This window comes from Vibrio navarrensis (assembly GCF_000764325.1).
Lineage (GTDB): Bacteria > Pseudomonadota > Gammaproteobacteria > Enterobacterales > Vibrionaceae > Vibrio > Vibrio navarrensis.
Genome location: NZ_JMCG01000001.1, coordinates 1,038,085 through 1,095,755, shown reverse-complemented (window position 1 = coordinate 1,095,755; position 57,671 = coordinate 1,038,085). Strand labels below are relative to the sequence as shown.

The following is a 57,671-nucleotide window of genomic DNA, read 5'->3' as shown; positions in this document are numbered from 1 at the left end:
AGTAAATCATTTATTTTCAATAAGTTAACAGGCTAACGATCAGAATGTCGTATTAGTCAGGTAATGATGGCGTTATTTTTATAAAGAAAATAAGTGAGTTCTCATATAGTGAATCCATCGAGAGCACGTTCTCTCAGAAATTCCAGAGGTGACGCGATTTACTCGTGTCACTCCGGCAGCAAGCGAAGGTGTCATTGACACCCGTGGTATAGTCCCCCCGGCTATACCACGATATTTTTTTCTCCTCTCATCACTTCTCAAACACGCTCAATTCTTTATTGCACGCTTCTAACTACGCTTCATTAGTCGTGTCATTGATTTCTGTAAGATATTGTTGCACCAGACCGCTGTTTCTCAGCCCATCAACGTTCTGCCGCTAGTCTGAGCCAACAAACTAGCCCTCAATCATTAGCATTAGCATTAGCGAAAGTTGCCAAAAGTAGTGGTGCGTTGATTAATCTTGCTCTTGTTGGTGCGTTGCAAATTTTGAAGGGGATAATCCGAAATGTATTTTAAACCGTTGGCTAAAATAGGAAGGATCGTTAAAACCAGAAGAAAAAGCGACATCGGCAATTTTCTCGCCAGCAAGTAGGCTTTCACACGCACGCTCTAAACGTACTTCGGTAAGATAATCTTTAAACGTTCTTCCACTGGCTGACTTGAAGCGGCGCTGTAAACTTCGCTCCGAAACATACAACATCTTCGCTGCCATAGCAGTACCAAATTCCGCGTCTTGATAGTGTTCTGCGACCAGACTTTCTACTTTGTTTAGCCAGTCGAGTTCTGGCGTTGCTGGCGACTTTATTTCTTCCATGCCAGGCAGCAGCGGCGCGGGTAAATAATCGAACTCAGGCGCTTTTAGCCAACAAAGATGCAATTTATTGCGGGCATCACCGATAAAGGCACTAAATTGACCACCGCTGGCTGCAACCAACGCGGGTACGTTTTCAATACTTAGGTCTATCTGAGTTTTACTTCCCACGCTGCTGCTTAGAGCGTCACCAGATAAGCTCAAAGGCAGTGCATTTCCGTAGTCAATAAATGACAACTCCGCATATTGCTCTGCTTCTCGCAGGTGAATTTCCAACGTCTGCCCGCGGTAGGTTCGCCGCACGACGCTGGCGAGAATGCTGTTCAAGATCACATCCAAATTGAAACAATCAACCGTGATTCTGACATTGGCTTGCACTTGACTCATATCAACCGTGATACCCGCTTTAGTCAGATCATCAAACCATACGGCAACCACAGAGTGTATAACTTGGCTTAGATTGTACTGCTGAAGCGCGTTTTCCTCGGACCCGTTAGGGGAACTGAGCAGCTCATCCAACTGCATGTGAATTTTATTCAGATGATCACGGCTATCTCCCTCCAACAGAACGTCAGGCTGAGGAATAATCGTATTTAAGCTAGATTTCACCGACTTAGCTACGTGATCCACCAAGAGATTGCGTACTTGTATCTGTTTACGCAACTGTTGGTTGCTGTTGAGCAGCACTCGGCTCTGATGTCGCAACTGATTGGTTTTCAAGGCAACTTGGGCCATTAACTCACGGTTGTGTGCCATTACATAGCGCGAACGCCAAACAAACAGCAGAGCGACAAGCGCAAACGAAGAGAACGCAAACAACAACCAGGCAACTTTGGTTAGATACCAAGGCTCTTCGACGACAAAATGAATCGATGCCCCAGGTATGTTTCCTTGCGCCGCTTTCACTTCTAGTTGATAAGAGCCTGGCGAGAGATGCTCAAAAGCGATTTGGCCCGCTTCTGTGGCTTGCCACTTATCTTGATTCAAACGGTAATAGAGTGACTGGTTATATGCAACGGGCATAACGCCAAGCATAAAACTGACCGAAGCACCATAGGGAATAAGCTCAGGAACGGATTGATGATAGCCTGTAACCAGCACTTGGTTATCGACCCGCATTTGGCTGATCACCGGCTGTACAGGGGGGAGTTTTGAAATCAACAGCTCTTGACGATTAACAAACAATAGCCCCTCTTTAGAACCAAACAGCAGTTGCCCAAGAGCGCCCTCATTCAGCGCGCTCGACGCGCACACACCTTGTAAAAACTCGTTACTTAGAATCCCGTTCGGTTCACCAAAATGCTTAACTAGCTCTCCGGCAAAATTGTAAAAACTCAACCCTACCGAACTTGACATCCAAATCCCTTCTTTATCTGGAATTAAACAAGCTGGCCTGACGTTTTCTTGTGGTAAAGGAAGTTCGATAAAAGTGTTGTCACCTCTACGTTTACGATAGAGCCCATACGAACCTGCCAACCAAAGGGTCTCGTCCATAGCACGGACTATATCAATGCTTTCGCCCAGCACAGAACTGCTACGATCAAAGCGGATTTTATTCTCCGCCAAAGTGTAAGCACCGTGATCCGTGCGAACAACCAGACGCTCTCCCGTATCGACTTCAAGACCGAGGATCTGTGCAGGTAAGTAAGTAGGTACTATCCATCTGTCGCCATAATCTTTAAGTTGTTGCGTAACTACGTCTAAAGCAAACAAGCGATAGCCACCGTTAAACCACACCGTGCCTTGCTGATCGATGGCAATATAATCAATAGGCTTACCCGCCAGTTCTGCAACTGACTCGTTTTGTCTGACGCGTTGCTCAGCGATATCGTAGATGACAACTCCTTTATCTGTTGCAATCCAAGCTTGCTGACGAGCAATAGCGAAGTCGTTGACTTTCCCCGGTAGATGGATAGGTGTGAGCACGCGTTCTGCGTCCATACGATAAAGAGTTTGTCCATCTTGCAGCCACAGCCCCTCAGAAGAATCATACAGCGCTTTGTGGATGTTTCCCGTCAATCGGTTCATATTCCCAGCCGAGAAAGGATTAAACCGTTCAAACTTACGACTAAATAGAGAGTGATAAAGCAAACCTGCATTGGTTGCGATCCAGATGCCACCGCTGCCATCATTCACCAGTGCGTAGATCTTCCTTTTTGCTAAGTCAGTTCCTTGATGCGCAGAAGATTGGACTGGCGTGACTTGCCCATCCAGAAATGAATAGCTAAACAACCCATGTTCTGTTCCTACCCAATATTCTTGGCTTGTTTCGCTGATGGAAAGTACATGCGAGTCCCCAATCGTCACTTCTTGTTGCAACGGTTGGAAAATATTCACTAATACCGCTCCACGCATAGTGCCCACTAACAGCTCGCGGCGGGTATCGGAAAAATAGAGTTTCGAGACCGTATGCTTACCCGACGCCTTGATGTGGGTAAACTGCTTGTCTTGCGAGAGATAAGCTCCTGCGGTTGTACCCAACACCCATTTACTGAGTACACGCTGCGCATCATTGATATAGACGTAACTACTATGATTGTTTTGATAAAGTGATAACAGCGAGTAAGTATCAAGCAGACCACTTTCTACGTTATAGGTGTAAAAATTTATCCCGTCACTGACCCAAATATACTGGTCTGAACTACCGATTTTGCGAATTTGCGCACCAGGGCTGAGGCTAAACACTAAAGAGCGCTTACGATTTGGATAAGTTTGAAAGACCTCATTGTCGACAAAAGTCCAGAAACTCCCCTCACGAAAGGCGACTTGTTCGGCGTTGAACTCTAAAAGGCTACCTTTTTTGGGAAGCACCGTGTTGCCATCGTAGAACTGAACCCGGCCATGAACATCATGGATCCACAGCCCACCCTCTTTACCAATAAAAAGGTTTTTGGCAGCCACAAAGGTTCCCTGCTCCTGTCCGGGCAGTGGATAAAAAATAACAGATTGGCCATTTTCAGCTTGTGCTACCCACGGCAACACAAGCCCAAATAGTATGAGGGCCAGTATACGGAGCAAGAGAAAATTCCTTTCATACGTCAGGTCATCAACCGGACATTCATCAGCAATGGTGTTTTTTTGAGCTGATAATTATCTAGTATGATATATCAATTCCGAGCTGATGAAAGGCTGATAGCATCAACTTGCGCTATTTTTCTTGTTAGATCACGTAAACTGGTCCGGCGAATTCGTTACGCTTGCTTAAGACATTGCAGATAGTCACCAGCCAAGCCATTGAGAAAACGGAAGTAGCTGCCGTTTTCAACAGTATACTTGCTGCCAATCGGGTCTAGCACGCCTCGATTGACGGGACTGTTACCAATCACCGTATCCACCACTGCTGGTGTAAATTGCGGTTCAGCAAACACGCACTGGACATCTCCTTTTGCTAGGCGGTTGCGGATCTGGATCAAAGTTTTCGCGCCCGGCTTTCGCTCTGGGCTTACAGTGAAATGGCCAAGATTGTTCAACTGGTATCGAGACTCAAAATACCCATAAGCGTCGTGAAAGACAAAGTAACCTAGCTTCGAAACGTCGCTCAGTTGCTCTTTGAGTTGTACATCTGTACTGGACAACTGGGTAAGAAAACGAGTGAGATTGCGCTGGTAAATTTCTTGGTGGGCCGAGTCCAATTCCATTAACTTTTCACTGATTGCTTTGGCTGCAACTTCAACCACATCGACACCTAACCAAAAGTGAGGATCATAGCTACCGTGATTGTGCCCTTCATGGCCGTGATTATCTTGATATTCACGTAGTGGGATATCCTTAATCGCACCGATAGTGATCACCTGCGGATGGCTTTCCAGCAACTTTTCCATAAAAGGCTCTAAACCTGGGCCAAACCAAATTACCAAATCGGCATGGCGGATTTTCTTCATATCAGAAGGGCGCAACGCATAATCATGTGGAGAAGCATTGCTAGCGAGTAGTACATCCGGCTTATCGACATCAAGCATAAGTTCATGAACAATCATTTGGATGGGTTTGATACTGGTAAGAACCTCCACAGCCCCAGCCGTGGTTGGCAATATAAGTAGTAATCCAGCTAAAAACGCGCGCATCATCATTCCCCAGTAAGGCAGTAGCATTAAATGAAGTAAAATGTTACTTTATAACACTCATCAATTGCAAATAAGTTCCATTCATGTCGGCGTTAGTCAGTCTAAAGAACCTGTGCGTAACTTTTGACGAAAAAGCAGTCTTGGATAATATCAACCTCGAATTGCATAAAGGCAAAATCACCACACTTATCGGGCCAAACGGTGCGGGCAAATCCACACTGGTCAAAGTTATCCTTGGTTTGATCAAACCCAGTGATGGTAGCGTTACTCGCCAGGACAAACTCAAAGTCGGTTACGTGCCACAGAAACTCAAACTCAATGATGCTCTCCCGCTAAAGGTAAAGCGCTTTCTCAATCTCTCGGGCAAATACAGCTCGCAGGAAACTCTTGAAGCGGTGAAACTGGTTGGCGCGGAGCATTTGCTAGAGAGTAATATGCATAAACTCTCCGGGGGCGAAACACAGCGCATTTTGCTTGCTCGGGCCCTATTGCAACGGCCAGATCTGTTGGTACTGGATGAACCTGCTCAGGGCGTCGACATTCAAGGACAAATTGATCTGTATGAGCTGATCGAAAGTATTCGTCATCGCTTCCACTGCGCAGTCTTCATGGTGTCTCATGATCTTCATCTTGTGATGGCGAAAACTGACGACGTCATATGCTTACAGCATCATATTTGCTGCTCAGGTTCGCCCGCAGACATTACCCAGCACCCCTCTTACATTGCGTTGTTTGGCAAAGCCACTCAGCAATCGCTGGCGTTTTATCACCATCAACACAACCATCACCACCATGATTTAGCGGGCCAACCCGTTTCTGGCGAGGCGACAAGCTGCGGTCATCATCATCACGGACATCATCATGATTGAATTTTTGTTGCCTTCGATTCTTGCTGGTATCGGTATCGCACTTATCGCCGGCCCTCTTGGCTCGTTCGTTGTTTGGCGAAAAATGGCCTATTTCGGTGACACGCTAGCCCATGCATCCCTGATGGGATTAGCGCTCGGTTTTCTGCTCGACATCAATCTCTACTTAGCATTGGTTGTCTGCTGTCTGACTTTAGCGGTCATTTTGGTCACTTTGCAAAAACAGCAGTTGATTGCGTCAGATACCTTGCTTGGCATTCTCGCCCACAGCGCACTTTCCATCGGTTTAGTCGCGGTAAGCTTTTTAGACAATGTACGTGTGGACTTGATGAGTTATCTGTTTGGCGATCTTTTGGCGGTCTCAGCACAAGATCTGCTGTTCATTTACGCTGGTGTTGTGGCGATTGCCGCTGCCTTATTTATCTTCTGGCGCCCGCTACTGTCAACGACGGTGAACGAAGAGCTAGCCGCAGTGGAAGGAGTCAACACCGATTTAATTCGTCTGGTACTGATGCTCATGGTCGGCATTGTCATTGCTGTCGGGATGAAATTTGTCGGCGCTCTTATTATGACCTCTCTGCTGATTATTCCCGCCGCCACCGCCAGACGTTTTGCCTCTTCTCCTGAACAAATGGCATTCACAGCCGCGTTTTTGGGCGTTGTCTCAGTTTTATCTGGTTTGACGCTTTCATGGCATTTCGATACACCTGCGGGTCCCTCCGTTGTCATCAGCGCAACAAGCTTGTTTGTGCTTTCACAGCTCGTACCACGCAACGGCTAAGTGTGCGACCACCACATTTATCAAGTAAAAATAAAGCCAGGCAAGCCTGGCTTTACTATTTGTTTGGTCAGATTACCAACCCGTTACTTCGCGCAACGCTTTACCGATGTCAGCAAGGCTCTTAACTGTCTTCACCCCAGCTGATTCCAGTGCAGCAAACTTCTCGTCTGCTGTCCCTTTACCGCCAGAAATGATTGCGCCTGCGTGGCCCATACGTTTGCCTGGAGGCGCGGTCACACCTGCGATGTAAGACACCACTGGCTTAGTCACATTTTCTTTGATAAACGCAGCGGCATCTTCTTCTGCTGTACCACCGATCTCGCCAATCATGACGATCGCTTCAGTTTCTGGGTCTTCTTGGAACAGTTTCAGGATATCGATGAAGTTTGAACCTGGGATTGGGTCACCACCGATACCAACACAGGTAGACTGGCCGAAGCCTTCGTCAGTGGTCTGTTTCACGGCTTCGTACGTCAGAGTACCAGAGCGAGAAACGATACCCACTTTGCCCTTCTTGTGGATGTGGCCGGGCATGATGCCTATCTTACATTCATCAGGCGTAATTACACCCGGACAGTTAGGACCGATCATGCGCACGCCAGTTTCTTCCAGCTTCACTTTCACGTCGATCATGTCGGTCGTCGGAATGCCTTCGGTAATCGTGACGATAAGTTGAATACCTGCGTCGATCGCTTCAAGAATCGCATCTTTACAAAATGGTGCTGGAACGTAGATAACCGTTGCTGTCGCGCCCGTTGCTTCTACCGCTTCACGAACGGTATTGAACACTGGTAAGCCAAGATGAGTTTGACCACCTTTACCTGGAGAAACACCACCAACCATTTGTGTGCCGTAAGCGATCGCTTGCTCGGAGTGGAATGTGCCTTGACCACCGGTGAAACCTTGACAGATTACTTTGGTGTCTTTGTTAATTAGTACAGACATTATTTGCCCTCCGCAGCAGCAACAACTTTCTGAGCTGCGTCGGTTAGCGACTCAGCTGCAATGATATCCAGACCCGACTCTGCAAGCACTTTACGACCTAGTTCAGCGTTAGTACCTTCAAGACGAACAACCACAGGTACGTTCACACCGACTTCTTTTACTGCGCCGATAATACCTTCTGCGATCATGTCACAACGGACAATACCACCGAAGATGTTAACCAATACCGCTTTCACATTGTCATCAGACAGGATGATCTTGAATGCTTCTGCAACGCGTTCTTTCGTTGCGCCGCCGCCGACATCTAGGAAGTTGGCAGGTTTGCCGCCGTGCAGGTTAACAATGTCCATGGTACCCATTGCTAGGCCAGCACCGTTCACCATACAACCTACGTTGCCATCGAGTGCGACATAGTTCAGTTCCCACTGCGCCGCGTGCGCTTCACGAGCATCTTCCTGTGAAGGATCGTGCATTTCGCGCAGTTTCGGCTGGCGATACATCGCGTTTGAATCGATGTTGATCTTGCCATCCAAACACAGCAGATTACCTTCAGCAGTGATAACTAGCGGGTTGATTTCCAGGAGTGCTAGGTCGTACTGAGAGAACATCTGGCCCAAGCCCATGAAAATTTTCACGAACTGTTTGATCTGATCGCCCGCAAGGCCCAATTTGAAAGCCAATTCACGGCCTTGGTATGCCTGAGGGCCTACCAGTGGATCGATAGCCGCTTTGTGGATCAGCTCTGGCGTTTCTTCCGCCACTTTCTCGATTTCCACACCACCTTCGGTAGATGCCATGAAAACGATACGACGTGTTGCACGGTCAACTACCGCGCCCAAGTAGAGTTCGTTAGCGATGTTTGACGCTTCTTCAACAAGGATCTTGGTGACTGGCTGACCATTTGCATCGGTTTGATAAGTCACCAGGTTTTTACCTAGCCACTTTTGTGCAAACTCTTTTACACCATCTTTAGTATCGTGCAGCTCAACACCGCCCGCTTTACCGCGGCCACCAGCGTGAACCTGACATTTTACGACTTTCTTGGCTGTACTAATACGACCTGCGGCCTCAAACGCTTCTTGTGGGGTATCACAAGCGTAGCCTTCCGGTACAGGCAAACCGAATTCTGCAAACAGCTGTTTGGCTTGATATTCATGCAAATTCATTGTGTTATTCCGTATGTTTATCCCTTATGGGATTTATTATTTCCATAAAGTGCAGCAACCGCTGCGCTATACGTACGTAGGGTGCTTCTCAAATAAGCCACAGGTGACTCAAATGAAGGCCAGACGTTGAGCGAGTCTAGCTCTGAAAACTTTAGACGTCCAGCCATCTATGACCGAACGTCTAATTTTAATTACACATCCAGCAGCAGACGTGCAGGATCTTCCAGCAGCTCTTTAACTGTCACGAGGAAACCAACAGACTCGCGTCCATCAATCAAACGGTGATCGTAAGAGAGTGCTAAATACATCATTGGCAAGATTTCAACCTTACCGTCAACCGCCATTGGACGATCTTGGATCTTGTGCATACCCAAAATGGCCGATTGTGGTGGGTTGATGATTGGCGTTGACATCAGTGAGCCAAATACACCACCGTTGGTGATGGTGAAGTTACCACCAATCAACTCATCTACCGTCAATTTGCCATCGCGACCTTTGATAGCGAGCTCTTTGATGCCTTTTTCAACATCAGCAAAACCCAGCGTGTCACAGTCTTTTAGGACTGGCGTAACCAAACCACGTGGTGTAGATACCGCCATGCTGATATCAAAGTAGTTGTGATACACAATGTCATCGCCATCGATCGAGGCGTTAATTTCCGGATAACGTTTCAACGCTTCAGTAACGGCTTTGACATAGAAAGACATAAAGCCGAGACGGATACCATGACGTTTTTCGAACTGATCGCCGTACTGTTTGCGAAGATCCATGATTGGCTTCATATTCACTTCGTTAAACGTCGTCAGCATTGCTGTGCTGTTTTTTGCTTCAAGCAGACGATTTGCCACCGTTTTGCGTAGACGAGTCATCGGTACGCGTTTTTGACTGCGAGCCGCGGCTGGCGCAGCAACAACAGCAGGAGCCTCAGCTTTGACTGCCGCTTTTGCGTTGGCCAAATGCGCCTCGATATCTTCACGCGTAATACGGCCACCAACACCTGTACCTTTCACTTGATGTGCTTCTAGGCTATGTTCAGCTAACAAACGGCGTACCGCTGGACTCAATGCGTCGTTGCTCTCTTCCGTTAGCGAAGCTTTGTGGCGCTTGTCTGGTGACGCTACCGATTCTTCAGTCGTATCTTTGGTTGGCTCGCCTGCTACTGCGCCGGGTTTTAGGCGCGCAAGAAGCTGCTTTGAAAGCACCGTAGCGCCTTCATCTTCTAAGATAGCTTCTAAAATACCCGCTTCTGGCGCAGGTACTTCTAAAACGACTTTATCCGTTTCAATATCAACCAGAACTTCATCGCGTTCTACTCTGTCGCCCGGTTTTTTGTGCCAAGTCGCTACGGTTGCGTCCGCGACTGATTCAGGTAAGTCTGGAACCAGAATTTCAATTGTCATGTCTGTTTCTTCCTTTCACTTCTAGTTCTTAATCCGAAGTTTTTGCATTCACGTTCAGAGCGTCTTCGATCAACGCTTTCTGCTGTTTCAAGTGCACCGACATGTAGCCTACTGCTGGTGAAGCAGAAGCCGGGCGGCCGGCGTATTTTAGATCTGCGCCAGTTGGGATGGCCGCGCGGAAATTGTGTTGACTACAGTACCAAGCGCCTTGGTTTTGTGGCTCTTCCTGACACCATACAAAGTCTTCAACATTGACGTATGGCGCAATGGCGTCCTTCACCTGCTCAAGTGGGAACGGGTAAAGTTGCTCGATACGAACAATCGCCACATCGTCTTGCTCACTATTGCGACGTTGTTCCAGTAGATCAAAATAAACTTTACCGGAACAGAAAACGACACGTTTTACCTTAGCAGGATCAAGGTTGTCGATTTCCGGAATCGCGGGCAAGAAGGTACCATTCGCCAGCTCATCCAGCGTTGATGTGCACAATGGGTGGCGTAGCAGCGACTTCGGCGACATCACAACCAATGGGCGACGCATTGGGCGAACCACCTGACGGCGAATCATGTGGTAAACCTGCGCAGGGGTTGATGGTACAACCACTTGCATGTTTTGTTCTGCACACAACTGTAGGTAGCGCTCCAAACGTGCAGAAGAGTGTTCAGGGCCTTGGCCTTCATAGCCGTGTGGCAGCAACATAGTTAAGCCACACAAACGAGCCCACTTCTGCTCACCAGAAGAGATGAACTGGTCAATCACAACTTGAGCGCCGTTAGCGAAATCACCAAACTGCGCTTCCCAGATGGTCAAGCCACCCGGTTCTGCCGTTGCATAACCGTATTCAAATGCCAGCACCGCTTCTTCCGACAACACAGAGTCAAGCACCTCAAATGGGCCTTGTTTGTCGTGAATGTTTGCCAGTGGGATGTAAGTACTGGCGTCGGTTTGGTTGTGTAGTACAGAGTGACGATGGAAGAAGGTTCCTCGGCCTGAATCTTGACCAGAAATACGAATACGTTTTCCGTCGTCGAGCAAAGTCGCATAGGCCAGCGTTTCTGCCATCCCCCAATCGAACTCTTTCTCCCCTTCAATCATCGCCATGCGATCACTGTAGAGCTTGCTCACTCGACTGTGCAAAACGTGACTTTCTGGGTATTGGCAAAGGCGTCGTCCTAGCTCGACTAAACGTTTTTTATCGAATAGGTTTGCCCAAGGCGTTTCCCAGTCGTGACCCAGATAAGGAGACCAGTCTACAGAATGCAGAGCCATTGGACGCCATTCTTTGACCACCACTTCGCCGTGGTCAAGCGCGTCACGGTACTCATTGACCATTTGGGTTGCGGTTTCGATATCGCACTCGTTGCGATCAATCAGCACGTCGGCGTATAGCTTGCGCGGTGTTGGGTGCTTCTTGATTTTTTGGTACATCAGAGGCTGAGTGGCATTTGGCTCGTCAGCTTCGTTGTGACCATGACGACGGTAGCAAACAAGGTCAATCACGACATCGCGTTTAAACTCGTTGCGGTAATCCAAGGCAATACGCGTGACAAAAGCGACTGCTTCTGGATCGTCAGCATTAACGTGGAAAATCGGTGCCTGTACCATCTTGGCAATATCGGTACAGTACATGGTCGAACGCGTATCACGTGGGTTTGACGTCGTGAAACCGACTTGGTTGTTAACAACCACACGAACAGTACCACCGACACAGTAACCACGGGCTTGAGACATGTTGAACGTCTCTGCCACGACACCCTGGCCTGCAATTGCCGAGTCGCCATGAATCGTGATAGGGAGGACTTTACTGCCGTCTTCATCGCCGAGGCGATCCTGACGGGCACGCACCGAGCCCATCACCACTGGGTTAACGATTTCTAAGTGAGACGGGTTAAACGCCAAGGCAAGGTGCACGTCACCGCCGGGGGTGGCGAAATCCGCTGAGAAGCCTTGGTGATACTTCACATCCCCGGTTCCCCAGCTTTCGCCGTGTTTACCGGCAAATTCGTCAAACAGATCTTGTGGTTTCTTACCCAAAACGTTAACCAGCATATTGAGACGGCCTCGGTGAGCCATACCAATAACCACTTCACGCATACCGCTTTTACCCGCATGACGAATCAACTCTTTCATCATTGGGATCATGGCGTCACCGCCTTCCAAAGAGAAGCGTTTTGCACCGGGGAATTTTGCGCCAAGGTAGCGCTCGAGACCTTCTGCTGCGGTCAGCTCTTCCAGGAATGTAATTTTTTCTTCTTTTTCGAAGGAAGGCTGGCCGATGACAGACTCAAGACGTTGCTGAATCCAACGTTTTTGCTCTGTGTCGGTCATGTGCATGTATTCTGCACCAATCGAACCACAATAGGTTTTTTTCAGGGCATTATAGATGTCTTTCAACTGCATGGTCTCTTGGCCAATAGCAAAAGAACCTACGTTGAACGTTTCTTCGAAGTCATCTGGGGTGAGATTGTGGAATGCAGGGTCAAGCTCCGCCACTTGAGGACGTTGCCACAACCCTAGGGGGTCTAACTGAGCTGCTTCATGGCCGCGGAAGCGGTAGGCATTTATCAGCTGTAGTACTTTTACTTGCTTAGCATCGACATCTGGATCACTGACCTGGACACTGTAATGCTTTGTTTCTTGAGCGAGTCGTCGGAAGTAGTCACGGACACGTGAGTGCGGCTGTTCAGCCACTTCTGAGTGCTTGGGCAACTCATCAAAAACACGTTTCCACTCCTCACTTACCAGATCGGGATCACTTAGATACAGTTCGTAGAGGTCCTCTACATACATTGCATTGGCGCCAGCCAAGTGTGAAGACTCGAGCCATGCCTTCATCACGCCGTTGTGCATATTTTCCCTTAACCAGTAGTTTTCACGTTTGCTTCGGTCTGCGCCGAGCTACTATAAGAGCCGGCTAAATCTGGTTAAGAGTTAGCCGGCAATTTTTGTCTATTAAACCGAACGATTGACCAACATTGTTTTGATGTGACCAATGGCTTTTGTTGGGTTTAGTCCCTTAGGACAAACACTTACACAATTCATGATGCCATGGCAACGAAAAACGCTAAATGCGTCATCAAGATTGGACAGACGTTCATCTGTAGCAGTATCGCGACTATCAATCAACCAACGATATGCAGCCAAAAGACCTGCTGGACCGATAAATTTGTCCGGGTTCCACCAGAAAGATGGGCAAGATGTTGTACAACATGCACACATGATACATTCGTACAAACCATCCAGATGTGCACGCTCTTCTGGAGATTGCAGATTCTCGCGAGAAGGTGGCAACGCACCGTCATCGATCAAGAATGGCTTAACTTTCGCATAGTTATCGTAGAACTGTGTCATGTCAACGATAAGATCGCGCACTACAGGCAAACCCGGTAGTGGTCGAATAATCAGCTTGCCACCGCCCAAAGCCGACAGCGGAGTGATACACGCCAAGCCGTTTTTGCCGTTCATATTCAAACCGTCAGAACCACACACGCCTTCGCGACAAGAGCGGCGAAATGCTAGTGTTGGATCTTGCTCTTTCAATAGGATCAGCGCATCCAACACCATCATGTCAGAACCATCTTCCACATCCAGCGTGTACTCTTTCATGTACGGCTTGCTATCGACGTCCGGATTGTAACGATACACAGAGAAGTTAAATTTCATTTTTCAGTCCTCCCTTAGTATGTACGTACTTTCGGTGGGAAAGCATCACGATGAACTGGAGACATATTTACGTCGCGCTTGGTCATCTGTTCAGTTTCCGGATTGTAGATAGAGTGGTATAGCCAGTTTTCATCATCACGATCTGGGTAGTCGAAACGAGCGTGAGCACCACGGCTTTCAGTACGATAGTTTGCTGCTACTGCCGTTGAGAATGCTGTTTCCATCAAGTTATCTAGCTCTAAACACTCAATACGCTGCGTGTTGAACTCGGTAGACTTGTCTGACAGATGAGCATTTTTCAAACGTTCACGAATCACTTTCAGCTCTTCTAAACCTTGCGCCATGGCTTCACCTTCACGGAATACCGAGAAGCTATTTTGCATGCAGCGTTGTAGATCTTTACGGATTTGCACCGGATCTTCGCCACCTTTGCTGTTTTCCCAGCGCATGTAGCGAGAAAGTGACGCTTCGACGTCAGAAGCGGTCGCTGGACGTGCTTCTGCTTGTGCTGCCAACGTTTCGCCTAAGTGAAGACCCGTTGCACGGCCGAAGACCACAAGGTCGAGTAGCGAGTTACCGCCTAAACGATTCGCGCCATGTACCGATACCGAAGCGATTTCACCGCAAGCAAACAAACCTTGAACTTCGGTTTCACTGCCATCTGCCAGTTGCTTAATCGCCTGACCAGAAACCTGCGTTGGTACACCACCCATCATGTAGTGACAAGTTGGAATAACCGGAATCGGCTCTTTTACTGGATCGACGTGAGCGAAAGTACGAGAAAGCTCGCAGATGCCAGGCAGACGCGATTCAAGTACATCCTTACCTAGGTGATCTAATTTCAACTTGATGTGTGGCCCCCAAGGGCCATCACAACCACGGCCCTCACGGATTTCAATCATCATCGAGCGAGCAACCACGTCACGACCAGCTAAGTCTTTCGCGTTTGGCGCGTAACGTTCCATGAAACGTTCGCCGTCTTTATTGAGAAGATAGCCACCCTCACCACGACAGCCTTCCGTCACCAAAACGCCCGCGCCGGCAATACCTGTTGGGTGGAATTGCCACATTTCCATATCTTGCATCTGGACACCAGCACGAAGTGCCATACCCACACCATCGCCCGTGTTGATGTGTGCGTTAGTGGTTGATGCATAAATACGGCCTGCACCGCCTGTTGCTAATACGGTCGCTTTGGCTTTGAAGTAACAAATTTCGCCCGTTTCCATGCACAGTGCTGTACAGCCTAAGATAGCGCCATCTTGGTTTTTCACTAGATCAAGCGCATACCATTCTGAAAAAATAGTGGTCTTGTGTTTTACGTTTTGCTGATAAAGCGTATGCAGCAAAGCGTGACCAGTACGGTCAGCCGCCGCCGCTGTACGAGCCGCTTGCTCACCACCAAACTCTTTGGACTGACCACCAAAAGGACGCTGGTAGATTGACCCGTTTTCAAAACGAGAGAATGGCAACCCCATTTTCTCTAGCTCAATCACAGACTCAGGGCCGTTCTTACACATGTACTCAATGGCATTTTGGTCACCGATGTAGTCAGAACCTTTGACCGTGTCATACATGTGCCATTGCCAATCGTCTTTGTGTGAATTTCCTAGCGCAACGGTAATACCACCCTGAGCTGAAACGGTATGAGAACGAGTAGGAAATACTTTTGATAGCAACGCACAAGTTAAGCCTTGCTCTGAAATTTGCAGTGCAGCGCGCATACCTGCACCACCTGCGCCGATTACAACGGCGTCAAACTCACGAACTGGAATAGACACTTACGCACCCCACAAGACAAATAGACCAGAGAAGAAATACCCGAACAGCACGACAATAACGGCTAACTGAAGGCCACAACGCAATTTAGCGCATTTGATATAGTCCGTCAGAACTTGCCATAAACCAATCCAGGCATGAATCAGAACACAGACCAATGCCAGCATGGTGAAAACCTTAGTAAAGGTACCACCGAAAAATTGGGTCCAGGATGCGTAAGAGATATCAGTGAAAGCACAAAAGCTCACCAGATAAATTGTGTAGAGTGTCATTATGATGGCCGTAGCACGAATCAGGAGAAAATCGTGCACCCCGTTACGACCGAATGAGGAAACGTGTTTTACCATACTAAGATCCCCGCCAAAACTGAAAGCACGGCTGTCGCGCCGAATGCAACCTTGGCACTCATGGCACCAGATTCAAGCTCTTCAAAATGGCCAAGATCCATCATGAGATGACGAATACCACCAGCAATGTGATAGGCCAATGCAGTTAGGATGCCCCACAACACGAATTTCACGATAAAGCTGTCGACGATGTCGCTCGCTTGCATGAATCCGACAGGGGATGATAGGGAAATGGATAGTAACCATAGCAGTATGCCTACCGCGACAAACGTAATCACCCCAGATACACGATGCAGGATGGATGCGATTGCTGTGATAGGAAAGCGAATGGTCTGCAAATCTAAATTAACAGGTCTTGACTTTCTTTCTTTCACGGGCTTGCTCACTCAGCTCCATTGAGCATTTATTGTTATTAACGAATTTTGGCCGTCAACCCCACAAAAGTTAACATTTATTTAACACCTTCCGCGACATATAACCGACTTAAATGTAAAAATCTTGTTAACAACGAGACTAAAAAAAACACCTCACCTTTGTTTCTAGCCCCGAATTTATAAGGATTTAACCAAAAATTTCTGCGCCACTATACGGCCGGCAACATTCTAATACAATTGATGTAACAAATTATGCTACACAGAACAGATTTTTAACGATTTTTATGTAAAAAATCATATTGAGTGCACACAAAAAGGCAGAACAATTGACTTTAATCCTTAACACCAGTACAAAATTGGCACACAAACATCCTGGACGGATTAAATAATAAACAAAGGAGATTGTTATGGCAGATAAGAAAGCTACCCTTCACATCGAAGGCAAAGCGCCAATCGAACTGCCAATTATGGAAGGTGCACTAGGTACCCCTGTAATTGACGTTCGTACACTGGGAGCAAACGGCTATTTCACATTTGACCCCGGTTTTCTTGCCACTGCATCTTGTGAATCGCAAATAACATACATCGACGGCGGCAAAGGTATTCTTTTGCACCGTGGGTTCCCTATTGATCAGTTAGCTAACAACGCTGATTACTTAGAGGTTTGTTATATTCTACTTTACGGTGAAGCCCCTACACGTGAGGAATACGAGAAATTCAGAACAACCGTGACACGTCACACTATGGTGCACGAACAGATTGCCAGCTTCTTCCATGGCTTCCGTCGTGATGCTCACCCAATGGCGGTGATGTGTGGTGTGGTCGGCGCTCTGGCAGCCTTCTATCATGACTCTTTAGACATCAATAATGATCTGCACCGAGAAATCACCGCTTATCGTCTACTGTCTAAAATGCCAACGCTGGCGGCCATGTGTTACAAATATTCGATTGGTCAGCCTTTCATCTATCCACGCAACGATCTGACTTACGCGGAAAACTTCCTGCACATGATGTTTGCAAACCCATGTGAAGAGTACGAAGTGAACCCAGTCGTCGCGCGTGCAATGGATAAAATCTTTACTCTGCATGCTGATCACGAACAAAACGCTTCAACTTCAACCGTGCGTCTCGCAGGCTCTTCGGGCGCAAACCCATTCGCGTGTATTGCCGCAGGTATTGCTTCTCTATGGGGCCCTGCTCACGGTGGTGCTAATGAAGCGTGTCTGAAGATGTTGGAAGAGATCGGTTCAGTCGATAACATTCCAATGTACGTGGAGCGCGCTAAGGATAAAGACGATCCATTCCGTCTGATGGGCTTTGGTCACCGCGTGTATAAGAATTACGACCCACGTGCAACCGTGATGCGTGAAACCTGTCACGAAGTGCTAAAAGAGCTCAACATCAAAGATCCGCTATTGGATGTCGCGATGGAGCTCGAGCGTATTGCCCTGTCAGACGAGTACTTTGTCTCTAAGAAGTTGTACCCGAACGTAGACTTCTACTCAGGTATTATTCTCAAAGCGATTGGTATTCCTGTCTCAATGTTTACCGTTATTTTCGCCATCTCGCGCACTATCGGCTGGATCGCGCATTGGAACGAAATGCACAGCGACCCGCTCAATCGCATTGGCCGTCCTCGCCAGCTCTATACTGGTGAAGAGCAGCGCGATTTCAAACCTATGCACGAGCGCCAATAACCAATTAGCTAAAAATAAAGGGTTGAGATGCAAGTCTCAACCCTTTCTCTTTTTTGACCGTTCTAACGTTTTATACAGGATTATCAATATCGATGAATTCAACGTCTAAACCGTACTCCTGTGCGAGCCACTCGCCTAGGGCTTTAATACCATACCGTTCGGTAGCATGATGCCCAGCCGAAAAGTAGTGAATCCCCATTTCACGCGCGCTGTAGGTGGTGCGCTCTGAAATTTCTCCAGAAAGATAAGCATCCAACCCCCGCTGAGCGGCCAGTTCAATAAAATCTTGCCCACCGCCAGTACACCAGCCAATCGTTTCAATGCGTTGTCCACGTTCTGATGCAATATGCAGTGGCTGACGAGATAGAACTCGCGTGATCTTGTCCGCCAACGCTTCAGCGCTCATCGCTTGTCGCAAACGGCCGAACATCGCCACAGATTGGGCGTGCCCTTCTAATCCACCTTCTACTTCGATATCGAGTAGGTTAGCCAGTTGTGCATTGTTGCCTAGTTGTGGATGGATATCGAGTGGTAAGTGATAAGCCAATAGATTGATGTCGTGTCGCATCAGTGTGCGAATGCGATTTCCTTTCATGCCTCGAATGGGCTCTGGCTCGCCTTTCCAAAAATAGCCATGGTGGACTAGCAGAGCGTCGGCGCTTTTCTCGACCGCTTGCTCTATCAAAGCTTGAGAAGCGGTTACGCCAGTAATCACTTTGCGGATTTCCGTTTTTCCTTCCACCTGTAAACCATTTGGGCAGTAATCTTTGATTAGCGATGCGGAAAGCTTATCGTTAAGAATTTTTTCCAGTTCTAAGTTGTTCATCTTCACATCCAGATTTTGTCTTCACCGCAAAGTGTATACTCAAGCCAATAAGCAATACAATGGTGGCTAAATATCGACATTGTGGATCAACGATGAGCTCTGTTACGCGATTTTATCAATGGATTACCTCCTCACCTTCGTTATTTGAGACCCGCTTACCTTTTGTCAGCCTCTCCCATTTAAACGCCACGGTGCCAAACGATATCGAGCCTTATCAAGGAAATGCTCGGCTTGGTTTTCTCTATCAGTATCTGTGCTCAAAACTGTTGCGACAGTCGACCCAATACCAGATTGAGCTCGAAGAAGTGCAACTTCAAAGCAATGGGAAGACGCTTGGTGCGTTAGATTTTCTTTTGCTTAACCGAGAAAGTGGTCAATTTGAGCACTGGGAAGTGGCGATTAAGTTTTATCTGCTGCTGGATGGCAAATGGTATGGCCCCAACGCCCAAGATCGCTTGGACAAAAAACTCGATCACATGCTCAATCATCAGCTTAAGATGAGCTGCTCGACGGCTTTTGTGCAACAATACGGACAGTATCAACACAGCCAACCACGCTTACTCATGCAGGGCCGTTTGTACATCAACCCTTTTTTGCCACAAGACATACCGACCCATTGTCTTGGCTATCCAATCAACCCAGACACTATCGCCGGTTATTGGTGTTTCGCCCACCAATGGCCGCAAATCAACCAACCACTGTATGAGTTATCGAAAGCGGATTGGGCGGCCGGCGGCATGGCAGCGGCTGACGCGCCCGCAGTCGAAAAACCGCAAAAACGCTTTATCCACGCCCAAAGCCGAAATGGTCAGTTCTGGTTTATCGTCCCAGACAACTGGCCGCATGGATAAACATGCGGATTTATCCCACCGAGTAGAGATTCTCTATGCTGATGTGCTGGTAACAAAAACCCCAGAGCTGGGCTCTGGGGTTGATATTGAGGCAAGTAGGTTGCAGCTTATAAACCTGCGTCAGCAAAGACTTGGTTGACGATCTGCTGCGCTTCGGCTTCGATTTGCTTCAGGTGCTCTGCGCCTTTAAAGCTTTCACAGTAAATCTTGTAGATATCTTCTGTGCCTGATGGGCGAGCGGCAAACCAGCCATTTGCAGTGGTCACCTTCAGGCCACCAATGGCCGCACCATTACCTGGCGCATGAGTTAAACGGGCGGTAATCTCATCACCAGCCAGCGTTGTTGCACTAACCATTTCAGCAGACAGTTTCTTGAGAACGTCTTTCTGCGGGCCATTTGCCACTGCTTGAATACGGCTATACTGTGATTCACCATGCTTAGCCGCAAGCGCTTCATAGTACTGCTGCGGGTTTTTACCCGTCACGGCCGTAATTTCGGCTGCCAACAAACACAAAATAATGCCATCTTTGTCGGTTGACCAAGGCGTACCATCTTTACGTAGGAAAGAAGCACCAGCGCTCTCTTCACCACCAAATCCGAACTTGCCGTTATAAAGACCATCCACAAACCACTTAAAGCCCACGGGCACTTCACACAGCTCACGGCCAAGATCAGCCACCACGCGGTCAATCATCGCACTGGAAACGAGTGTTTTGCCGACAGCGACATCCGCCGCCCAGCCTTGACGATGGCGGTATAAATAGTCAATACACACCGCTAAGAAGTGGTTAGGATTCATCAAGCCTTTTGGCGTGACAATGCCATGACGATCGTAGTCTGGGTCATTACCAAACGCCAGATCGTAGTCATCTTTCAACGCCAGTAGCCCAGCCATCGCGTAAGGTGAAGAGCAGTCCATACGCACCACGCCATCTTTGTCGAGTGACATGAATTGGAAGGAAGGATCTATCGCTTCGCTCACCAACGTGAGATTGAGGTTGTACGCTTTAGCAATTTGGCGCCAATAGTCAATCCCGCTGCCGCCGAGCGGATCCACACCGATCTTGAGACTGGCGTTTTGGATCGCTTCCATATCAATCACATTGACCAGGTCATCCACGTAAGGCTTAACCAGATCTTGCTCTACAAACAGTGTTGATGCTTTCGCTTCAAGCAAAGGCATACGTTTCACACCTTGTAGGCTTTCAGCGATCAACTGATTGGCACGATTTTCAATCGCCTGAGTGAGCTCGCCTTCGGCTGGGCCGCCGTGCACCGGGTTGTACTTGATGCCGCCATCTTGCGGCGGATTGTGCGATGGCGTAATCACAATGCCATCGGCTTTGTCAGCATGTTTCTGGTTGTAGGTCAAAATGGCGTGTGAGATGCCTGGCGTCGGTGTATAGCCGTTTTCTGCCTGAACAATCACTTGCACTCCATTGGCCACCAGCACTTCTACAACCGTTGCAAAGGCGGGCTCAGAGAGCGCATGAGTGTCTTTACCGATAAACAGTGGACCTTTGGTCCCCTGCTCAGCACGCACTTCAGCGACCGCTTGCGCAATGGCTAAAATGTGGTGCTCATTAAAGGTACATTTATCTGCGCAGCCACGATGGCCCGAGGTACCAAACTCAACTTTATGTGCAGGGTTGGCAGCTTCCGGTTGCAGCAAGAAATAGTTAGCGACCAAAGCAGGAATATTGTGAAGATCTTCTTGCAGAGCTTTTTGCCCTGCCCGAGGGTGCATAGCCATTATTGACATCCTTTCTTAAAAATTAATCAAACAAAAAAGCCTCATAATATCGGCATCACTGTGCGCATTATGAGGCTTCTATCAGGTTTCTTATATCGACCCTGTTACTTTTTCAATTAAATCGGGCTGAAATTCCATATGCGTCATCACCTGTTCCACCATCTGCCGTTTGCGACTGGTATTGTTGTTGGTGATGACCCAAAAACCCGTATGTGGAATCGCTTTGGGTTTGGTGGTATTGCCGTTTTCCAGCAGCGTCGCTTCATTATCGGCAAAGTAAACGCGCTTACGACCCTTCACTTTGGTCGCCTGAGCAAAACTTTCAGGGTTGATACGGTGCAAAGTCGTTAGAACCAACATAAAGCGGTCAATCGCTTTCGTTAATGAGGCAAACTCGTCGGATATCAACAGCGAGCGCATCTCTTTTACACCGTCCACCTGAGAGGCTTTACCTGCATCTTTGCTAACTACAATACCTTTAGGTTCAGCAACTTGTGTAATGACGACCTGTTTACCGTCCACATTCAACAAGCGGCGTAGAATGTCCGACGCACTTTCACCAATGTGTTGGGTTTGGCTTGCAATAAAACGGTACAGATCCTCATCAACCTCAATTGTTTTCATTCGCTTTTCACAATCTCAATGTTTAAACTCTGGGGGATTATAACGAGATCCTTTCGGATACTCCACGTTAAACCCATCACGAATAAGATAAAATGTCATCATTGCTCAACTACAAACTTGAAGGTGAAGGACAAACCATTGTTTTACTTCACGGCTTATTTGGCAGTTTAAGTAACCTTGGCCTGCTTGCCCGAGATCTGGTTGCAGATCACCGAGTCCTTAGTTTGGATCTACGTAACCACGGACTCTCCTTCCACAGCCCGCAGCATGATTACCAACTCATGGCGCAAGATGTGCTCAGCACAATGGAGGCACTTTCGATTGACCATGCAATCGTGATTGGCCACTCAATGGGAGGCAAGGTAGCGATGAAATTGGCCGCCATGGCACCACAAATTGTCTCACAGCTCATCGTTTTGGACATGGCACCAGTCGCCTATCAAGTCAGACGCCATGACGACGTGTTCCAAGGGTTACATTCGGTGATTCAGCATAAGCCGACCAGCCGCAGCCAAGCGCTTGATTTACTTGCCAAGCACATTACTTTGGATGGGGTCAGGCAATTTCTTGCCAAATCGCTTTACAATCAAGACGGCCATCTCGCGTGGCGCTTCAATGTTGACTCACTGATCAACAACTACGATGCCATTCTAGGCTGGGAGCCTATCCCACCGACCGAGATCCCAACACTGTTTGTCAAAGGAGGCGATTCTCCCTATCTGCAGAATGAACATCAGGTGGCCGTTGTGCAGCAGTTCACACAGGCAAAAGCGCATGTGATTGCCAATACGGGGCACTGGCTGCATGCTGAAAAACCGGCAGAAGTTTTACGTGCGATCCGAAAATTTATTGTCAGTTAACAAATCAGAAAAGTGACGTCATTTTATTGGCCTTCGCAGGTGCTGCGTGCATTAACTTTGTTGTCCAACAGTGATATAGTGCGCGCAAGCTAAATTGGCACTAAGGGACATCATGCTTTACGACTACATGAACATGCTGGAATCGATTGGACTCGACCTTCTTTTTGCGTCTATCTTCTTTCTTATTGGTATGGCCATTAAAGATGTGTTGAAACAAGGCAATGTTCCCGTTTTTGGTCGTCGTATTGTATGGTTGGTACTTTTCCTTGGCTGTGCTGGTTTTATCGCAAAAGGGCTTATTCAGCTTAGCTGGGAAGGCACTGGTTTGGGTTAAATCCGTCAGGTTCGTGCCACAACAGACATAATCAAAGGTATAAACTCTATGGCAAGTGTAGGTATCTTCTTCGGTAGCGACACAGGTAATACTGAAGCCGTTGCTAAGATGATTCAAAAGCAACTAGGTAAAAAACTCGTTCACGTACAAGACATTGCAAAGAGCAGCAAAGAAGACATCGATAATTTCGATCTGCTGCTGCTTGGCATTCCTACGTGGTACTACGGCGAAGCTCAATGTGACTGGGATGATTTTTTCCCGGAGTTAGAGCAAATCGACTTCTCAACCAAGCTGGTGGCGATTTTCGGCTGTGGCGATCAAGAAGACTACGCAGAATACTTCTGTGATGCTATGGGTACCGTACGCGATATCGTTGAGTCAAAAGGTGGCACGATTTTGGGCCATACTTCAACAGAAAGCTATGAGTTCGAAGCGTCGAAAGCACTGGTTGAAGGCGACAATAGTAAGTTCATTGGCCTTTGCATCGATGAAGATCGTCAGCCAGAACTGACCGAGTCTCGCGTGAAAAACTGGGTTGAGCAGATCTATGAAGAGATGTGCCTCGCAGAGCTAGAAGATTGATATCAGTCCCCTGTTTTGACAGGGGATTTTTTTGCTTTGCGTTTTACCAAAGCAAGTGACCAATCCAAGGGGCGAGCAGCACAGTCACCATACCAGACAACATCATGACCACACTGGATACCACCCCCTCCGAACTTCCTAACTGATACGCTTTCGCGGTACCCGCGCCATGGGCTGAGGCTCCTAAACTTGCCCCTTTGCTCAGCCGAGAACGAATGGCCAAACTTGTTAGAATGATCTCTCCAATAGCCATACCGATCACGCCAGTCAAGACGACAAACAGCGCAGCAAGTTCACTTTGCCCGCCGATGACTTTGGTCGCTTCAACGGCAAACGGCGTGGTAATGGATCGCATTGCTAAACTGCGTTGCAGCAACTCAGGGAGAGACAATAAACGCGCCAACGCAACCGTACTGCCAACCGCGACAACTACCGACACCAACACACCCACTGTCAGTGACAGCCAATGCTGCTTAATCAAGACTCGGTTGTCGTACACAGGGATGGCAAAAGCAACCGTCGCTGGCCCAAGTAACCAAAGTAGCCACTGTGAATCAGCCATATAGGTTTGATAAGGAATATGCAACCCTGTCACCATCACCACCAAAAGCAGCGGGGCCAACAAGAGGGGCATTAACAATAGGCTAGGCCGTCTTCGATAAAGATATTTGCTTGCGTAATAGAGCAAAAGTGTCGAAACAAAGCAGATTGCACTCAGCACGGGAGTAGAAATAGTCAATTCCATATTAGTGCCCTCTTGTAACATAAGAGGCACGGCGCCTGCGTAGGGCTAAAAGGCGCTCTAGGCGATGAGTTTTATCCACCACCCAAGCGGTGACTGCGATCACCAGAGACGTGCTGATGACCAGTACCAAAGCAATTTTCACTCCCTCTTGCTTCATCATCTCTTGATAGTTGACCACCACCACAACCGCAGGGACAAAAAACAGCAACATTTCCGCCAAAAGCCAGCTAGCACCAAGACGCAGCCACTCAATCTTGACCATCCGACTAAACAGTAAAAGAAGCAAAAGCAGCATGCCAGTGAGATTGGCAGGCAGTGGCAAGTTAAACAGACGCACAAGCGCATCCGCCGCAAACCAGATCAGCGACAGCATGACTACCTGCAACCAAATTTTTAAGCCATTTTTGAGTTTCACCATGTGATTCACTTTGAAAATAGAGAGATTAATCACATTGTATTCAAGCTCAAAACCTGCATAAAATGACTTTAAATTATTATTTTCATGCCAATTTGGCATACTTTGTTTTGTGCGAGGATATATGGACGTTAGAGGTTTGCGCTATTTTGTGGAACTGGTGCGACAGCAAAGCTTTACTAAGGCTTCCGAGCGAATGTTCGTTACCCAGCCAACCATCAGTAAGATGATTCGCAATTTAGAGAGCGAACTTGGCCAACCACTATTGCATCGCGAAGGGCGGCGATTTTGGCTCACTGAGGCTGGTGAGATCGTCTATCAGCGAGCCCAAGTCGTACTCACTCAGATGAATGAACTGGAAGCCGAGTTGATGGATCTGGATCAGTTACGACGCGGCCATTTGCGCTTAGGGATCCCCCCTATGGTTGGCCACCTCTATGCCGGACTGTTTCGCCAATATCGACAACGCTACCCAAACGTTGAGCTGACTGTCGTTGAGTATGGCGGGCGTAAAATCGAGCAAGCTTTGCTCAATGGAGAAATCGATGTGGCCATGACTATGTTGTCACCACAGATTAGCAATGAGCTGCAAAGCATAGAGTTGGACAACTACCCCATTCACGCCGTTGTGCCAGAAAATATCAACTGGAAGACACGGCAGAGCGTTCGATGGGTCGATCTCTATAATGAACCCTTGTACCTTTACACATCGGAGTTCACTCTCAGTGAGCACATTTTTTCGCGCTGTCATGAGGCAGGATTCGAACCTCAGGTTGCTGCGCGCAGCAGTCAGTGGGATTTTCTCGTTGCACTGGTGAAAAGTGGCACAGGGGTGTGCTTTTTACCTGCACCATTGTGCGAACGAAACCACACCGAAGGGGTATTAGTTTTGCCAATACAACCCGGAATTGACTGGCGTTTAGGTGTCGTTTGGCATCGTAACCGCTACCTATCAAAAACCAGTGAAGCTTGGTTGCAACTGTGCCGTGACTACGCACTGATGACGGATCACTAACTCTGTTGCTGCTCTTCAAGTTGCTGGCGATATTTCGGTTTTTTCCGTACATACAGCTTACGATGCACTTCGGATACAACCGTGCCCTTAGCATCTTTGACATGGATGATAAACTCGGGAAAGCACTTATCACCATGACGAGTCACGGCATAAATCTCATCCAGCATGGCTTGAGTTATTTCGAACTGAGCAAACAGATCGCTCTGCCCCGGCTTGATAAAATTGATGCTCGCTTCTTTGTCCCACACATAGTACTCCTCGCCTAAGATGCCCATCAGCATCAGTGAGTAAACAGGGTCAGTGAGAGAGAAAATACTGCCACCATATTGGGTGCGGTTGGCATTTTTATTCCACCAGCGCAGTTTAAGTTTCATATCGACGGTGCGAAAATCGTCGCTAATACGCAAAATACGGATACCTGCGCCCCAAAATGGCGGCCAAATATTGAGGGCAAACTTGACGATCCCTGGCTTATAGATCTTGGCGAGTTGCTTGTTCATCGCTGTCCTTGCTTGAGTTCTATTGTTAACACTTTGTAACTGGTCTGATGAGCAATATAAGTGAGCCAGCCACAATTTACAAAAAGATTCTAGTAACCCTTTGAAGTTCGTGGTTTATTGTTAGGGCTGGTTCACCTATAATGATTGGAATATTGAATTCTGTACTCTGCGGCAGATCATCGACGGGAAAGTATATGTCAGACAACAACCAAGCGCTTAAGGATGCAGGGCTTAAAGTTACCCTTCCAAGGCTAAAAATTTTAGAAGTACTACAGCAACCAGATTGCCAACACATCAGTGCTGAAGACCTTTATAAAAAGCTGATTGATCTTGGCGAAGAAATAGGTCTTGCGACAGTATATCGGGTGTTGAACCAATTCGATGATGCCGGCATCGTCACTCGCCATCACTTTGAAGGTGGTAAATCGGTTTTCGAACTTTCCACCCAACATCATCACGACCATCTCGTTTGTCTTGATTGTGGGGAAGTGATTGAGTTTTCTGATGATCTCATCGAAGAGCGTCAAAAAGAGATCGCCGCCGCGTACAACGTCAAACTGACTAACCACAGTTTATATTTGTACGGTAAATGCGCAGACGGTTCATGTAAAACCAACCCTGACGCACACAAGCGTAAGAGTTGATAGCAAAAGTTGATAAAAGCCGACCAATAAAAGTCGGCTCTTTTATTAAGCACATTGAGACTAAAACTAAAAGACCAGCATTGCGCTGGTCTTTTATTATGCTTGCAGAATAACGAACTTATTCTGCGTCAATCTTTGCCCAAGTATCACGTAATCCAACCGTGCGGTTAAAGACTAAATGCTCTTTGCTCGAATCTTTGCTGTCCGCGCAGAAGTAGCCCATGCGCTCGAACTGGTAACCTTTCTCCGCTTGCGCTTCGACTAAGCTTGGTTCGACAAAACCGTTCAATACAGTCAGTGACTCTGGATTAATGGTGGCGGCAAAATCGTCTGCCGCGGCAGGATTTGGCACCGTAAAGAGGCGATCGTATAGACGGATCTCTGCGGGTACACCTTTGTCTGCTGACACCCAGTGAATCACACCTTTCACTTTACGCCCATCTGCAGGGTTTTTGCCCAACGTATCTGCATCGTAAGTACAGTAGATAGTGGTGATGTTACCCTCAGCGTCTTTCTCAACACGCTCAGCTTGAATCACGTAGGCACCACGCAAACGAACTTCTTTACCTAGTACCAAACGCTTGTACTTTTTGTTCGCTTCTTCACGAAAGTCTTCACGTTCAATCCAAAGTTCACGTGTGAATGGTACTTCACGCTCGCCCATTTCGGCTTTGTTTGGATGGTTCGCAATCAGCAGATTTTCCACTTCGCCTTCAGGGAAGTTTTCGATCACCAGTTTCACAGGATCCAATACCGCCATCGCACGTGGCGCATTTTCGTTCAAATCATCACGGATACAAGATTCCAGTGAACTGAACTCGATCATGTTCTCTTGCTTTGTGACACCGATGCGTTTGCAAAACTCGCGAATTGACGCTGGGGTAAAGCCGCGACGACGCAAACCAGAGATAGTCGGCATACGTGGGTCATCCCAACCATTAACCAACTTCTCAGTCACCAACTGATTGAGTTTACGCTTAGACATCACTGTGTATTCGAGATTCAGGCGGCTGAACTCATACTGATGTGGGCGACAGCCAATCGTGATGTTCTCCAGTACCCAGTCGTACAAGCGACGGTTGTCCATAAACTCAAGCGTACAAATAGAGTGGGTGATCCCTTCCAACGCATCCGAAATACAGTGGGTAAAGTCGTACATCGGATAGATACACCACTTGTCACCCGTTTGATGGTGAGAAGCAAAACGTACTCGATACAAAACCGGATCGCGCATCACCATAAAGGAAGAGGCCATATCGATCTTGGCACGCAAGCACGCCTTGCCTTCTTCAAAACCACCAGCACGCATTTTTTCAAACAGCGCGAGGTTTTCTTCCACCGAACGATCACGGTAAGGACTTGGTTTACCAGGCTCAGTCAGCGTTCCACGGTATTCGCGGATCTGCTCAGGACTTAGCTCATCAACATACGCTAAGCCTTTGTTAATCAGTTCCACTGCATATTGGTAAAGCTTGTCGAAATAGTTTGATGAATAGCAGATCTCACCATCCCATTCGAAGCCTAACCAGCTAACATCATTCTTGATTGACTCAACGTATTCGATGTCTTCTTTCTCAGGGTTAGTATCATCAAAACGAAGATTACACTTACCCTGATAGTCCTGAGCAATACCAAAATTCAAACAGATAGATTTTGCATGGCCGATGTGCAGGTAGCCGTTTGGCTCCGGCGGGAATCGTGTATGCACACTCGTATGTTTGCCATCCGCCAGATCTTTATCAATGATCTGACGAATAAAGTTTGATGGACGAGCATCAGCTTCACTCATCTAAAGCACCTCAAGTTTGTTTTAGTATTGTTCAGAGAAAACTTAGCTCTGAATTAAGGAGATATATTCAGAGCAAACTGCTGTCAATGATCCACAATTCTGCACGAATAGACAATAAGTTCTCGCGCTTAATTGCGATTATTTGCCATCAACTGGCGGAGAAAGCTGCGAACAATAGAAAAAAGCCTCCCGTAGGAGGCTTCAAATCACTGGTAGTAAATGGTGATTACGGTAGAACGACTTCTGATAGATCTTCGTTCACGCCGATGTTTTTCATCTCACCAGCAACAATTTCTGCGAGAGGGCCAAGGATAACTTGCAGGTTATTGGTACCCAGTTTGACCACACCCATTGCACCCAACGCTTTTAGTGTCTTCTCATCAATGATGCTCATGTCTTTAACTGACAAACGTAGACGAGTGATACATGCATCAATGTTTGTGAGGTTCTCATGGCCGCCCAATGCTTTTAGATACTGTTTTGCAAGTGCGTGAGACTCTTTCGCACCAGTCACTTTTGAAGCAGATGAACCTTCATCATCTTCACGACCCGGTGTTTTCAGGCCAAACTTCACGATCGCAGTGCGGAAAATGACATAGTACAGAGCAAAGAACACGAAGCCTTGAACAATCAGCATGTACCACTTGTTAGCTAGTGGGTTTTGCGCTGACAACACCATATCCACAAGACCAGCAGAGAAACCAAAACCAGCGGTCCAGTTCATCAGGTCAGCGATGTAAAGCGAGATACCAGTTAGCGCTGCGTGTACTACGTAAAGTACTGGAGCTAGGAACATGAACGAGAATTCTAGAGGCTCTGTCACACCAGTGAAGAATGATGCAAAGCCCGCCGCGATCATGATAGAAGCCACTTTCGCTTTGTTTTCTGGTTTCGCTGTGTGGTAGATAGCTAGAGCAGCACCAGGCAAACCGAACATCATTACAGGGAAGAAGCCAGCCATGTAGCGACCTGTTTCGCCGACAACACCGACACCTTTTTCAATTGCGTTTGGTGTCCACCAGTTACCTAAGTCGTTGATGCCTGCCATATCGAACCAGAATACCGAGTTCAGTGCGTGGTGAAGACCAACCGGGATCAGTAGACGGTTGAAGAAGCCATACAGACCAGAACCCACTTCGCCTAAACCTGTGATGCTTTCACCAAAGTGGATCAGACCGGAGAAAATCACTGGCCATAGGTACATTAGAACGAAAGAGAGCAGAATACCGGCAAAAGAGGTCAAGATTGGGACTAAGCGCTTACCTGAGAAGAAGGCCAGTGCTTTAGGCAGTTCAACTTGGTAGTAACGGTTGTAAAGTTCTGCCGCAACAATACCAGAAAGAATACCGATAAACTGGTTACCTACTTTAGCAAAAGCCAGTTTGGTTTCAGGGTCATCAATTGCCACCAAACCAATCGCTTCAACAGCTCCAGGGCTGAGAAGAGTGGTAATAACGGTATAACCGACAAAACCTGCCAGTGCGGCAGCGCCATCTTTATCTTTCGACATACCATAAGCAACACCGATGGCGAAAAGCACCGACATGTTATCAATGATCGCGGCACCCGCTTTAATCATAAATGCAGCAACAGCACTGTTTGCGCCCCAACCCGTTGGGTCTAACCAGTAACCTATACCCATTAATATTGCAGCGGCTGGCAATGTGGCAACAGGTACCATCAATGCCTTGCCTACTTTTTGAAAGTATCCAAGAATATTCACCTTAAGTTCCCCCTATAGGATTTTCATTTTTTCGGTCGACTTTTTTTAGTCATCCAATTTAGTCCTGTTCAGTTTATGACATTAATTTTGCTCCGCAAATTAAAACCTCATTGTTTGTGATCATAATCACCAGTTTTTGCCCTTCAAAAAGGATTTTGCTAGCGAGATCATAAAACTTATTTTATCATTCAAAAAAATGACGATTACGCGGTAAAATTCTACTGCGTCTCATGTGAAACCAACGGATTCAAATAGGATAAGTGACTAGATATAACTAGTAACTTCGTGTAGAAAAACAACCAATATAACCAAGCACATCCTAGCTTTATAGCCCGTTATCACTTTACCCATTTGCTCGAGACCAGCTTGCTGTTGCAACATTACTGGCTAATTCAGCGATACAAAGTAAGTCTCTGATTATCGGTGTAAACCTAAAAGAAAGATGCCAGTAGTGACCGAATTTCAATCTCAATTTGATAAGGATTAGCTGACCATGTATGCGCTAACTAACTGTAAAATTTATACAGGAAGTGATGTTCTGTCTGAACATGCACTTATCATCGACAACGGTTTAATCAAAGCTGTTTTACCCACCAGTGAATTGCCGCAAGAGATCGAACAGAAAGATCTCGCAGGCGCGAACGTCAGCCCAGGTTTTATCGATCTGCAATTAAACGGCTGCGGCGGTGTAATGCTCAATGATGAAATCACCGCGGACACCATGCAAATTATGCATAAAGCCAATCTGAAATCTGGCTGCACCAGCTTCCTACCGACTCTGATCACCTCCTCTGATGCGGACATGCGTGCTGCAATCACGGCCGCTCGCGACTACCACGCTCAGTACCAAAACCAGTCGCTGGGTTTGCACCTTGAAGGGCCTTATTTGAATGTCATGAAAAAGGGCATCCATAGCGTCGATTACATCCGCAATTCAGACAACGAGATGATCGACTTTATCTGTGCCAACGCGGACGTTGTCGCCAAAGTCACTTTAGCACCAGAGCTCAACGCTCCTGAGCACATCGAAAAGCTCACCCAAGCAGGGATCGTGGTGTCAATTGGCCACACCAATGCCACTTACACAGAAGCACGTAAGGGCTTTGAAGCTGGAATAACCTTCGCCACCCACTTATTCAATGCTATGACCCCGATGGTCGGACGAGAACCCGGCGTAGTCGGCGCGATCTACGACACCCCAGATGTTTATGCAGGTATCATCGCAGATGGCTTTCACGTCGATTACGCCAACATCCGAATTGCGCACAAGATCAAAGGGGAAAAACTAGTATTAGTGACCGATGCCACAGCTCCAGCAGGCGCTGACATGGATTACTTTATTTTTGTCGGCAAGAAAGTATATTACCGAGATGGTAAGTGTGTTGATGAAAATGGCACACTCGGCGGTTCAGCTTTAACCATGATCGAAGCGGTACAAAATACGGTTGAACACGTTGGAATCGCTTTAGATGAAGCTCTGCGCATGGCAACCCTCTATCCGGCAAAAGCAATTGGTGTAGATGATCGCCTAGGTCGTATTAAGAAAGGCATGATCGCTAACTTGGCGATTTTTGATAGAGACTTCAAGGTTAAAGCGACGGTTGTTAACGGACAATACGAGCAAAATTAGGCATGAATGGCGGACAGATAGGTAACGTAGATTTAGTAAAGCAGTTGAACAGCGCTGCTGTATATCGATTGATTGATCAACAAGGACCTATCTCTAGGATACAGGTGGCAGATGTAAGCCAACTTGCCCCAGCGAGCGTCACCAAAATCACCCGCCAACTGCTTGAGCGCGGCCTCATCAAAGAGGTCGCTCAACAAGCTTCAACCGGGGGAAGAAGAGCCATCTCCCTCACCACGGAAGTGAAACCATTCCACTCTGTTGCTGTTCGGCTAGGTCGAGATTACGTACAGTTCTGTTTGTACGATTTAGGCGGAACAGAACTTGCGAAAGATCAGCATGATTTACGCTACAAAAACCAATCTGACCTGATTGAGGGACTCATTGCCCTACTCAAAGATTTCATCAACAGTTGCCTAGATAGAATAGACCAACTGATTGCCATCGGTATTACTTTGCCCGGCTTGGTTAACCCAACCACAGGCGTGGTGGAATACATGCCAAATACCGATATCGACAACCTCGCGCTGGGTGAAATTGTACGTGAAAAATTTGGCATCGAGTGCTTTGTCGGCAACGACGTGCGCGGCATGGCGCTGGCTGAACATTATTTCGGCGCCAGTCAAGATTGTCAGGATTCCATTTTGGTCAGTGTCCACCGAGGAACAGGTTCAGGCATTATCGTCAACGGTCAGGTATTTTTAGGCTTTAACCGCAACGTCGGTGAAATCGGCCATATCCAGATCGATCCTCTGGGCGAACAGTGTCAATGTGGTAACTTTGGCTGCTTGGAAACCGTTGCAGCCAACCCAGCGATTGTGCAGAGAGTAAAAAAACTGCTCGCGCAAGGCTATGAATCCTCCCTATCAGAATTAGAGCAGATCACGATTCAAGACGTCTGTACACATGCGTTACAGGGCGATGAACTGGCAAAACAGAGTCTGGTCCGCGTAGGCAATCAGCTTGGTAAGGCGATCGCCATCACTGTCAACCTGTTTAACCCGCAGAAAATTGTTATCGCTGGCGACATTACCGCGGCACAAGAAATCCTGTTCCCCGCCATTCAGCGCAATGTCGAAAATCAATCGCTGAAAACCTTCCACAGTGGCTTACCCATCGTGGCCTCACTCATTGATAAGCAACCCACCATGGGCGCCTTTGCCATGATCAAACGCGCTATGCTCAATGGTGTTTTGTTACAAAAATTGTTAGGTGATTGATCTCGCTGTGATTCAATTAGTCACATAGGTTACAATACTGGGCTGTGGTTACACGGCCCTTTTATTTTTCAGGAACAAGTACGAACCCTATGGAACTGATACTGATCACCACCGCTTTCTTTGCCGGGTTCATCGCCCTTAAGTGCAAACTTCCGCCGCTAGTTGGCTTTCTACTCGCTGGCTTCGTTCTGCATTTTTTGGTTTTGAGAGTAATGACACCATTAGCACCTTAGCCGATCTTGGCGTAACGTTGTTGCTGTTCACTATCGGCCTCAAACTGGAGATTAAAACCCTGCTCTCTCGAGAGATCTGGGCTGGCGCAACCGTACATAATCTTTTATCGACTGCGCTATTCTCTCCCCCGCTTTTCTTGCCTTAAAGTTGCTCGGCGTTACTTCACTCGCTGGCATGACGACAGAGCACATTGTGCTACTCGCGTTTGCCCTTTCTTTCTCGAGTACCGTGTTTGCGGTGAAGTCGCTGCAAGAGAAAGGGGAAATGAATGCGACCTATGGCACCTTAGCCATCGGCATTTTGGTCATGCAGGACATTTTTGCGGTCATTTTTCTCACCGCATCGACGGGTAAACTGCCCCATTGGTATGCCATTGCCTTATTTGCTCTCCCCCTGCTGCGCCCAGTATTCTACAAAATACTTGACTGGGTTGGTCACGGTGAAATGCTGGTGCTGTTTGGTATATTCTTCGCCCTCGTTGCAGGCGCAGGGCTGTTCGAATTTGTCGGCATGAAACCGGATTTAGGCGCTTTGATCCTTGGGATGCTACTTGCCGGTCATACCAAAGCATCCGAGCTATCCAAATCACTATTCAATATGAAAGAGCTGTTCCTAGTCTGTTTCTTTCTCAACATCGGCTTATCGGCATCCATCAGTCTCTCCGGCGTCTCACTTGCTCTTTTGATGCTGCTGCTTTTGCCGCTCAAAGGCTTGCTCTATTTCCTAACCATCAACTATTTCAAGTTCCGCGTGCGTACATCCCTGCTCGCTTCGCTGGCGCTGTTTAACTACAGCGAATTTGGTCTGATTGTTGGCGGCCTAGCGTATAAAATGGGCTGGATGTCGAGCGATATTCTGGTCGCCTTGGCTGTCGCCGTCTCCCTCTCATTCATTTTGGCCGCGCCGCTTAGCAAAATGGGCCACCAAATCTACCTTCACTCGGGTAAGTGGTTACAAGAGCATGCGGCAGAGAAACTGAATCAGCGTGACCAACTGATCAACCCGGGGCATGCGCAAGTTTTGATCTTGGGGATGGGGCGCATCGGCACTGGGGCTTACGACGAACTACACGCACGCTATGGCAAAATCTGTCTTGGGGTTGAAGTTCGCGATGACGCCGCCGAGCGGCACCGTGAAGAGGGGCGCAATGTCATCGCAGGTGACGCCACCGATCCCGATTTCTGGGAAAGGATACTCGACACCACCAATGTGAAATTGGTGTTACTGGCGATGCCACACCACCAAGGTAACCAGACTGCACTCGCCCAACTCAAACGTCGCCGCTACTCTGGGCAAATCGCGGCAATCGCAGAATATAGCGACCAACTGCAAGTGCTTGAGGAAAGTGGGGTCGATGCTGCGTTTAACATCTACAACGAAGCCGGTAGCGGTTTTGCGCGCCATGTTTGCCAGCAACTTAAACCTCAGTTCACCGCCAACAAGTAATTGTGACCTCTCGATTAGCCCTCTTGATGAGGGCTTTTTGTTGACATTTTAAGCAAAAGCAGAATTTCATTTACTATTTGAGCGTTTTTGTTAAAAAAAATTCACCACAATCGCTTTTTGCTTATCTTTTTTATCAAGAAGAGTTGCTTTTTTTGATTAGGATGGCAAATTGACCTCATACCGTTAAAAAATATTCAGTTTGAAAAGGATGTTGTATGTGTTCAGTATTTGGCATTTTAGATATAAAAAGTGATGCAGCCGCGCTTCGCCCGATCGCGCTAGAGATGTCGAAAAAACTTCGCCACCGTGGCCCAGATTGGTCTGGTATTTACGCGTCTGAGCGCGCTATTTTGGCGCACGAGCGCTTGGCCATCGTCGGCCTCAACAGCGGCGCCCAACCACTTTACAGCCCAGACAAAAAACTCATCCTTGCGGTTAACGGTGAAATTTACAACCACAAAGAGATCCGCGCTCGCTACGAAGGTAAGTACGAGTTCCAAACCGACTCAGACTGTGAAGTGATTTTGGCCTTGTACCAAGACATGGGGGCTGATCTACTGGAAGAGCTCAATGGCATCTTTGCCTTTGTGCTTTACGACGAAGAGAAAGATCAATACCTGATTGGCCGTGACCATATTGGCATTATCCCTTTGTATCAAGGGCATGACGAACATGGCAACTACTACGTCGCCTCAGAGATGAAAGCACTAGTCCCTGTATGTAAAACTTTGAGCGAGTTTCCTCCTGGTAGCTACTACAGCTCAACTGATTCTGGCCCACAACGCTACTACATTCGTGACTGGAACGAATACGCAGCGGTTGAAAACAATGTGAGCAGCAAAGAAGAGTTGACCGAAGCTCTGGAAGCGGCGGTCAAACGTCAACTCATGACCGATGTTCCTTATGGGGTACTTCTGTCTGGCGGTTTAGACTCATCAGTCACCTCGGCAATTGCAAAACGATTTGCGGCAATGCGCATCGAAGATGACGAACAATCTGAAGCTTGGTGGCCGCAACTGCACTCATTTGCGATTGGCTTAGAAGGTGCCCCTGATCTTAAAGCTGCACGAGAAGTCGCCAACAAGATTGGTACCGTCCATCATGAGATGACTTACACCATCCAAGAGGGTTTGGACGCAATCCGTGATGTAATTTACCATATTGAAACCTACGACGTGACCACCATCCGTGCTTCAACACCCATGTTTTTGATGGGCAGAAAAATTAAAGCAATGGGGATCAAAATGGTTCTTTCTGGCGAAGGGGCTGACGAGATTTTTGGTGGCTATCTCTACTTCCACAAAGCACCAAACGCCAAAGAGTTTCATGAAGAGACCGTGCGTAAACTGTTAGCGCTTAACATGTTTGACTGTGCTCGCGCCAACAAATCGCTAGCGGCCTGGGGTGTCGAAGGTCGCGTTCCATTCTTGGACAAAGAGTTCATTGATGTGGCGATGCGTCTCAACCCTGCCGATAAAATGTGTGGCAACGGTAAGATGGAGAAGCACATTTTGCGTGAGTGCTTCCAACACTATCTACCCGATTCAATCGCATGGCGTCAAAAAGAACAGTTTTCTGACGGCGTGGGCTACAGCTGGATCGACACACTGAAAGAGACAGCGGAAGCCAAAGTCACTGACCAGCAGATGGAAACGGCGAAGTTCCGCTTCCCATACAACACGCCGACCACCAAAGAAGGTTACGTGTATCGCGAAATCTTTGAGGAGCTGTTCCCGCTCGCTTCAGCGGCAGAATGTGTTCCTGGCGGCCCATCGGTTGCTTGTTCTTCAGCAAAAGCGATCGAGTGGGATGAGTCGTTTAAAAACTGCGTTGACCCATCGGGTCGTGCCGTGAAAAACGTACATAACGACGCTTACAAAGGCTAAGACCAACAAGGCACCCTCGTGGTGCCTTGTTTTTTAGTTTGCTTATTTTTAGCGTGCAGGTCGTCATTTAGGGTTAACAACCCAGCTCAAGATCACTGTTACTGATGCTCACTGGCACCACTTGGGAGATCATTTTCACCAGCATGATTGACCGCGTTTCGCCGTCTTGTTCTTGGAAAATCGCATCAATGCCGGCAAACTGACCTTTCTTAACTCGAATCGACGCACCTGGACGTGGTAACGATTTAGCTTCGACGCACACGTCATTCTCTTTCTGATGCTCTTTAAGTTCAAAGATGAGATCACCCTGCAACTCTTTCGGTTGAGCGCCAAATCGGACAAAATCGACTACCCCGCGGGTTGAACGAACCGTGGTGAAGGTAGGGCCAAGCTCAAAATCAAATCGGACAAAAATATAAGACGGAAAAAGAGGTTCACTTTTTTTCTGCCTTTTGCCACGCAAAATTTTCTCGACCACTATTGTAGGGTAGAAACACTCCACTCCCTGATTTTCCAAATGCTGCTTAGCGCGCAGTTGCTCTCCGCGCTTACAGTAGAGTAAGTACCAACGTTTCATTCTAACTAGCCATCTGTATTTTTTCGTATCTTACCATTATCGCTTTCATAAACGTAAAGGGCCAGCTTATAACTCGCCAATCCGTGTACGTTGTCCAATAAATGTAAAGATTTCTTCTCAAAAATGAAATTTTAGTTTGTAGCACATAAACTACCGCAACAAAAAACAACAAACCTCTTTATTTACAGTCAATTGCCAATTGATATTTTGTTTTTGTTCATTTTTTAGCATTTGTATAAAAAGTTAACCGGAGGTATACGTTATCCCCAATAAAAATTTTAATGATTTGAAATAGCTTAATTTATGTCAACACAACACCAATATTTCGGCCATCCTCGTGGCCTATTTTTACTTTTCGGCACCGAACTGTGGGAACGTTTCTCTTACTACGCGATGCGTGCCATTTTGGTACTTTATCTCACTGATGCAACGATAAACGGTGGTATGGGCTGGAGCACGAAAGACGCGCTGGATCTGTACGGCATCTACACCGGGCTGGTGTACATTACCCCTCTGATTGGTGGCTATTTGGCTGACAATTTCTTGGGGCAACGACGCTCGATTTTAATCGGCGGAGCGCTGATGGCAATTGGCCAATTTACTCTGGCTCTCCCGGCAGATGTGCTCGGTTTTAGCGAGCTGCATACTTTTTACCTCGGCTTGGGTTTACTGATTTCAGGTAACGGTTTATTCAAACCGAATATCTCGACGATGGTTGGCTATCTTTATCGCGAAGGGGATAACCGCCGCGATGGAGCGTTCACTATTTTCTACATGGGCATCAACCTTGGCGCCTTGATTGCAGGCGTGGTGTCTGGTTCTGTCACCGAATCTTTTGGCTGGAAAGCGGGATTTGTCGCTGCGGGCATTGGTATGCTGATTAGCTTAGCGATGCAAATGACCTTTGCCCAATCTTGGTTAGGTGATATTGGTCGTGAACCTGCAGCAAAGCGCGATCTTAAGAACAAGCAGTCGGCACGTAAAGAGCCGTTGACCAAAGAAGAGGCGGATCGGATTAAAGTGATCCTCGTCATGAGCCTCTTTACCATTGTCTTTTGGGTCGGCTTTGAACAAGCCGGTGGCCTGATGAACATTTATACCCAGCAATATACTGACCGTATGATCGGCAGCTTTGAAGTGCCCGCGGCTTGGTTCCAGTCACTGAACCCGTTTTTCATCATTACCTTGGCTCCGCTCTTGGCTGTATTGTGGGTAAAAATGGGTAAACGAGAGCCGAACTCACCGAAGAAATTTGCCTTGGCGATGTTCTTCCTAGCGTTAGGCTTCTTATGTATGGTCGGCGCTGTGATTGAACAAGGAGGCGATACCAGCGTGAAAACGTCGATGCTCTGGTTGGTGGGTGCTTTCTTTTTCCATACATTGGGCGAGCTTTGTCTGTCACCGATTGGTCTGTCTTTGGTCACAAAACTGGCACCTCTACGCCTCGCTTCCTTAATGATGGGTGCGTGGTTTGGTTGTAACGCGATTGCCAACTACGTCGCAGGCTACGTCGGCTCACACGTTGGAGAACTTGGAGCGATGGCGATTTTCAGCGGCATCGCCGTGACAGCGACGATTTCCGGTACCATTCTGCTGCTGTTTTCAAATACCTTAGTGCGTTGGATGCATGGTGCGGAAACCACCAGCAGCAACGCTGAACAGCTTGAAGAACAGCAAGTTTCTATTGCGTAATCGCTTTTCCCACTAAAACTAAGGCCACATTCCGTGGCCTTATTGTTTTGTCCGCTATACTTGCGAATTGGGTAGATTGAGCAGCTCTACCATCATCTCAATATGTGCCTCTTCCGCATTTAGGCAAGGAATATAGGTAAAGCGCTCACCGCCCGCATGAAGAAAGCTCTCTTTTCCTTGTTCTGAAATCTCTTCTAAAGTTTCCAAGCAGTCTACGGAAAAAGCCGGAGTCAAGACATCCAAGGTTTTAACCCCTCTCCCTGGAAGCGCTTCTAGGGTTTTGTCCGTATAGGGTTGTAACCACTCCTCTCGACCAAAACGAGATTGATACGTCAAACCTATCTGCTCTTTGGTCAACCCCAACTCCAAACGCAGAAGCTCTGTCGTCATTTCGCAGTGTTGCGGGTAAATATCGCCGTTGTCGGCGTAGCGTTTCGGAATGCCGTGATAAGAGCAGAGCAAGTAGTCTCCGCGACCATTTTCCTGCCAAGATTGACGCACCGACTGAGCGAGAGCTCGGATGTAACTGGGGTGGTTGTGATAGTCGCGCACAAAATGAATGCTGGGTAGCAGCGCCATTTTAGCGAGTGCTTTACTGAGCGCATCGAAAGCCGCTGCCGTGGTGGTCGCAGAATATTGCGGGTACAGAGGTAACACCGTTATCTGCTCCACTCCTTGTTCCATTAGCCGGCTTATTCCGGTAGATATGCTAGGGTTGCCATAACTCATGCCCAGCTCAACTGGCAACCCCATACGCGCTTGCAAAGCTTGTTTTTGCTGCTGCGAGTAAACCATTAAGGGAGAGCCCTCTTCCATCCAGACCGATTGATACAACTTGGCCACTTTGGGTGAGCGGATGGGCAAAATGATGCCATGGAGAATCGGGCACCACAGCCAGCGGCTCATATCAACGACACGTTTATCATGCAAGAATTGACTCAAAAAGCGTTTCACGGCTGGTGCGGTCGCGTGATCTGGAGTTCCAAGGTTAACTAAAAGCACTCCGTGTTTTTTTGTGTTGTTCATAGCGTCTCTACGATAATGGCTGAGGAGTTTTATACGGCAATATGAATTCATCGATCAAAGCGAACGCCCTCGAAGTGTCATTCGCCCACCTCACGGTTAAAATGAGGTAACTCACTGATGAATCATAATAAAAAAGCGACCCTAAGGCCGCTTTCACTATAACAAACATTTTGCGATTATTGGTAATAGGTACGACCTATTATGCCAATGCCTTCTCGATATCAGCGCTCACTTCAGCAACTTGCTTCGTTCCGTCAAACTTGAGGTACTTGGTGTTGCCCGCTTCCGCTTCTTTGCCATAGTAAGCAATCAGTGGTGCTGTTTGCGAATGGTACACACCCAGACGTGCGCGGACCGTTTCTTCTTTATCGTCATCACGGACCACAAGATCTTCACCTGTGATGTCGTCTTTGCCTTCCACTTTTGGTGGGTTATAAACCACGTGGTAGGTACGGCCAGAAGGTAGGTGAGCGCGACGACCTGCCATACGTTCTACGATCACTTCATCCGCAACATCAAATTCGATCACGTAATCAACCGCGATACCCATCTCTTTTAAGCCATCAGCCTGAGGAATTGTGCGTGGGAAACCATCTAGCAAAAAGCCTTTTGCACAATCTTCCGCAGCAATGCGCTCTTTAATCAGGCCTAGAATGATTTCATCAGAAACTAGTTGACCAGCGTCGATCACAGCTTTTGCTTGTTTACCAAGCTCAGTACCTGCTTTGATAGCGGCACGTAGCATGTCACCAGTAGAGATTTGTGGAATACCATACTTCTCCATGATGAATTGAGCCTGCGTGCCTTTACCTGCACCTGGAGCACCTAGAAGAATGATGCGCATGTTGAATCCTCTTTCGATTATGATGATTTATACCGAAGCTCACTATGTCAGTGACGTGGTCGACGAGCGAAGCGATAAAGAGTAAAAACGAGTCTAGCTTGACTCGTTGAAATCCCTAACCAGTCCGATGCCACAAGCTCACGGTAAGTTTCGGTATAATTGCTTTTATAGTTAACAACAAAACAGGCGTGCACCTTACACGCCTGTTTATTTCGTTTCAAGTCTGCATTCTACCACACAATATTGTTCTCAAGCGCGAATTAAGACTAAAGAATGCTCAAGTACTCACACTTCACGCCATCGATCAACAAACTGTTGCAAAATGAATGCAAATGCACGCAAAAAGAGCATAAGTAGCGACTTTTCGCGGCAAACGTTATTAGCCCTTAGTCAAAAGCGTGTTGATCGCCCCCAAGAATTGGCTTGGATCTTCCATCGAGCCACGCTCAGCAAGCATTGCCTGCCCCAGCAGTACTTCAACCCAGCGACCAAATGCCTCTTCATCCGCTTCATCGGCCATGCGCTGTACTAGGGCATGATTTGGGTTCAGTTCAAAGATGTACTTCACTTCAGGCACCGCTTGACCGGCAGCAGCGAGTAACTTCGCCATTTGCGTACCCATTTCGTAGTCGTCGGTGACAACGACCGCTGGCGTGTTGGCTAGCTTGAAGGTCGTACGTACCTCTTTGACGCGCTCACCCAAGTAGTTTTTAGTTCGCTCAACCACCGACTTGAACTCTTCTTCCGTCTCTTTCTGCTTTTCCTTCTCTTGCTCGTCTTCGAACTTGCTGAGATCAAGGCCCGCTTTGGTGATCGATTGGAACTGCTTGCCATCAAACTCAGTTAGGTAGTTCATCAACCACTCATCGATGCGATCAAACATCAGAATAACTTCAATACCTTTGGCTTTAAACTGCTCCAAGTGTGGGCTGTTCTTCGCCGCCGCGTAGCTATCCGCCGTCAGGTAGTAAATCTTGTCTTGACCTTCTTTCATACGGGCAACGTAAGATTCAAGCGAGACGCTTTGCTCAGCAGAGTCAACTTCAGTCGAAGCAAAACGCAATAGCGCGGCAATTTTCTCTTTGTTGGCAAAGTCTTCTGCTGGGCCTTCTTTCATCACCAAGCCAAACTCTTTCCAAAAACGCTGATACTTATCAGCATCATTTTTCGCCATACGTTCTAGCATTGTGAGCACTCGCTTGGTACAAGCGTTGCGCAGTGATTGGGTGACTTTGTTGTCTTGCAAAATTTCGCGCGACACGTTGAGCGGCAGATCGTTTGAATCAATCAAGCCACGCACAAAACGTAGGTATGACGGCATAAACTGTTCTGCGTCATCCATGATAAACACCCGCTGAACATACAATTTCAAACCGGACTTATGGTCACGATTCATCATATCCCAAGGCGCTTTAGCAGGAATATAAAGCAAACTGGTGTAATCGTTTTTGCCTTCGACGCGGTTGTGACTCCAAAGCATCGGATCGGCAAAATCGTGAGAAACGTGTTTGTAAAACTCTTGGTACTCTTCATCAGTGATGTCGGCTTTGTTACGCGTCCAAAGCGCTTGTGCCTTGTTGATCTGCTCCCATTGAACTTGGTCGGTTTCTTTGCCCTCTTCATCACGAACCTTGGTTTGAATCGAAACCGGGATGCCGATATGGTCGGAATATTTGCTCACCACATCACGTAGGCGCCACTCATTCAAGAACTCTTTGCCATCTTCGCGCATGTGCAGAATGATGTCCGTGCCGCGCGATTCTTTGTGAATGTCTTCGATGGTGTACTCACCTTCTCCCGCAGAGTGCCACATCACCGCTTCATCAGCAGACAACCCAGCCGCACGAGTACGCACCGTCACCGCGTCAGCGACGATAAACGCCGAGTAGAAGCCAACGCCGAACTGGCCGATCAATTGCGACTCTTTTGATTGCTCTTGTGAGAGCTTAGAGAAAAATTCCGCTGTACCTGATTTCGCAATGGTTCCGAGATGAGAGATCACCTCCTCGCGGCTCATACCAATCCCGTTATCAGAGATGGTAAGTGTGTTGTTTTCAACATTAAAAGAGAGCTTCACGCCAAGGTCTGCATCACCTTGATAAAGATCGGGATCAGAGAGGGCCTGAAAGCGTAACTTATCCGCCGCATCTGATGCATTTGAGATTAACTCGCGTAAAAAGATCTCTTTGTTGGAATACAGAGAGTGGATCATTAGATGAAGAAGCTGTTTTACTTCTGACTGAAAGCCACGAGTTTCTTTGTTGTTTGCTACGTTTGTCTCGCTCATTTTCACTCCAATGTAACTTTAAACAGTATTAACGACTAAATAGGTTGATTGTACATCTTGGATGTTCTGCCACTTAACATGTGGCTGACAAATGTAAATTCAAGGTCAATTGTGGGGAAAACGCTGTTTTTTTGCATAAATTTAATTATCCTATCCGCATGCATACGGAAACATTAACATTGCTAATGCAACCATTAGCGCACCAAATAAACATAAGATATTGAAAAATAAAAACATAATATAAGAAGAATGTCATGAGTCATATCGGCACTAAGTTTGTTATCGCACAACGGTTCGTTTTTGATCCGAACAGCAATACATTACTTGATCAAGATTTCAGCAACGAAATCGTACGACTGGGCAGTAATGAAAGTCGTATTCTGCTGATGTTGGCAGAGAGACCAAATGAAGTTTTAAGTCGCAACGAGTTGCATGAGTTTGTCTGGCGTGAGCAGGGTTTCGAAGTGGATGATTCTAGCTTGACCCAAGCTATTTCTACTTTGCGTAAAATGCTCAAAGATTCCACTAAATCGCCTGAATTTGTGAAAACGGTGCCAAAGCGCGGCTATCAGCTCATCTGTGCGGTGGAGAGAATTAACCCTTTACTGTCAGACAAGTCGAGCAGCATTGAGGAAGCATCTGAAGCTGACGCCCCTGGTAGCGAAGATATTGAAATAGTGTCAGACGACTACGCCAGCGACTTAATAGAAGTCGAAACTCTCAATCACCAAGAGCCAATGACGGCGCCAAAAACCCGTTGGTACATCATCGCCATGTGGCTATTTTCCATCTTGCTGCCAATAAGTGTGATGTTGTTTACCAATCCTGCTGAATCTAAATTCCGGGTATTGGCGAAGGTGGGCGCCATTCAAGTACTGACCCCGATTAACCATCCTCCGTTGCAGGCTTGGTTACCGTCCATTGAACAGTGCGTGAATAAATATGCAGAAGTTCACCTCGGTGAATCGACGCCGGTGAAAGTCATTGCAACGGGTGGACAAAACAATCAACTGACGCTGAACTACATTCATAACCTCAACCATTCTAGTGAAAACATTACGTTGAGAATTGTGGCCGAACAAAATGACCTTGGTTCCATTTGTAAATGATGAGGACGCGCATGAAAATTAAAATCGCCTCTCTACTTTTGGTGGCTTCAACGCTCTTCAGTGCTTGGCTTTACTGGGGAAGTGATCTGAAGGTCGAACAGATCCTCTCCGCCAATGAGTGGCAGTCCAATATGGTCACAGTGATCAATGATGAGCTCAACCCCGATGGCACGGTTGGCCCTTTACGCAAGGTGACTGTCACATCAAATGTGAAATATTTGCCAAATGGCAACTACATTCGCGTTGCGATGCTCAAGCTGTTTTCACATGAATCTTCTCAAGAAGTCACCATCAGCATTTCCGAATCGGGGCAATGGGATGTGAGCGATAATTACTTGCTGGTCACGCCGAAAGAGTTTAAAGACATCTCATCGTCTAAAAACCAAGATTTCTCAGAAGCACAACTGAAAGTGATCACCAAAGTGTTCAAAATGGACGCGCAGCAAAGCCGGAGAATTGACATCGTCAACGAAAAAACGCTGCTTTTAACCAGCCTGAATCACGGCTCAACCGTGCTATTCTCGAACTAATCAACCAAGGGAGGTAACACTCCCTTTTTAGTGAATTCAATGGATTGGATTAACACCGCTTTGCTTTTTTGGGGCTCACTAGTGGCCAACACTCTCGCCTCGGTTTCTGGGGGCGGCGCTGGTCTATTGCAGTTCCCCCTCCTAATTTTCATGGGGCTTCCCTTTGCAATTGCTCTTGCTACCCACAAACTTGCCAGCGTGGCGCTCGGTTTAGGCGCAGCCTTTACTCACTTACGTTCAGGTTCACTTAATGGCAAGGTTATCGTTTATCTGGTTTTAACAGGCAGTATTGGCGTAGTCACGGGCGCGAATTTGGTCATGCTTATCCCAGAGAAAACCGCCCAAATGCTGCTTGGTTTGATGATATTGGCGCTAGGCCTCTATTCACGAGTTAAAAAGCAACTCGGCCAGAGTGAACAAGCCAATCATAGAGATATGCATGGATGGCTGATCGGCGGCATAGTGATGGTTTTGATTGGCGTCATTAATGGCTCCTTAACTGCAGGATCAGGATTACTGGTGACGCTCTTTTTGGTACGCTGGTTTGGTTACAGCTACAAACAAGCCGTCGCATTGACAATGATTTGCGTCGGTTTATTCTGGAACGGTATCGGAGGTTTGGCCGTTGTAGAAGCTGGTGCTCCCGTTCATTGGCCTTGGTTGCCTGTGCTGTTATTGAGCTCCTTCCTCGGGGGCGGTTTGGGCGCTTGGATAAGCCAGAGACTTAGCAATAACGTGGTCAAAATCGCCTTTGAAGTGCTCACGTTCGCCGTTGGTTTAAAATTGTTGTTTTAAAGGAAAAGTATGACAAAAGCGAAAATCGACATCTATTATTGCCGTCAGTGCAATTGGATGCTCCGCTCCGCTTGGTTGGCGCAAGAACTGCTGCACACCTTCAGTGAAGAAATTGAGACGGTCAGCCTTCACCCAGATACAGGTGGCCGGTTTGAAATTTTCTGTAATGATGTGTCCATTTGGGAGCGCAAAGCAGATGGTGGATTTCCTGAGGCCAAAGTGCTGAAACAAAAAGTCCGAGATAGAATTGATCCAGAAAGAGATTTGGGCCACTCAGACAGAAACTAAAGGCAGCCAAGCTGCCTTTTTCACTTTCTCACATCGTGGTTGCAAGCAGAGTTTCACCGCTCAGTGCAATCACTGACCAAGTGCCCGAGTCATACACCCCATAACTGGCCGGTTTGCCCTCTCTTGGGAAAGTCACCGAGCCGGGATTAAAGATAAGATTCCCCTCTTCCCATTGTGCTACGGCAATATGCGTGTGGCCATGCACCAATACATCCCCGGCGCACAACACTGGTTTTTGTTTGGCATGGTATTTATGGCCGTGAGTGAGGAATACCTTACGCCCAGGTTCAAGCAAAACCCAGGCGTAATCCATCATCATCGGAAACGACAGCAACATTTGATCGACTTCGCTATCGCAATTTCCACGCACGGCAATAATCTTATCGGCGTACTCATTGAGCAGTCGCGCCACTTCTGGCGGATTGTAGGCGCGCGGAATCGGATTTCTCGGCCCATGATTTAATAGATCGCCCAACAAGATCAAATGCTCAGCACCGGAGTTTTCAAAGCATGTCAACATCGCTTTGGTGGCCTCAAGACAGCCATGCAGATCAGAAGCAAAAAACAGTTTCACAACATTTCCCCTTATTTCATCAGGGTATTGTACGTTTAAGATTCTTGCTCGTCATCCCGAGCCATGCCATTCATGACGATGTTGTTGTAACTGACCATGCCAATCAGTTTGCCATTTTCAATCACTGGGGCACGGCTGATGCCAAAACGTTCAAACAAACGCGCGCAGTATTTGACGTTCATATCTGGCGAGACGCACAACGCGGGTTTGGTCATGATCTCATAGATATTGGTTCGATGCGGCGAACGATTTTTTGCCAACACTTTTTTCGCAATATCGTTCATCAAAACAATCCCATACTCATCATCTTGGTGGCGTTTGTCGACCACTAACGCTTTCACCTGATGTTTCCTTGCCAGTGTGATACCTTCATGCACTGTGGTCAGACCGTCGACCATCACATACATGTTAGCCATCACATCCCGCACTTGAATTCTGTCATGACTGTTCATAGTTCGTCCTCTACCACTTTGGTTAACTTGGCAACCTGATGGGCAACACCCACCGCATCCTCGATGTCAATTTGGATGGCGATGCCCTGCCCCGACTCCACATCAAACTCTCCGACGTCGCTAATTGTCTCGAGAATATGGCGAGACAGATGCTCTTCCACCACAAAAAGTAATACGTCCTTTTGTACTTCTAACGTCAAGCCAAAGAAGGTCCGTTTTTGATTTAACCCTTGACCGCGCGCATTATTAATTACAGTCGCGCCTGCCTCACGCGCAGCATCCAACACAATGTCTGTTTTGCTGTCTTCAACAAACGCCAGAATCAGTTTAAAGCGCATTTTCATTCTCCTTTGATACTTGCCGACGATTCAGCCACTGTGTGATTTGCGCGTACCCCATCACTGAGATAATGGGAAATAAGCTGGCAAAAGCAATCCGTCGATGAGCGGATTGCGACCGGGAACGGTGGAAGCAAGCCCAAGCCCCAGCGCCGTCACTAGCGGAACCGTAACTGTCGAGGTCGTCACCCCTCCAGAATCATAAGCCAGAGGGACAATCAATCGCGGAGCAAAGTAAGTTTGAATGACAACCAAGATGTAGCCGACAATGATGTAATAATGAATGGGATCGCCAACAACAATACGGTAGCTGCCAAGCGCGATGCCCACAGCAACCCCGAGTGCCACGGCCACTCTCAGACCAGTAACGCCGATACTGCCACCGGATACTTGATTGGCTTTGATTGCCACAGCAATCAACGAGGGCTCCGCCACCGTAGTACTAAAACCAATGAAAAAGGCGAACAGATAAACCCAGTAGTAGTCGAACCATTCCAGTTGGCTGCCTAAGCTAATACGCACTTGAGTCAAAAAGTGTGTTGCTGTGAGCTGACTTGCCATGGTTTCTCCCAGCGGAAAAAGCGCGAGTTCAAGGCCCATAAGAAACAGTGCCAACCCCAAGATAACGTAGAGAAAACCAAGCAATACTTTCAGCGGATTGTGGATCGGCTTGCGCAACACAGCAAACTGAAAACCAAACAAAATGGCCGCAATCGGCATCACATCGACCACCGTACTGAGCAAGGTATCGAAAAAATGGCTCAACTCCATCATGTCACCACCATGCCGTAAATCATGACGAAGATCATCGGTAGCAAAGAGGCGAAAGCAATCAAGCCAAATCCGTCTAACATCGGGTTGCGCCCTTTAATCGCCGAAGCTAAACCCACTCCCAGCGCCGTCACGAGTGGCACGGTAATGGTCGACGTGGTCACGCCGCCAGAGTCATAGGCAATCCCAACGATGTTTTCTGGCGCGAAGCCAGTAAGAATCACCACAATGACGTAACCACCGATAATCACATAGTGGATCGGCCAGCCCTTCAGGATTCTGAGCACGCCTAGCACAATCGCCACCCCCACCGATAAGGCCACGGTGATCCTCAATCCATTGGCGTAGCTATCCATGGCGTATTGGTCCTCCGCTATCACTCCCCCTTCCGCCGCAACTTGAGCGGCTTCGTCCGCCACGGCAGTCAATGCTGGCTCTGCGATAGTCGTGCCGAATCCCAAACAAAAAGAGAAGACGAACAGCCAAAACAGGCTGCCTTTGCGTGCAAATGCCTGTGCCATCGACTCGCCGATGGGAAAGAGCCCCATTTCTAAACCGAAAATAAAGAAGGTTAAACCGAGGATAACCAACACCAAGCCAGAAACGATGGCCATCAAGTTTGGTAATGGTTGCTGCAATACCACCAGCTGAAAGAAGGCAATCACCACAACAATTGGCAACAGATCTCGGGCACTGGCGGCAAAGGCGCGCAAAAGAGCAAGCATGGCGGACATCATGCAATCTTCCCTTCAACATGGTGGTTACTTGTAATAATTGCAGATAATTTTGCTTGGTGATGTAACTTGACTTTCGAGCGATGTCACATCTTGTTACCTTTTATTAAAACTGTGACTGAGCTCTGAACGAAAATGAAATGAATCAATGACCTGTCTTGGAGTTGGCTGCGTATTTCACTCTGCCATATACTAACAACAGCATGGAGGGGCACATGAAGATACTATTGACTGGTGGAACGGGTTTTATCGGCTGCGAACTGCTCAAGATATTGAGTGAACATCAAATCGTATTGTTGACCAGAGACACGATTGCCGCCAAGCAGCGGCTGCATTTCGCTGACCGAGGTAACATCACTTACTTGTCTCATTTAGATGAGCTGCATGATCTGAACGACGTTGATGCCGTGATTAACCTCGCGGGGGAACCTATCGCGGATAAACGCTGGACCAAGTCACAAAAGCAGATCATTTGTCAAAGCCGTTGGCAACTGACCGAGAAATTGGTGGCACTCATTCACGCCAGTACCAAACCGCCCGCCGTGTTCATCAGTGGCTCTGCCGTGGGCTATTATGGCGACCAGCAAGCACATCCCTTCGATGAGAGTTTGCACGTGCATAGCCAGAGTTTCACCCATACCGTGTGTGAACGTTGGGAACAGATTGCCAAGCGAGCCCAATCAGAACAAACCCGCGTTTGTTTGTTGCGTACGGGCGTGGTGCTGGGCTTAGGCGGAGGTGCGCTGGCTAAAATGCTGCTACCATACCGTCTGGGTTTAGGTGGGCCAATTGGCAATGGACAGCAATACCTGCCATGGATTCATCTGCAAGACATGGTCCGAGCGATTGTCTATTTACTTGAGACTCCTCATGCGCAGGGCGCATACAACCTCAGCGCACCTCATCCGGTGACCAACAAGGTTTTCAGCGAAACTCTCGCCAGAACGTTAGGTCGCCCCCATCTGCTGATGACACCGGAATGGGCAATCAAACTCCTGATGGGAGAATCCGCCTGCCTTCTACTCGATAGTATCCGCGCTAAACCGAAAAAGCTGACAGAACTTGGATTTACCTTCCATTATTCGCGCGTTGAACTGGCGCTAAAATGTCTATTACATAGCGAAAACTAACTAAGAGAAAAACAAGGAAACGAAATGACCAAATCGGTATTAATCACTGGCTGCTCCAGTGGTATTGGCTATGTTTGTGCCCACGCCCTTCAAGCACAGGGCTTTAACGTGATAGCCTCCTGCCGAAAAGAAGAGGATGTCATCAGGCTACGCCAAGAAGGTTTGACCTGTATTCAGTTGGATCTTGCTGATAGCCAAAGCATTACCCGTGGAGTAGAACAAACCTTAGCACTCACTAATGGAGAGTTGTACGGGCTATTTAACAACGGTGCCTATGGACAACCCGGCGCGCTGGAAGATCTCCCCACCGACGCACTGCGTGAACAATTTGAGAGTAATTTTTTTGGATGGCATCAACTGGTACGAGAAGTCTTGCCGATTATGAGGCAGCAAAATGAAGGGAGAATCATCCAGAACAGCTCCGTGCTCGGCTTTGCCGCAATGAAATACCGTGGAGCCTATAACGCATCTAAGTTTGCTATTGAAGGTTGGACAGATACCTTACGCCTAGAGCTATACGGCAGCAATATCCACATTGCTCTACTTGAACCTGGCCCGATCGAGACTCGCTTTCGACAAAATGCACTCGCCGCTTTTATGAAATGGATTGATATTGAGAACAGTCCGCATAAAGAACACTATCTTGCCCAGCGCAGCCGCTTAGAAAATGAGACCTCTAGCAACCGTTTTGTTTTACCAGCACAATCCTGCGTTGCGCCTGTGCTGCACGCACTCTCCAGCTCAAAACCAAAAATTCGCTACCGAGTCACCACGCCAACCGTTCTATTTGCGTATCTTAAACGGCTTCTTCCTGCTCGCTGGATGGATGAGATTTTGAGGCGCGCCGCATAACCAATGCAAGAACTGTAATTTTCTCGTAACAATGTGGTGATATCTTGTTCAGCGTGACAAAACCAAAGTCAACTTTCACCTAATCTACGCATATAAGACATGTTTCAATATGACACTAAATCAACTTAACTGGTTGAGTGTAGGTGTGGTGCTGACAATATTTCTTCTTATTTAGGCACTTTCGCTTGCCACGCCACTAAACGCTGCTCCATGCAGCGTTTTGTTTTTACGCTTGAAAATACGCGCTAACTCCCCCATATCTTGCAAAGCCGTTATACATTCAACAAGGATCCTGACATGCACTCCCCTTTTATTGTTGATATCAACGAACAAAATTTTCGTGAAATCCTAGAGCGCTCAGCGCAGACACCGATTTTGATTCATTTCTGGGCGAATGCGTATCCAGAGAGTACCGAGATACTGCCCGCTCTGCGCCAGTTGGCCCAGAAATATCAAGGGGCTTTTACCTTAGCGCTGCTGGACTGCCAAGCACAGGGGCCGATTGCTGCTCAATTCGGTGTGCAGGTATTACCCACTATCGCTCTGTTTATTAATGGCCAAGCGGTCGATGGCCTTGGCGGTGCTCAATCTATTGAGGCGATTCAGGCAATGCTCGGCAAGCATCTTCCCTCCGCAGAGGAGCTCGCACTACAGCAAGCCATCGAAGAGATGCAAAACGGTTTGTATCCACAAGCACTAAATACTTTGCGTGCATTGCCAATGGAACTACAACAACGTGGTGACGTTAAACTGGCCATGGCAGACTGCCTGCTGGAAGCGAATCAGGCAGAGGCAGCCGAACAACTGCTGTCATCCATTCCGCTTGAATACCAAGACAACTATTTCAAAGGCTTACAAGCAAAATTAGAGTTGCAAAAGCAAGCTGCTAATAGCCCTGAAATTCAAAAACTCGAACTTGACTATCAAAATGATCCAACAAACCACACGCTTGCCTGTGAGCTAGCGGTGCAATACCAACACGTAGGACGTGAGGAAGAGGCGTTGGAGATACTATGGAACCTATTGAAAACCAACCTCAATCTTGGTGATGGCGGGGTGAAGAAAACGTTTATGGACATCCTCTCTGCACTTGGACAAGGTAATGCGATATCCAGCCGCTATCGTCGCCAGCTTTACTCGATCCTCTACTAAATTAGCTCTTACTTACTAAAGTTAAATCAATAATTTACAGCCGGACTTTACCGGCTTTTATTTTGTCTGAAACGGGGGGAAGTTCGCATTTATCACGTTGTTTTTGTTTATAAACTAAGCAAAAATAAACCAATTGCATAAGTTAATTATCACCAAGGACTTTCTCATGCCTATCGACTCTATGATCACCATAGCTGTACTCGTTTTCGTTGTTATTATTTTCATTGCTGCCGGCGTTAAAACGGTCCCACAAGGGAACAACTGGACAGTGGAGCGCTTTGGCCGCTACACACAATCCCTCAAGCCAGGACTTAACTTCATCATTCCTTTTATTGATTCGGTCGGTCATAAAATCAATATGATGGAGCGAGTACTTGATATTCCTGCTCAGGAAGTCATCTCAAAAGACAACGCGAACGTCACCATTGATGCCGTCTGTTTTGTGCAGGTCATAGATGCGGCTCGCGCAGCCTATGAAGTCAACGATCTTGAACACGCAATCCGCAACTTAACTCTGACCAACATGCGTACCGTACTCGGCTCTATGGAGCTGGATGAAATGCTCAGTCAACGTGACATGATCAACACTAAGCTGCTCTCTATCGTTGACCAAGCAACCAACCCTTGGGGGATCAAAGTTACTCGTATCGAAATCAAGGATGTACAGCCGCCAGCCGACCTAACGGCAGCGATGAATGCGCAAATGAAAGCAGAGCGGAATAAACGTGCCGAAGTTCTGGAAGCAGAAGGGGTTCGCCAAGCACAAATTCTACGCGCGGAAGGTCAAAAGCAGTCGGAAATTTTAAAAGCCGAAGGGGAAAAACAAGCCGCCATTTTACAGGCAGAAGCGCGCGAGCGTGCAGCCGAAGCGGAAGCTAAAGCGACAACTATGGTTTCAGAAGCAATCGCCAAAGGGGACATGCAAGCCGTCAACTACTTTATTGCCCAGGGCTATACTGAAGCCCTTAAAGCCATTGGTCAGGCCGAGAATGGCAAGATCATCATGCTGCCACTTGAAGCTACGGGTTTAATGGGGTCAGTCGCTGGTATTGCTGAAATGTTTAAACACAGCAAAGACAACCACTAAGGAGGTCCCTTGGTCGAATTACTCGAAGGCATGAATCACTGGCATTGGCTGGCTCTCGGGCTGGCCTTATTGGCCGTCGAATTACTCGGTACCGCAGGTTATTTTCTCTGGTTCGGTATTTCTGCGCTCGCCGTTGGTCTGCTTCTTTCATTGATGTCATTTGCTTGGCCAGTGCAATGGAGCGCCTTCGCCGCCTTTTCACTGGCAACAACGTGGATTTGGTGGCGGCGCCAATTAAAGCATGATAAGCAAAGCGACGCCTCCCGCGATCTCAACCAAAAGCAGAAACAACTCGTTGGCCAAGAATTGATTCTTGAAGAAGATATTCAGGTAGGAATGAACCGAATTCGGATAGCCGATACAACTTGGTCTGCGAAGTCTGATTCAGCCATACTTGCCGGAAGCAAGGTCAAAATAGCCAGAGTAGATGGCATTGTTCTTACTATCGAAGTTGTTGAGTAAGACAAGTTATTCAGGGGCTTTAGTTCTGAGCCCCTTCTCAAAGTTATTGAGAGATTAACCATTTCAACAGCATTTTTCTTTCTTGCAGGGTTGCCTCTCCATACCAATACACCATCATATTCATAGCTGGAGTCTCTCCACTCACTTTCTCTACAATCCCATCCCTATTAATAAAGGCGTAGTTAATGAACTCTTTCTGTTCCAATTCAGAGGCCTTGTCATACCAGTATTTGACCATTTCAGTTGAGCGTGTTTCGCTCTTACTAGGAGTAGACACATTGATCCCCCTTTCTCCTCCTGTGTCTTTACCAAGGATAAATTCACCTTCTTTCTCGACTTGGCTAAAGTAAGCTTTAGGAACACTGATGTTGACAGAATGTTTTGGTCCCGAGCTTAAAAGAAACGTGACCATAGAGCCTTCAAATTTATTGAAAAATCCTTGTTGAACAGGTATTTCGGTCGCGGTAGGAATAGCGGTCACCCGCTACCCCCCGCACAGATCCGTACGTGCGCTACTAACGCATACGGCTCCTACCTTGGGTCTAACGTCAAATCGCTGCTCAGGATAAGGGTGGACAATTCTTGCTTTGGGGATCCAGTAATCAACTAATTTCCTAAAACGTGACCATGTCATTTTATGACGCTGGCTACGCCTTCGCAGTTGCTTTAGCCATGCATTAGTGATCTCTGTAATAAACAGATTTAGGGAGCTACCATTCATTGGGACACCATAATAGTTGATGTGCCCTCGAATAATCTGATTCAGCCACTTTCCAACCTTCCACGGCGGTAAGTGAAGCCTTTTCTTTAGCTCCTGTCTGACCCATTTTATCTTACTGATAAGTCGCTTTTTGATTGTCTTCCGCTTGATCATTATGGCCTTTTGGCTCTTAGTCAGGTCACAGTAATGTGTGAATCCAAGGAAATCAAAGGTTCCTGGTCTTTGAACTTTCCCTCTTTTAAAGTCTTCAAAAGCGAATCGTCCAAAATGTATCAACTTGGTTTTGTCCGGATGAACGGATAAGCCAAATTGAGAGAGGCGTCTTTTCAACCCCTCTAAACACGCATTTGCATCATTTTTATGCTGAAAACCGATAACAGCATCGTCAGCGTACCTAACCATGATGACATCGCCAGTTGCACTTCGATGCCGTTCTCGGTTCAGCCAAAGATCAAAAGTATAATGAAGATAAACATTTGCCAACAATGGTGAGATCACCGATCCTTGAGGAGTCCCGAGGAGCGATTTAACTCGCTGGTTATGTTCATCAACGTACCCTACTTTTAACCATTTGGTAATAATTTTGAGCAATGGTTTATCTGCGACTCTGTGCTCTAAGAACTGGATCAACCAATCATGTTCTACAGTATCAAAGAACTTGGTTATATCTAAATCAAGCACCCAGTTTATCTTTCTCCGGTTGAGAGCAACATACAGTGCATCAAGAGCTTGATGCTGATTCCGCTCTGGTCGAAAACCATATGAAAAGCCCATAAAGTCGCTCTCATAGATCGATTCTAGAACTTTACTGACTGCTTGTTGAACAATTTTGTCCCTAATGCATAGGATATTCAGCGGTCGCTGACTACCGTCTTGTTTAGGGATATAAATTCTTCTGGCAGGTTTTGGCTTATATCGTCCTGATTGAATATCTTCACATAGCTGCTTGATGAGCTGTTTTGAGAATAATTGATATTTATCCCATGTTACCCCATCGATCCCTGCGGCAGAATCACGCTTGAGAGTGTAAAAGCACTCCATGAGCAATTCTTCCGTTATAAGATGAAGAAGGTTGTTAAACTTCAGTGTCTTATTTTGAGCTGCGAGTTTGCGTATGGCCACCAACTTTGACATCACGGGGATCCAGCTCTGTGTCTGGCCGTGGTTAGACTGTTGACCATTCCCCTTGGTCAGGATACTTCCCTCCGCAGACTCCGCGTCTGTTTTACGAGTTTTGTTCGTCTGTTTCATCAGTACTATTATCCTGTCCGACTTCCTATACCATATTTATCTTGCCTGAGAGGGTTCAATAATTATGCCCGGTTGATACTTACCGGGACTGTATAGGATCTCCTAGGTTCCGGCGTATAAATTTCTCTGTATGCATAAGGTCTCCGACCCCGGGAAGTGTGCCCAAGAACTCACCAAATTACGCTCTTGTCACTATTGGATTCTGCTTCGCTTAACAACATCTCCACTTCCAAACTGAATTTCGTGGCTCAATACTTAGCCTACAGATGCCTCTACTAACACTTCACTAATGCAGTTACCCACACTCAGCGCATAGCTCGAGGACCCAGCGGATGGTTAGTCCTTACTGAGATGGGACTTCCACCCATTATTTATTCGCCAGCTTTGCCTAGCGTTCTAAGCGCATCATAAACCCCGCATTCTAATCGTCTAGCCCGAATAATAAGATCAAACCTCCAACCCAAAGGAGATTTGAAATGGCCAAACGACGCACTAACCAAGAATGGCGAACCCTGTTCGAACACTATGAATCCAGCCAGTTATCACAACGATTATTCTGTGAACGTAACGGACTGAGTCTCTCCACTTTTTACGCTAAGCGCCAACAGTTAAAGCACTGCGAAAAACCGAACACGGTTGGCTTTGTTAAAACAGAAGTCGTTGAAAAGACCACAAAGTATCAAGCCACTCACGTTGCCGTTGCCAATATGACCCTGCTCGTCAATGATGTTGAACTGAGCATCCCACAAGGCACGCCAGCGACCTATCTCGCAGAGCTTATCGGTGCGCTGTCATGAAACGTATGCTCAGTGCTCCCGAAATCTATCTCTATCGCGAAAGCGTCGATTTTAGAAAGTCCATCAACGGCCTCGCGGCGATTATCGAAAGTGACACCGACTTACCCTTGGGCAGTGGTGCGCTGTTCCTATTCACCAACAAACAGCGCGATAAAGTCAAAGTGTTGTACTGGGATAAAACAGGCTTCGCTCTTTGGTACAAGCGCCTCGAAAAAGCCAAGTACAAGTGGCCTTCCAAAGAGCAAAATGAGGTGTTTACCCTAACTCAATTCGAGCTTGATAGACTGCTTTCTGGCTTCACGATTATCGGCCATAAACCCATTGAAATAAACGATTTTACAATGACTTAAGCGATAATAAAGTCTTATCCACCAAGCGTTAACGTCATGATTTTAGTATAATCAACGCCATGAAAAAGACGCTAAATATCAACCCAGAAAGCCAAGATGTTGCCGAGCTACAAGCGATGGTGAAAGTGCTGATGTCGGAGAAAAATGAGTGGCAACAAGAGCGTCAATCCCTACTTGAACAGCTCAAGCTTGCCTTCGACCGTCAGTTCGCTAAACGCTCAGAGGCGTTAAAGCCTTACAATGAATCCCAAGGTGACCTCTTCAACGAAGCGGAGTGTGAAGCTGCTAAGGAAGAAGAGGTTGATGTTGTCACAACGACCACCACAATGAAGAAACGCGGCAAACGTCAGCCCCTGCCAAAGAGCTTGCCTCGTGAGGTTATCGAACTTGATTTAGACGACGATGAAAAGCAGTGCACTTGCTGCCAACATCACCTGCATAAAATCGGTGAAGACCGTAGCGAGAAACTTGAGTTCACGCCAGCGGTACTCAAAGTGTTGGAATATGTTCGTCCTAAATATGCTTGCCGCCAATGCGAGCAAACTCAGGACAACAGCCGCATCGTTCAAAAGCCAGCGCCGCAAAGTATTATCCCTAAAAGCTTCGCTACAGAAAGCTTGTTGGCCAATATCATCCTCGGCAAATACCAATACGCGATGCCACTTTATCGACAAGAGTCGTTGTTTACCCAGTCGGGTATCGAACTCTCGCGCACCACCATGGCAAGGTGGATTATCCAAGTCAGTGAGAAGTTCGCTCCACTTTATGCGGCCTTGAAAGCGCACCTACTTGAGCAAATGGTGATTCAGGCGGATGAAACGCCGCTCAATGTCCTCAAAGAAGATAAACAGTGTTACATGTGGCTCTACTGCTCGGGCGCGGA

At 47.4% G+C, this 57,671-nt stretch carries 53 protein-coding genes and 2 pseudogenes (1 of these 55 running past the window's edge); 26 read left to right on the top strand and 29 right to left on the bottom strand.

Going from position 1 to position 57,671, the window contains the following annotated elements:
* Positions 1-454: 454 nt before the first annotated feature.
* Positions 455-3,829 (bottom strand): AraC family transcriptional regulator, encoded by a 3,375-nt coding sequence (locus EA26_RS04980; RefSeq protein ID WP_039424836.1) that lies wholly within the window; start codon positions 3,827-3,829, stop codon positions 455-457.
* 173 nt (positions 3,830-4,002) lie between these two features.
* Complete coding sequence (znuA, locus tag EA26_RS04975; protein WP_081947125.1) at positions 4,003-4,878, bottom strand: zinc ABC transporter substrate-binding protein ZnuA; 876 nt, start codon at positions 4,876-4,878, stop codon at positions 4,003-4,005.
* An 80-nt stretch (positions 4,879-4,958) separates the two neighbouring features.
* On the opposite strand from znuA, the gene znuC reads away from it, so the two are divergent.
* Positions 4,959-5,744 (top strand): zinc ABC transporter ATP-binding protein ZnuC, encoded by a 786-nt coding sequence (gene znuC / locus EA26_RS04970; RefSeq protein WP_039424834.1) that lies wholly within the window; start codon positions 4,959-4,961, stop codon positions 5,742-5,744.
* Positions 5,737-6,522 carry a zinc ABC transporter permease subunit ZnuB gene (gene znuB / locus EA26_RS04965; RefSeq protein WP_039424832.1) on the top strand — a complete coding sequence of 262 codons (786 nt, stop codon included), beginning with the start codon at positions 5,737-5,739 and terminating at the stop codon, positions 6,520-6,522. The genes znuC and znuB overlap by 8 nt, the downstream gene beginning before the upstream one ends.
* A 72-nt stretch (positions 6,523-6,594) precedes the next feature.
* Here the strand turns inward: znuB and sucD are convergent, their stop codons facing one another.
* From sucD to sdhC, 8 genes are all read right to left on the bottom strand, one after another.
* Positions 6,595-7,467 (bottom strand): succinate--CoA ligase subunit alpha, encoded by an 873-nt coding sequence (sucD, locus tag EA26_RS04960; RefSeq protein ID WP_039424829.1) that lies wholly within the window; start codon positions 7,465-7,467, stop codon positions 6,595-6,597.
* Complete coding sequence (gene sucC / locus EA26_RS04955) at positions 7,467-8,633, bottom strand: ADP-forming succinate--CoA ligase subunit beta (protein WP_039424826.1); 1,167 nt, start codon at positions 8,631-8,633, stop codon at positions 7,467-7,469. Before sucC ends, sucD begins: the two co-directional genes overlap by 1 nt.
* A 191-nt stretch (positions 8,634-8,824) precedes the next feature.
* Positions 8,825-10,033, bottom strand: a complete 1,209-nt coding sequence (odhB, locus tag EA26_RS04950; RefSeq protein ID WP_039424823.1) for a 2-oxoglutarate dehydrogenase complex dihydrolipoyllysine-residue succinyltransferase — start codon at positions 10,031-10,033, stop codon at positions 8,825-8,827.
* Between the two features lie 28 nt (positions 10,034-10,061).
* Positions 10,062-12,884 (bottom strand): 2-oxoglutarate dehydrogenase E1 component, encoded by a 2,823-nt coding sequence (gene sucA, locus EA26_RS04945; protein WP_039424820.1) that lies wholly within the window; start codon positions 12,882-12,884, stop codon positions 10,062-10,064.
* A gap of 102 nt (positions 12,885-12,986) precedes the next feature.
* On the bottom strand, positions 12,987-13,697 hold the full coding sequence (locus EA26_RS04940; protein WP_039424818.1) for a succinate dehydrogenase iron-sulfur subunit: 711 nt from the start codon (positions 13,695-13,697) through the stop codon (positions 12,987-12,989).
* A gap of 14 nt (positions 13,698-13,711) precedes the next feature.
* Entirely contained in the window at positions 13,712-15,478 is a 1,767-nt protein-coding gene (gene sdhA / locus EA26_RS04935) for a succinate dehydrogenase flavoprotein subunit (protein WP_039424816.1), read from the bottom strand.
* Positions 15,479-15,823, bottom strand: a complete 345-nt coding sequence (sdhD, locus tag EA26_RS04930) for a succinate dehydrogenase, hydrophobic membrane anchor protein (protein ID WP_039424814.1) — start codon at positions 15,821-15,823, stop codon at positions 15,479-15,481.
* Positions 15,817-16,209 carry a succinate dehydrogenase cytochrome b556 subunit gene (sdhC, locus tag EA26_RS04925; RefSeq protein WP_039424811.1) on the bottom strand — a complete coding sequence of 131 codons (393 nt, stop codon included), beginning with the start codon at positions 16,207-16,209 and terminating at the stop codon, positions 15,817-15,819. The genes sdhD and sdhC overlap by 7 nt, the downstream gene beginning before the upstream one ends.
* 395 nt (positions 16,210-16,604) lie before the next feature.
* On the opposite strand from sdhC, the gene EA26_RS04920 reads away from it, so the two are divergent.
* A complete protein-coding gene (locus tag EA26_RS04920) occupies positions 16,605-17,894 on the top strand; it encodes a citrate synthase (protein ID WP_039424809.1) in 1,290 nt (429 codons plus the stop codon).
* A gap of 70 nt (positions 17,895-17,964) precedes the next feature.
* On the opposite strand, the gene EA26_RS04915 is transcribed toward EA26_RS04920, so the two are convergent.
* On the bottom strand, positions 17,965-18,720 hold the full coding sequence (locus tag EA26_RS04915) for a Nif3-like dinuclear metal center hexameric protein (protein WP_039424806.1): 756 nt from the start codon (positions 18,718-18,720) through the stop codon (positions 17,965-17,967).
* A gap of 92 nt (positions 18,721-18,812) precedes the next feature.
* Here EA26_RS04915 and EA26_RS04910 point away from each other — a divergent pair, with 92 nt between their 5' ends.
* A complete protein-coding gene (locus EA26_RS04910) occupies positions 18,813-19,571 on the top strand; it encodes a DUF1853 family protein (RefSeq protein WP_039424803.1) in 759 nt (252 codons plus the stop codon).
* A gap of 107 nt (positions 19,572-19,678) precedes the next feature.
* On the opposite strand, the gene pgm is transcribed toward EA26_RS04910, so the two are convergent.
* Both pgm and seqA read right to left on the bottom strand, forming a co-directional pair.
* Entirely contained in the window at positions 19,679-21,325 is a 1,647-nt protein-coding gene (gene pgm, locus EA26_RS04905) for a phosphoglucomutase (alpha-D-glucose-1,6-bisphosphate-dependent) (RefSeq protein WP_039424800.1), read from the bottom strand.
* A gap of 90 nt (positions 21,326-21,415) precedes the next feature.
* Positions 21,416-21,949 (bottom strand): replication initiation negative regulator SeqA, encoded by a 534-nt coding sequence (gene seqA / locus EA26_RS04900; protein WP_039424796.1) that lies wholly within the window; start codon positions 21,947-21,949, stop codon positions 21,416-21,418.
* Between the two features lie 92 nt (positions 21,950-22,041).
* Here seqA and EA26_RS04895 point away from each other — a divergent pair, with 92 nt between their 5' ends.
* The 3 genes from EA26_RS04895 (at position 22,042) to fldA (ending at position 23,725) form a co-directional block, all read left to right on the top strand.
* Positions 22,042-22,809, top strand: a complete 768-nt coding sequence (locus EA26_RS04895) for an alpha/beta fold hydrolase (protein ID WP_039424793.1) — start codon at positions 22,042-22,044, stop codon at positions 22,807-22,809.
* 112 nt (positions 22,810-22,921) lie between these two features.
* Complete coding sequence (locus EA26_RS04890) at positions 22,922-23,143, top strand: DUF2788 domain-containing protein (RefSeq protein WP_039424790.1); 222 nt, start codon at positions 22,922-22,924, stop codon at positions 23,141-23,143.
* 48 nt (positions 23,144-23,191) lie between these two features.
* Entirely contained in the window at positions 23,192-23,725 is a 534-nt protein-coding gene (fldA, locus tag EA26_RS04885) for a flavodoxin FldA (RefSeq protein ID WP_039424787.1), read from the top strand.
* A gap of 43 nt (positions 23,726-23,768) precedes the next feature.
* Here the strand turns inward: fldA and EA26_RS04880 are convergent, their stop codons facing one another.
* Both EA26_RS04880 and EA26_RS04875 read right to left on the bottom strand, forming a co-directional pair.
* Complete coding sequence (locus EA26_RS04880) at positions 23,769-24,458, bottom strand: LrgB family protein (RefSeq protein ID WP_152593710.1); 690 nt, start codon at positions 24,456-24,458, stop codon at positions 23,769-23,771.
* A 13-nt stretch (positions 24,459-24,471) separates the two neighbouring features.
* Positions 24,472-24,906 carry a CidA/LrgA family protein gene (locus tag EA26_RS04875; protein ID WP_404975774.1) on the bottom strand — a complete coding sequence of 145 codons (435 nt, stop codon included), beginning with the start codon at positions 24,904-24,906 and terminating at the stop codon, positions 24,472-24,474.
* 103 nt (positions 24,907-25,009) lie between these two features.
* On the opposite strand from EA26_RS04875, the gene EA26_RS04870 reads away from it, so the two are divergent.
* Positions 25,010-25,900: a LysR family transcriptional regulator gene (locus EA26_RS04870; RefSeq protein WP_039424782.1), complete on the top strand. Its 891-nt coding sequence runs from the start codon at positions 25,010-25,012 to the stop codon at positions 25,898-25,900.
* Here the strand turns inward: EA26_RS04870 and EA26_RS04865 are convergent.
* Entirely contained in the window at positions 25,897-26,400 is a 504-nt protein-coding gene (locus EA26_RS04865) for a DUF4442 domain-containing protein (protein WP_039424781.1), read from the bottom strand. The genes EA26_RS04870 and EA26_RS04865 overlap by 4 nt on opposite strands.
* Before the next feature lie 194 nt (positions 26,401-26,594).
* Here EA26_RS04865 and fcrX point away from each other — a divergent pair, with 194 nt between their 5' ends.
* Positions 26,595-27,044 (top strand): ferric iron uptake transcriptional regulator FcrX, encoded by a 450-nt coding sequence (gene fcrX / locus EA26_RS04860; RefSeq protein ID WP_039424780.1) that lies wholly within the window; start codon positions 26,595-26,597, stop codon positions 27,042-27,044.
* Positions 27,045-27,162: 118 nt separating this feature from the next.
* On the opposite strand, the gene glnS is transcribed toward fcrX, so the two are convergent.
* Both glnS and nagE read right to left on the bottom strand, forming a co-directional pair.
* Positions 27,163-28,833: a glutamine--tRNA ligase gene (gene glnS / locus EA26_RS04855; RefSeq protein ID WP_039424777.1), complete on the bottom strand. Its 1,671-nt coding sequence runs from the start codon at positions 28,831-28,833 to the stop codon at positions 27,163-27,165.
* Between the two features lie 226 nt (positions 28,834-29,059).
* A complete protein-coding gene (nagE, locus tag EA26_RS04850; protein WP_039424774.1) occupies positions 29,060-30,556 on the bottom strand; it encodes an N-acetylglucosamine-specific PTS transporter subunit IIBC in 1,497 nt (498 codons plus the stop codon).
* A gap of 493 nt (positions 30,557-31,049) precedes the next feature.
* Here nagE and nagA point away from each other — a divergent pair, with 493 nt between their 5' ends.
* From nagA to asnB, 4 genes and pseudogenes are all read left to right on the top strand, one after another.
* A complete protein-coding gene (gene nagA, locus EA26_RS04845; protein WP_039424771.1) occupies positions 31,050-32,186 on the top strand; it encodes an N-acetylglucosamine-6-phosphate deacetylase in 1,137 nt (378 codons plus the stop codon).
* Positions 32,187-32,188: 2 nt separating this feature from the next.
* A complete protein-coding gene (nagC, locus tag EA26_RS04840; RefSeq protein WP_039424769.1) occupies positions 32,189-33,403 on the top strand; it encodes a DNA-binding transcriptional regulator NagC in 1,215 nt (404 codons plus the stop codon).
* Positions 33,404-33,492: 89 nt separating this feature from the next.
* Positions 33,493-35,083, top strand: a pseudogene (locus EA26_RS04835) (cation:proton antiporter domain-containing protein).
* Between the two features lie 215 nt (positions 35,084-35,298).
* Entirely contained in the window at positions 35,299-36,969 is a 1,671-nt protein-coding gene (gene asnB / locus EA26_RS04830; protein ID WP_039424766.1) for an asparagine synthase B, read from the top strand.
* Positions 36,970-37,042: 73 nt separating this feature from the next.
* On the opposite strand, the gene rfaH is transcribed toward asnB, so the two are convergent.
* Entirely contained in the window at positions 37,043-37,546 is a 504-nt protein-coding gene (gene rfaH, locus EA26_RS04825) for a transcription/translation regulatory transformer protein RfaH (protein WP_039424764.1), read from the bottom strand.
* Positions 37,547-37,849: 303 nt separating this feature from the next.
* On the opposite strand from rfaH, the gene EA26_RS04820 reads away from it, so the two are divergent.
* Positions 37,850-39,238 (top strand): peptide MFS transporter, encoded by a 1,389-nt coding sequence (locus tag EA26_RS04820; protein WP_039424763.1) that lies wholly within the window; start codon positions 37,850-37,852, stop codon positions 39,236-39,238.
* A gap of 54 nt (positions 39,239-39,292) precedes the next feature.
* Here EA26_RS04820 and hemH read toward each other — a convergent pair whose 3' ends face one another.
* From hemH to htpG, 3 genes are all read right to left on the bottom strand, one after another.
* Complete coding sequence (hemH, locus tag EA26_RS04815) at positions 39,293-40,264, bottom strand: ferrochelatase (protein WP_039424761.1); 972 nt, start codon at positions 40,262-40,264, stop codon at positions 39,293-39,295.
* A gap of 199 nt (positions 40,265-40,463) precedes the next feature.
* The gene (gene adk / locus EA26_RS04810; RefSeq protein WP_039424758.1) at positions 40,464-41,108 is read right to left on the bottom strand and encodes an adenylate kinase; all 645 of its coding nucleotides are present in this window, start codon (positions 41,106-41,108) and stop codon (positions 40,464-40,466) included.
* 379 nt (positions 41,109-41,487) lie between these two features.
* The gene (gene htpG / locus EA26_RS04805; protein ID WP_039424757.1) at positions 41,488-43,395 is read right to left on the bottom strand and encodes a molecular chaperone HtpG; all 1,908 of its coding nucleotides are present in this window, start codon (positions 43,393-43,395) and stop codon (positions 41,488-41,490) included.
* A 254-nt stretch (positions 43,396-43,649) separates the two neighbouring features.
* Here htpG and EA26_RS04800 point away from each other — a divergent pair, with 254 nt between their 5' ends.
* Genes EA26_RS04800 through EA26_RS04785 form a run of 4 tightly spaced genes read left to right on the top strand, consistent with a single transcriptional unit; the run spans position 43,650 to position 46,117 of the window.
* A complete protein-coding gene (locus tag EA26_RS04800; protein WP_039424753.1) occupies positions 43,650-44,504 on the top strand; it encodes a winged helix-turn-helix domain-containing protein in 855 nt (284 codons plus the stop codon).
* On the top strand, positions 44,504-45,034 hold the full coding sequence (locus tag EA26_RS04795; RefSeq protein ID WP_152593709.1) for a regulatory protein ToxS: 531 nt from the start codon (positions 44,504-44,506) through the stop codon (positions 45,032-45,034). The genes EA26_RS04800 and EA26_RS04795 overlap by 1 nt, the downstream gene beginning before the upstream one ends.
* Positions 45,035-45,073: 39 nt before the next feature.
* Entirely contained in the window at positions 45,074-45,829 is a 756-nt protein-coding gene (locus EA26_RS04790; protein ID WP_039424747.1) for a sulfite exporter TauE/SafE family protein, read from the top strand.
* 9 nt (positions 45,830-45,838) lie between these two features.
* Positions 45,839-46,117, top strand: a complete 279-nt coding sequence (locus EA26_RS04785) for an Rdx family protein (RefSeq protein ID WP_039424744.1) — start codon at positions 45,839-45,841, stop codon at positions 46,115-46,117.
* Positions 46,118-46,145: 28 nt separating this feature from the next.
* Here EA26_RS04785 and yfcE read toward each other — a convergent pair whose 3' ends face one another.
* The 5 genes and pseudogenes from yfcE to EA26_RS04760 form a co-directional block, all read right to left on the bottom strand.
* Positions 46,146-46,691, bottom strand: a complete 546-nt coding sequence (gene yfcE, locus EA26_RS04780) for a phosphodiesterase (protein ID WP_039424741.1) — start codon at positions 46,689-46,691, stop codon at positions 46,146-46,148.
* 35 nt (positions 46,692-46,726) lie between these two features.
* The gene (locus tag EA26_RS04775; RefSeq protein WP_039424738.1) at positions 46,727-47,143 is read right to left on the bottom strand and encodes a CBS domain-containing protein; all 417 of its coding nucleotides are present in this window, start codon (positions 47,141-47,143) and stop codon (positions 46,727-46,729) included.
* Positions 47,140-47,481, bottom strand: coding sequence for a P-II family nitrogen regulator (locus EA26_RS04770; protein WP_039424735.1), 342 nt, complete (start codon positions 47,479-47,481; stop codon positions 47,140-47,142). The genes EA26_RS04775 and EA26_RS04770 overlap by 4 nt, the downstream gene beginning before the upstream one ends.
* Positions 47,471-48,255 (bottom strand): annotated as a pseudogene (locus EA26_RS04765) (DUF1538 domain-containing protein). Before EA26_RS04765 ends, EA26_RS04770 begins: the two are co-directional and overlap by 11 nt.
* Entirely contained in the window at positions 48,252-48,986 is a 735-nt protein-coding gene (locus tag EA26_RS04760) for a DUF1538 domain-containing protein (protein ID WP_039428775.1), read from the bottom strand. Before EA26_RS04760 ends, EA26_RS04765 begins: the two are co-directional and overlap by 4 nt.
* A 215-nt stretch (positions 48,987-49,201) precedes the next feature.
* Between EA26_RS04760 and EA26_RS04755 the strand changes: the two genes are divergently transcribed.
* From EA26_RS04755 to EA26_RS04735, 5 genes are all read left to right on the top strand, one after another.
* Positions 49,202-50,116, top strand: coding sequence for a TIGR01777 family oxidoreductase (locus EA26_RS04755; RefSeq protein WP_039424723.1), 915 nt, complete (start codon positions 49,202-49,204; stop codon positions 50,114-50,116).
* 24 nt (positions 50,117-50,140) lie between these two features.
* Positions 50,141-50,968, top strand: coding sequence for an SDR family oxidoreductase (locus EA26_RS04750; RefSeq protein WP_039424706.1), 828 nt, complete (start codon positions 50,141-50,143; stop codon positions 50,966-50,968).
* 297 nt (positions 50,969-51,265) lie between these two features.
* Entirely contained in the window at positions 51,266-52,120 is an 855-nt protein-coding gene (locus EA26_RS04745) for a co-chaperone YbbN (RefSeq protein WP_039424694.1), read from the top strand.
* Positions 52,121-52,301: 181 nt separating this feature from the next.
* Positions 52,302-53,207 (top strand): SPFH domain-containing protein, encoded by a 906-nt coding sequence (locus EA26_RS04740; RefSeq protein WP_193244131.1) that lies wholly within the window; start codon positions 52,302-52,304, stop codon positions 53,205-53,207.
* A 9-nt stretch (positions 53,208-53,216) separates the two neighbouring features.
* Complete coding sequence (locus tag EA26_RS04735) at positions 53,217-53,669, top strand: NfeD family protein (RefSeq protein ID WP_039424676.1); 453 nt, start codon at positions 53,217-53,219, stop codon at positions 53,667-53,669.
* 43 nt (positions 53,670-53,712) lie between these two features.
* Here EA26_RS04735 and EA26_RS04730 read toward each other — a convergent pair whose 3' ends face one another.
* Entirely contained in the window at positions 53,713-54,150 is a 438-nt protein-coding gene (locus EA26_RS04730; protein ID WP_152593657.1) for a hypothetical protein, read from the bottom strand.
* A 3-nt stretch (positions 54,151-54,153) separates the two neighbouring features.
* Positions 54,154-55,641 carry a group II intron reverse transcriptase/maturase gene (ltrA, locus tag EA26_RS04725; protein WP_052079615.1) on the bottom strand — a complete coding sequence of 496 codons (1,488 nt, stop codon included), beginning with the start codon at positions 55,639-55,641 and terminating at the stop codon, positions 54,154-54,156.
* Positions 55,642-56,117: 476 nt separating this feature from the next.
* Between ltrA and tnpA the strand changes: the two genes are divergently transcribed.
* The 3 genes in view from tnpA to tnpC are tightly spaced (at most 59 nt apart) and all read left to right on the top strand, a layout consistent with a single transcriptional unit that may run on beyond the window.
* A complete protein-coding gene (gene tnpA / locus EA26_RS04720) occupies positions 56,118-56,438 on the top strand; it encodes an IS66 family insertion sequence element accessory protein TnpA (RefSeq protein WP_039423672.1) in 321 nt (106 codons plus the stop codon).
* Positions 56,435-56,788: an IS66 family insertion sequence element accessory protein TnpB gene (gene tnpB, locus EA26_RS04715; protein WP_039423669.1), complete on the top strand. Its 354-nt coding sequence runs from the start codon at positions 56,435-56,437 to the stop codon at positions 56,786-56,788. The genes tnpA and tnpB overlap by 4 nt, the downstream gene beginning before the upstream one ends.
* Before the next feature lie 59 nt (positions 56,789-56,847).
* Positions 56,848-57,671, top strand: partial view of an IS66 family transposase gene (gene tnpC / locus EA26_RS04710; protein WP_039424673.1) — the 5' portion only. Its footprint extends 709 nt past the window's final position; the window shows 824 of its 1,533 coding nt (coding positions 1-824); it begins with the start codon at positions 56,848-56,850; the stop codon falls past the right edge of the window.

Coding starts and splice junctions, on each gene's coding strand:
- glnS (WP_039424777.1), bottom strand. CDS start 28,833: ATGAGTGAAGCTGATGCTCGTCCATCAAACTTTATTCGTCAGATCATT.
- EA26_RS04920 (WP_039424809.1), top strand. CDS start 16,605: ATGGCAGATAAGAAAGCTACCCTTCACATCGAAGGCAAAGCGCCAATC.
- tnpB (WP_039423669.1), top strand. CDS start 56,435: ATGAAACGTATGCTCAGTGCTCCCGAAATCTATCTCTATCGCGAAAGC.
- rfaH (WP_039424764.1), bottom strand. CDS start 37,546: ATGAAACGTTGGTACTTACTCTACTGTAAGCGCGGAGAGCAACTGCGC.
- EA26_RS04800 (WP_039424753.1), top strand. CDS start 43,650: ATGAGTCATATCGGCACTAAGTTTGTTATCGCACAACGGTTCGTTTTT.
- sucC (WP_039424826.1), bottom strand. CDS start 8,633: ATGAATTTGCATGAATATCAAGCCAAACAGCTGTTTGCAGAATTCGGT.
- odhB (WP_039424823.1), bottom strand. CDS start 10,033: ATGACAATTGAAATTCTGGTTCCAGACTTACCTGAATCAGTCGCGGAC.
- EA26_RS04760 (WP_039428775.1), bottom strand. CDS start 48,986: ATGTCCGCCATGCTTGCTCTTTTGCGCGCCTTTGCCGCCAGTGCCCGA.
- pgm (WP_039424800.1), bottom strand. CDS start 21,325: ATGGCTATGCACCCTCGGGCAGGGCAAAAAGCTCTGCAAGAAGATCTT.
- nagC (WP_039424769.1), top strand. CDS start 32,189: ATGAATGGCGGACAGATAGGTAACGTAGATTTAGTAAAGCAGTTGAAC.
- EA26_RS04820 (WP_039424763.1), top strand. CDS start 37,850: ATGTCAACACAACACCAATATTTCGGCCATCCTCGTGGCCTATTTTTA.
- EA26_RS04910 (WP_039424803.1), top strand. CDS start 18,813: ATGAGCTCTGTTACGCGATTTTATCAATGGATTACCTCCTCACCTTCG.
- znuB (WP_039424832.1), top strand. CDS start 5,737: ATGATTGAATTTTTGTTGCCTTCGATTCTTGCTGGTATCGGTATCGCA.
- nagA (WP_039424771.1), top strand. CDS start 31,050: ATGTATGCGCTAACTAACTGTAAAATTTATACAGGAAGTGATGTTCTG.
- htpG (WP_039424757.1), bottom strand. CDS start 43,395: ATGAGCGAGACAAACGTAGCAAACAACAAAGAAACTCGTGGCTTTCAG.
- seqA (WP_039424796.1), bottom strand. CDS start 21,949: ATGAAAACAATTGAGGTTGATGAGGATCTGTACCGTTTTATTGCAAGC.
- asnB (WP_039424766.1), top strand. CDS start 35,299: ATGTGTTCAGTATTTGGCATTTTAGATATAAAAAGTGATGCAGCCGCG.
- adk (WP_039424758.1), bottom strand. CDS start 41,108: ATGCGCATCATTCTTCTAGGTGCTCCAGGTGCAGGTAAAGGCACGCAG.
- EA26_RS04865 (WP_039424781.1), bottom strand. CDS start 26,400: ATGAACAAGCAACTCGCCAAGATCTATAAGCCAGGGATCGTCAAGTTT.
- tnpA (WP_039423672.1), top strand. CDS start 56,118: ATGGCCAAACGACGCACTAACCAAGAATGGCGAACCCTGTTCGAACAC.
- EA26_RS04870 (WP_039424782.1), top strand. CDS start 25,010: ATGGACGTTAGAGGTTTGCGCTATTTTGTGGAACTGGTGCGACAGCAA.
- ltrA (WP_052079615.1), bottom strand. CDS start 55,641: ATGAAACAGACGAACAAAACTCGTAAAACAGACGCGGAGTCTGCGGAG.
- EA26_RS04770 (WP_039424735.1), bottom strand. CDS start 47,481: ATGCGCTTTAAACTGATTCTGGCGTTTGTTGAAGACAGCAAAACAGAC.
- EA26_RS04790 (WP_039424747.1), top strand. CDS start 45,074: ATGGATTGGATTAACACCGCTTTGCTTTTTTGGGGCTCACTAGTGGCC.
- EA26_RS04750 (WP_039424706.1), top strand. CDS start 50,141: ATGACCAAATCGGTATTAATCACTGGCTGCTCCAGTGGTATTGGCTAT.
- fldA (WP_039424787.1), top strand. CDS start 23,192: ATGGCAAGTGTAGGTATCTTCTTCGGTAGCGACACAGGTAATACTGAA.
- EA26_RS04895 (WP_039424793.1), top strand. CDS start 22,042: ATGTCATCATTGCTCAACTACAAACTTGAAGGTGAAGGACAAACCATT.
- sucA (WP_039424820.1), bottom strand. CDS start 12,884: ATGCACAACGGCGTGATGAAGGCATGGCTCGAGTCTTCACACTTGGCT.
- sdhD (WP_039424814.1), bottom strand. CDS start 15,823: ATGGTAAAACACGTTTCCTCATTCGGTCGTAACGGGGTGCACGATTTT.
- EA26_RS04785 (WP_039424744.1), top strand. CDS start 45,839: ATGACAAAAGCGAAAATCGACATCTATTATTGCCGTCAGTGCAATTGG.
- znuA (WP_081947125.1), bottom strand. CDS start 4,878: ATGATGCGCGCGTTTTTAGCTGGATTACTACTTATATTGCCAACCACG.
- znuC (WP_039424834.1), top strand. CDS start 4,959: ATGTCGGCGTTAGTCAGTCTAAAGAACCTGTGCGTAACTTTTGACGAA.
- EA26_RS04775 (WP_039424738.1), bottom strand. CDS start 47,143: ATGAACAGTCATGACAGAATTCAAGTGCGGGATGTGATGGCTAACATG.
- fcrX (WP_039424780.1), top strand. CDS start 26,595: ATGTCAGACAACAACCAAGCGCTTAAGGATGCAGGGCTTAAAGTTACC.
- EA26_RS04915 (WP_039424806.1), bottom strand. CDS start 18,720: ATGAACAACTTAGAACTGGAAAAAATTCTTAACGATAAGCTTTCCGCA.
- EA26_RS04795 (WP_152593709.1), top strand. CDS start 44,504: ATGAGGACGCGCATGAAAATTAAAATCGCCTCTCTACTTTTGGTGGCT.
- EA26_RS04755 (WP_039424723.1), top strand. CDS start 49,202: ATGAAGATACTATTGACTGGTGGAACGGGTTTTATCGGCTGCGAACTG.
- EA26_RS04940 (WP_039424818.1), bottom strand. CDS start 13,697: ATGAAATTTAACTTCTCTGTGTATCGTTACAATCCGGACGTCGATAGC.
- hemH (WP_039424761.1), bottom strand. CDS start 40,264: ATGAACAACACAAAAAAACACGGAGTGCTTTTAGTTAACCTTGGAACT.
- sucD (WP_039424829.1), bottom strand. CDS start 7,467: ATGTCTGTACTAATTAACAAAGACACCAAAGTAATCTGTCAAGGTTTC.
- EA26_RS04890 (WP_039424790.1), top strand. CDS start 22,922: ATGCTTTACGACTACATGAACATGCTGGAATCGATTGGACTCGACCTT.
- EA26_RS04745 (WP_039424694.1), top strand. CDS start 51,266: ATGCACTCCCCTTTTATTGTTGATATCAACGAACAAAATTTTCGTGAA.
- EA26_RS04740 (WP_193244131.1), top strand. CDS start 52,302: ATGATCACCATAGCTGTACTCGTTTTCGTTGTTATTATTTTCATTGCT.